General features: G+C 63.8%; 41 protein-coding genes (1 of these 41 running past the window's edge). 19 read left to right on the forward strand and 22 right to left on the reverse strand.

All coding sequences use genetic code 11. The features are described 5' to 3' along the window. Positions 1-394: the final stretch of a fused MFS/spermidine synthase gene (locus VT03_RS19730; protein WP_082846364.1), read on the forward strand. The gene continues 2,066 nt to the left of window position 1, outside the view; 394 of the gene's 2,460 nt are visible here — the last part of the coding sequence; the start codon falls outside the window, past its left edge; its stop codon occupies positions 392-394. Between the two features lie 89 nt (positions 395-483). Here the strand turns inward: VT03_RS19730 and VT03_RS19735 are convergent, their stop codons facing one another. Both VT03_RS19735 and VT03_RS32830 read right to left on the reverse strand, forming a co-directional pair. Beyond that, on the reverse strand, positions 484-1,293 hold the full coding sequence (locus VT03_RS19735) for a hypothetical protein (RefSeq protein WP_156514629.1): 810 nt from the start codon (positions 1,291-1,293) through the stop codon (positions 484-486). Between the two features lie 127 nt (positions 1,294-1,420). Beyond that, positions 1,421-1,744, reverse strand: coding sequence for a spore coat protein (locus tag VT03_RS32830; RefSeq protein WP_156514630.1), 324 nt, complete (start codon positions 1,742-1,744; stop codon positions 1,421-1,423). A gap of 306 nt (positions 1,745-2,050) precedes the next feature. On the opposite strand from VT03_RS32830, the gene VT03_RS19750 reads away from it, so the two are divergent. Next, on the forward strand, positions 2,051-4,525 hold the full coding sequence (locus tag VT03_RS19750; RefSeq protein WP_075094576.1) for a heavy metal translocating P-type ATPase: 2,475 nt from the start codon (positions 2,051-2,053) through the stop codon (positions 4,523-4,525). Positions 4,526-4,557: 32 nt separating this feature from the next. On the opposite strand, the gene VT03_RS19755 is transcribed toward VT03_RS19750, so the two are convergent. Both VT03_RS19755 and VT03_RS19760 read right to left on the reverse strand, forming a co-directional pair. Then, a complete protein-coding gene (locus VT03_RS19755) occupies positions 4,558-5,478 on the reverse strand; it encodes a transporter (protein ID WP_075094577.1) in 921 nt (306 codons plus the stop codon). Positions 5,479-5,599: 121 nt separating this feature from the next. Next, positions 5,600-6,286 carry a metal-dependent transcriptional regulator gene (locus VT03_RS19760; RefSeq protein WP_156514631.1) on the reverse strand — a complete coding sequence of 229 codons (687 nt, stop codon included), beginning with the start codon at positions 6,284-6,286 and terminating at the stop codon, positions 5,600-5,602. Between the two features lie 759 nt (positions 6,287-7,045). Between VT03_RS19760 and VT03_RS19765 the strand changes: the two genes are divergently transcribed. The 6 genes from VT03_RS19765 to VT03_RS19790 all read left to right on the forward strand — a co-directional run bounded on the left by VT03_RS19765 (position 7,046) and on the right by VT03_RS19790 (position 12,788). After that, on the forward strand, positions 7,046-7,378 hold the full coding sequence (locus VT03_RS19765; RefSeq protein WP_075094579.1) for a heavy-metal-associated domain-containing protein: 333 nt from the start codon (positions 7,046-7,048) through the stop codon (positions 7,376-7,378). Positions 7,379-7,466: 88 nt separating this feature from the next. Then, positions 7,467-8,636 (forward strand): ABC transporter permease, encoded by a 1,170-nt coding sequence (locus VT03_RS19770; RefSeq protein WP_075094580.1) that lies wholly within the window; start codon positions 7,467-7,469, stop codon positions 8,634-8,636. Positions 8,637-8,691: 55 nt separating this feature from the next. Then, positions 8,692-9,237 carry a hypothetical protein gene (locus VT03_RS19775; protein ID WP_075094581.1) on the forward strand — a complete coding sequence of 182 codons (546 nt, stop codon included), beginning with the start codon at positions 8,692-8,694 and terminating at the stop codon, positions 9,235-9,237. Between the two features lie 60 nt (positions 9,238-9,297). After that, positions 9,298-10,851 carry an efflux RND transporter periplasmic adaptor subunit gene (locus VT03_RS19780; RefSeq protein WP_075094582.1) on the forward strand — a complete coding sequence of 518 codons (1,554 nt, stop codon included), beginning with the start codon at positions 9,298-9,300 and terminating at the stop codon, positions 10,849-10,851. Positions 10,852-10,912: 61 nt separating this feature from the next. Then, positions 10,913-11,632: an ABC transporter ATP-binding protein gene (locus tag VT03_RS19785; RefSeq protein WP_075094583.1), complete on the forward strand. Its 720-nt coding sequence runs from the start codon at positions 10,913-10,915 to the stop codon at positions 11,630-11,632. 13 nt (positions 11,633-11,645) lie between these two features. Beyond that, the gene (locus tag VT03_RS19790; RefSeq protein WP_075094584.1) at positions 11,646-12,788 is read left to right on the forward strand and encodes an ABC transporter permease; all 1,143 of its coding nucleotides are present in this window, start codon (positions 11,646-11,648) and stop codon (positions 12,786-12,788) included. Between the two features lie 113 nt (positions 12,789-12,901). On the opposite strand, the gene VT03_RS19795 is transcribed toward VT03_RS19790, so the two are convergent. Next, positions 12,902-13,480, reverse strand: coding sequence for an RNA polymerase sigma factor (locus VT03_RS19795; protein WP_075094585.1), 579 nt, complete (start codon positions 13,478-13,480; stop codon positions 12,902-12,904). Positions 13,481-13,731: 251 nt separating this feature from the next. On the opposite strand from VT03_RS19795, the gene VT03_RS19800 reads away from it, so the two are divergent. Continuing rightward, entirely contained in the window at positions 13,732-14,034 is a 303-nt protein-coding gene (locus VT03_RS19800) for a hypothetical protein (protein WP_075094586.1), read from the forward strand. 219 nt (positions 14,035-14,253) lie between these two features. Further along, positions 14,254-14,577 (forward strand): hypothetical protein, encoded by a 324-nt coding sequence (locus tag VT03_RS19805; RefSeq protein ID WP_075094587.1) that lies wholly within the window; start codon positions 14,254-14,256, stop codon positions 14,575-14,577. Positions 14,578-14,965: 388 nt separating this feature from the next. Here the strand turns inward: VT03_RS19805 and VT03_RS19810 are convergent, their stop codons facing one another. The 3 genes from VT03_RS19810 to VT03_RS19820 all read right to left on the reverse strand — a co-directional run bounded on the left by VT03_RS19810 (position 14,966) and on the right by VT03_RS19820 (position 21,881). After that, entirely contained in the window at positions 14,966-15,700 is a 735-nt protein-coding gene (locus VT03_RS19810) for a hypothetical protein (protein ID WP_075094588.1), read from the reverse strand. A 149-nt stretch (positions 15,701-15,849) separates the two neighbouring features. Then, positions 15,850-19,389 (reverse strand): caspase domain-containing protein, encoded by a 3,540-nt coding sequence (locus tag VT03_RS19815; RefSeq protein WP_082846368.1) that lies wholly within the window; start codon positions 19,387-19,389, stop codon positions 15,850-15,852. 344 nt (positions 19,390-19,733) lie between these two features. Next, positions 19,734-21,881, reverse strand: coding sequence for a caspase family protein (locus VT03_RS19820; RefSeq protein WP_075094590.1), 2,148 nt, complete (start codon positions 21,879-21,881; stop codon positions 19,734-19,736). Positions 21,882-22,500: 619 nt separating this feature from the next. Between VT03_RS19820 and VT03_RS19825 the strand changes: the two genes are divergently transcribed. Beyond that, a complete protein-coding gene (locus VT03_RS19825) occupies positions 22,501-24,285 on the forward strand; it encodes a serine/threonine protein kinase (protein ID WP_197489015.1) in 1,785 nt (594 codons plus the stop codon). 165 nt (positions 24,286-24,450) lie between these two features. Here the strand turns inward: VT03_RS19825 and VT03_RS19830 are convergent, their stop codons facing one another. From VT03_RS19830 to VT03_RS19840, 3 genes are all read right to left on the reverse strand, one after another. Continuing rightward, positions 24,451-26,304 carry a serine/threonine protein kinase gene (locus VT03_RS19830; protein WP_082846370.1) on the reverse strand — a complete coding sequence of 618 codons (1,854 nt, stop codon included), beginning with the start codon at positions 26,302-26,304 and terminating at the stop codon, positions 24,451-24,453. 315 nt (positions 26,305-26,619) lie between these two features. Beyond that, positions 26,620-28,083, reverse strand: a complete 1,464-nt coding sequence (locus tag VT03_RS19835; protein WP_075094593.1) for a hypothetical protein — start codon at positions 28,081-28,083, stop codon at positions 26,620-26,622. 206 nt (positions 28,084-28,289) lie between these two features. After that, positions 28,290-29,324 (reverse strand): RluA family pseudouridine synthase, encoded by a 1,035-nt coding sequence (locus VT03_RS19840; RefSeq protein WP_075094594.1) that lies wholly within the window; start codon positions 29,322-29,324, stop codon positions 28,290-28,292. Between the two features lie 430 nt (positions 29,325-29,754). On the opposite strand from VT03_RS19840, the gene VT03_RS19845 reads away from it, so the two are divergent. Beyond that, positions 29,755-31,155 carry a sigma-54-dependent transcriptional regulator gene (locus VT03_RS19845; protein ID WP_082846371.1) on the forward strand — a complete coding sequence of 467 codons (1,401 nt, stop codon included), beginning with the start codon at positions 29,755-29,757 and terminating at the stop codon, positions 31,153-31,155. Positions 31,156-31,341: 186 nt separating this feature from the next. After that, positions 31,342-32,139, forward strand: a complete 798-nt coding sequence (locus VT03_RS19850; RefSeq protein ID WP_231870483.1) for a glycosyltransferase family 2 protein — start codon at positions 31,342-31,344, stop codon at positions 32,137-32,139. A gap of 325 nt (positions 32,140-32,464) precedes the next feature. On the opposite strand, the gene VT03_RS19855 is transcribed toward VT03_RS19850, so the two are convergent. Next, entirely contained in the window at positions 32,465-32,809 is a 345-nt protein-coding gene (locus VT03_RS19855; protein ID WP_075094595.1) for a twin-arginine translocase TatA/TatE family subunit, read from the reverse strand. Positions 32,810-33,162: 353 nt separating this feature from the next. On the opposite strand from VT03_RS19855, the gene VT03_RS19860 reads away from it, so the two are divergent. Then, entirely contained in the window at positions 33,163-33,630 is a 468-nt protein-coding gene (locus VT03_RS19860) for a response regulator (protein WP_075094596.1), read from the forward strand. Positions 33,631-34,070: 440 nt separating this feature from the next. Here VT03_RS19860 and VT03_RS19865 read toward each other — a convergent pair whose 3' ends face one another. Both VT03_RS19865 and VT03_RS19870 read right to left on the reverse strand, forming a co-directional pair. Continuing rightward, positions 34,071-35,327 (reverse strand): protein phosphatase 2C domain-containing protein, encoded by a 1,257-nt coding sequence (locus VT03_RS19865; protein ID WP_197489016.1) that lies wholly within the window; start codon positions 35,325-35,327, stop codon positions 34,071-34,073. A gap of 619 nt (positions 35,328-35,946) precedes the next feature. After that, positions 35,947-36,705: a class I SAM-dependent methyltransferase gene (locus VT03_RS19870; protein ID WP_156514632.1), complete on the reverse strand. Its 759-nt coding sequence runs from the start codon at positions 36,703-36,705 to the stop codon at positions 35,947-35,949. A 380-nt stretch (positions 36,706-37,085) separates the two neighbouring features. On the opposite strand from VT03_RS19870, the gene VT03_RS19875 reads away from it, so the two are divergent. From VT03_RS19875 to VT03_RS19885, 3 genes are all read left to right on the forward strand, one after another. After that, positions 37,086-38,063: a YdjY domain-containing protein gene (locus VT03_RS19875; protein WP_075094598.1), complete on the forward strand. Its 978-nt coding sequence runs from the start codon at positions 37,086-37,088 to the stop codon at positions 38,061-38,063. 104 nt (positions 38,064-38,167) lie between these two features. Beyond that, positions 38,168-39,280: a hypothetical protein gene (locus VT03_RS19880; RefSeq protein WP_231870484.1), complete on the forward strand. Its 1,113-nt coding sequence runs from the start codon at positions 38,168-38,170 to the stop codon at positions 39,278-39,280. Between the two features lie 154 nt (positions 39,281-39,434). Beyond that, on the forward strand, positions 39,435-40,634 hold the full coding sequence (locus VT03_RS19885; protein ID WP_156514633.1) for a DUF6754 domain-containing protein: 1,200 nt from the start codon (positions 39,435-39,437) through the stop codon (positions 40,632-40,634). 33 nt (positions 40,635-40,667) lie between these two features. Here the strand turns inward: VT03_RS19885 and VT03_RS19890 are convergent, their stop codons facing one another. From VT03_RS19890 to VT03_RS19900, 3 genes are all read right to left on the reverse strand, one after another. Beyond that, the gene (locus VT03_RS19890; RefSeq protein WP_075094601.1) at positions 40,668-42,434 is read right to left on the reverse strand and encodes a protein kinase domain-containing protein; all 1,767 of its coding nucleotides are present in this window, start codon (positions 42,432-42,434) and stop codon (positions 40,668-40,670) included. Between the two features lie 412 nt (positions 42,435-42,846). After that, a complete protein-coding gene (locus VT03_RS19895; protein ID WP_082846373.1) occupies positions 42,847-43,983 on the reverse strand; it encodes an alpha/beta hydrolase family protein in 1,137 nt (378 codons plus the stop codon). A gap of 103 nt (positions 43,984-44,086) precedes the next feature. Next, positions 44,087-45,145, reverse strand: coding sequence for an ATP-binding protein (locus tag VT03_RS19900; RefSeq protein ID WP_075094602.1), 1,059 nt, complete (start codon positions 45,143-45,145; stop codon positions 44,087-44,089). A gap of 561 nt (positions 45,146-45,706) precedes the next feature. Between VT03_RS19900 and VT03_RS19905 the strand changes: the two genes are divergently transcribed. Further along, positions 45,707-46,336 (forward strand): class I SAM-dependent methyltransferase, encoded by a 630-nt coding sequence (locus VT03_RS19905; RefSeq protein ID WP_075094603.1) that lies wholly within the window; start codon positions 45,707-45,709, stop codon positions 46,334-46,336. A 631-nt stretch (positions 46,337-46,967) separates the two neighbouring features. Here VT03_RS19905 and VT03_RS19915 read toward each other — a convergent pair. Together VT03_RS19915 and aspS are read right to left on the reverse strand one after the other, a co-directional pair. Further along, positions 46,968-47,429 carry a hypothetical protein gene (locus VT03_RS19915; protein ID WP_075094605.1) on the reverse strand — a complete coding sequence of 154 codons (462 nt, stop codon included), beginning with the start codon at positions 47,427-47,429 and terminating at the stop codon, positions 46,968-46,970. 95 nt (positions 47,430-47,524) lie between these two features. After that, the gene (gene aspS / locus VT03_RS19920; protein ID WP_075094606.1) at positions 47,525-49,297 is read right to left on the reverse strand and encodes an aspartate--tRNA ligase; all 1,773 of its coding nucleotides are present in this window, start codon (positions 49,295-49,297) and stop codon (positions 47,525-47,527) included. 178 nt (positions 49,298-49,475) lie between these two features. Here aspS and VT03_RS19925 point away from each other — a divergent pair, with 178 nt between their 5' ends. Further along, positions 49,476-51,329, forward strand: a complete 1,854-nt coding sequence (locus VT03_RS19925; RefSeq protein ID WP_075094607.1) for a M3 family oligoendopeptidase — start codon at positions 49,476-49,478, stop codon at positions 51,327-51,329. 530 nt (positions 51,330-51,859) lie between these two features. Here the strand turns inward: VT03_RS19925 and VT03_RS19930 are convergent. From VT03_RS19930 to VT03_RS19940, 3 genes are all read right to left on the reverse strand, one after another. Beyond that, positions 51,860-53,488, reverse strand: a complete 1,629-nt coding sequence (locus VT03_RS19930) for a PPC domain-containing protein (protein WP_075094608.1) — start codon at positions 53,486-53,488, stop codon at positions 51,860-51,862. A 124-nt stretch (positions 53,489-53,612) separates the two neighbouring features. Continuing rightward, entirely contained in the window at positions 53,613-54,944 is a 1,332-nt protein-coding gene (locus VT03_RS19935; RefSeq protein WP_075094609.1) for a DUF1501 domain-containing protein, read from the reverse strand. A gap of 223 nt (positions 54,945-55,167) precedes the next feature. After that, positions 55,168-57,636 carry a DUF1549 and DUF1553 domain-containing protein gene (locus tag VT03_RS19940; protein ID WP_075094610.1) on the reverse strand — a complete coding sequence of 823 codons (2,469 nt, stop codon included), beginning with the start codon at positions 57,634-57,636 and terminating at the stop codon, positions 55,168-55,170. Positions 57,637-57,671: the final 35 nt, after the last annotated feature.

The following is a 57,671-nucleotide window of genomic DNA, read 5'->3' on the forward strand; positions in this document are numbered from 1 at the left end:
CAGCGCAGGACGCCCGATTGTGGCCCTCGTCGGCTCCGAGGAGCGACTGGCGATCGACATCGCTCAGGCCGCCCTTCGCTTCGAGAAACTCGCGGCCGATCGGCGCTTCGGGGACGACGAGCTCTCGGCCCCGGCCAAACTGCTCGACCTCTGGATCGGCGACTGGCCGACTCCGTCTCCGACGGCGTTGCTCAACACCGAGGAACATCCGTGGGTTGAGTTCTCGTGCCCCGCGTCACACGGAAGCCGGCTGACCCTCAGCGGCAGCCGGCTCTTACGGTACCTCGATCGCCGCCTTCTCACGTTGCCGCGTACGGCACTGCAGATCGACGGTCCCGTCGATCTGCAGGACGTTCACTGGCAGCGTTTCGTTCTCTTCCCTACGGCACCATGAGAGACCGGAACAGGCCTGACGACAGAACAGACAACGTTCGCCAGACCTCGGAACTGCTCCCGGTCAGCGGGTTGCAGGCTGCGTCGTCTCTACGGGATCGTCTGCGGCGGCGCCACGCTCAGCGGCCGGCCGGGAGCGGGCGGCGGGCCGAGCGGGCGAATTCCTCCAGCAGGCGGGGGCGCTTGCTCCAGTGCGCCGCCCGGGGGAGGAGCGATCTCATCTCCGCGATCATGCGACGGTCGCACACCGATCTCATGCATAAGGTGATGAATGAGGTCTTCCATGTTCGCCATCTTGTCGACGATTCCAAGCTGGCCGATCTGGCGGCGATGAGTTCTCTGCCATCCCTGAACATCCTGCTGGACGTGATGGAAGAGGTCGTCCATCGGACCGAGCGTTCGCGCCAGTCCCTCGCGGTCCTGCTGATGCTCCTTCGCGTGAGCCCATTGAGCGGCCTGGAGAATCTGATACGCCTCGCCGTAGGTTTCAGCAAAGCCCGGGTTGTGCTGGTAGTTGTAGTGCAGATCCAGGCAGAGCTGGTTCGCCATGTCTTCCAGGCGAGCCGCCAGATCATCGACATGGGCAAAGCCGCCGAACTCGACCGCAACCGGTTGCGGTGCAACGGAGTTCTGAGCGGTCACGACTGGGGACGGGTAGTAGTAATGGGCGTTTTGGTACGTGTAGTACGTCCCCTGGAACCGTGGCTGCGCCGGAATCACGTGGCGGTAGCTGTCGTGGTGGGCGACGACCCGATGGCCATGCGGATCGACGAGGACGTGGTGATGATGCCACGGCGTCACGTGACCGTGATTGTGGTGATGATGGAGGTGCTGCGCCAGCGCGGTGGAGCCACCGCCCAGCAGAGAGACCGACAAAAGAACGCGGCAAGCGGAATGCATTGTCACCGACTCCGTACAGTGATGTTCTCCGGCAAGCACGAACACCGTGCCCGCAGGACCATCTTCGATTCACTCGCTTAAGGGCGACATCGTTCCATCCCGCGGGAGCTCCGCGTCACCAGTTCCCTCAGTGGTGATGGTGATGCTGGTGATGGGACGTGGAAAAGCCCCCTCCCCAACCGGACGAGTAGCCGCCGTAACCGTGGCCATAGAACCCGCCCCCATACGAAGGGTAGGTGGAGTACGACGGCGCGACGTAACCCGACGGAGGGTAGTACGAATAGCCGGTCGACGGATAGCCGCTGTATCCGCCCGAGAAACTCCCTCCCGAGTACGCCCCGTAGTGTTGATGGCCGTGATGGTGGTGGCCCCCGCCGTAGAACTGAGCTGAGGCGGTTGAGCCTCCGATAGCGGCACCAGCAATGACCAGCGAAAGAGCTGCGGACTTCATGATGAGGACCTCGTCCTGATGTTTCGATTCCGAATGGTCGACGTGACCTTGATTCGTCTCCGAACGCACCGCGCGTGCCACGTTGCCTCCGAAATTCGCATCCGAGGCAAATTGCTGGTCGTCCGTGCTGCGGTCCGTCGGCAAAGTCTGCCGGCGCCGCCTGATCGATCCGTCCTGACATCAAAACGAACTCACTTTTCGCGTGACGGGGCCGACCGTCGCATCGTCGATCTGACCTTCCCGGTGAGTGCAGGGAGCAGGCGTCGCAATCGACGTCTGCGAATGACCTCTGCCTAGGAATCCTCAATGACTCAAAAGACGAAACTGTCGCTCAAGCTGCTGCTTCCCTCGATCCCGGACGGCGGGGACAGTTGTGTTAAACGCCTCGCCGATCTCCTCCGTGCGAAGGAAGGGATCGACATGGCGCACCTCGTGTCCGGGGGCCGCTCGGATTCAACGGCCCTCTGTATTCACTACGCACCAGAGCGGTTGACACTGGCGGCCGTTCGGGAGCTGGCACAGCGGGCGGGAATGACCCTGGAGGCGCGGTATGGCCATCTGATGACCTGGACCGATGCCATGCCCGCGGCGCGAGCGCGGACACTGGAGGCACGGCTTCTGGAGACGCCGGGGATTCTCGAAGTTGCTGTTTCACCCACCGGGACGATTCGCGCGGAGTACGACCGCGAGCAGACGACCGAAGCCGTGGTTCAGGCGGCTCTGGCCCGGATGGGAGCGGACCACAAAGAGTCTGGCGACAAATCTGAGACCAGGGCCCGTGGAGCCGCCGATGCCGGTGGCATCTCCGAGCATGAACATGAGCACAGCCACGAAGGCCCCTTCGGCGAATGGACAGAACTCCTGTTTGCGGGAGTCGCGGGCGCTCTCCTGCTCATCGGATGGCTGCTCTCGCTAACGGGACTGAACTCCTGGATCTCTTGGGCCTGCTATGTCGCCAGCTACCTCTTCGGCGGCTACTTCACCCTCCAGGAAACGTGGGAGAACCTGCGAGCCCGGCGGTTCGAAATCGATTCCCTGATGCTGCTGGCGGCGGTGGGCGCCGCGACGCTGGGCGAATGGATGGAAGGCGCCCTTCTCCTGTTCCTCTTTAGCCTCGGGCATTCGCTGGAACACTACGCAATGGGGCGGGCCAAACGGGCCATCGAGTCGCTCGCTGACCTGGCTCCACAGACCGCAATCGTGATCCGCGACGGACGTCCGCAGGAAGTTCCGATCGGAGAGCTGCAGCGAGGAGAGGTCGTTCTCATCAAGCCGAATGAGCGGATTCCGGCAGACGGATTCGTCATCAAGGGGGAAAGCAGCGTCGATCAAGCCCCAATCACCGGAGAAAGCATCCCGGTCGACAAGCGTCCCGTCCCGGATGCGAAGCAGGCGGCACAGGATCCGGACCGTCTCGACGCCGTTCATCGCGTCTTTGCGGGAACGATCAACCAGAGCGGCGCGCTCGAAGTCCAGGTGACACGGCTTTCGACTGAGAGCACTCTCTCGCGCGTCGTCAGGATGGTTAACGAGGCCGAAACTCAGAAGTCTCCAACGCAGCTCTTCACGGATCGTTTCGAGCGGATTTTCGTCCCTTCGATCCTGGTCTTCGTGGGGCTCCTGCTGCTGGCTTGGGTCGTCGTCGACGAACCATTCAGCCGATCGTTCTACCGGGCGATGGCAGTCCTCGTTGCGGCGAGTCCTTGTGCGCTGGCCATTTCGACGCCGAGTGCCGTTCTGAGCGGCGTGGCCCGCGCCGCCCGGGGTGGCGTCCTGGTGAAAGGGGGTGGCCCGCTGGAAAGTCTTGGCACGCTCGGCGCGATCGCGTTTGACAAGACCGGGACCCTGACGGAGGGGAAACCCCGCCTGACCGACGTCGTGCCGTTCGAGGCGACAGAGGAAGACCTGTTACGGTGTGCGGTCGCGGTCGAGAGCCTCAGCGATCACCCGCTCGCAGCCGCTGTCGTCCGCGGGGGCCGTGAACGTCTGGGGAATCCCGACGTCGCGGGGGCGGTGGATCTCAAGAGCATCACCGGCCGCGGTGTCCAGGCACGGGTCGGGGGAGAGCTCGTCTACATCGGCAAGGATGACCTGTATCGAGAGATTGAAGGTCCGCCCGTGCCGGACGAACTGCAGCGACAGGTGGAACGGCTCGAAGGAGATGGCCGGACCACCATGATCGTTCGCAAGGCTTCCCGGTACCTCGGTGTCCTGGGGCTGATGGACACCCCCCGAAAGGCGGCCCAAGCCACGATCGCCGCGCTGCGGGAACTCGGCATCGGCCGCATGATCATGCTTTCGGGGGACAATTCTCAGGTCGCCAATGCCGTGGCCCGCGAGGTCGGCCTTGATGAAGCCATCGGCGACCTGATGCCGGACGACAAGGTCGAATCGATTCGGCGCCTTTCACAGGAGCATGGGGTGGCGATGGTCGGAGACGGTGTGAACGACGCACCGGCCCTCGCCAACGCGACCGTCGGGATTGCGATGGGGGCGGCCGGATCCGATGTCGCTCTTGATACGGCTGACGTGGCCCTGATGGCGGACGATCTCAGTCAGCTTCCGTTTGCCGTCGGCCTCAGTCGCAAAACGCGCGGAATCATCCGGCAGAATCTCTGGTTCAGCCTCGGAATGGTCGCGTTCCTGATCCCCGCCACACTGCTGGGGCTCAACATGGGGGCGGCCGTCCTGTTCCACGAGGGCTCGACGATTCTGGTCGTCTTCAATGCCTTGCGACTGCTGGCCTACGGGACACCCGCACCACCCGAGGTGAAGCTCTGACCGTCGCCTTCTTTCGGGGACGTGGACGGCCTTCAATGCCAGCGCACGGAGTATCCGACGCCGCAGAACAGGTCGTCGGCCGCGTCATTGAGGCCCATCCCGATCCGAAGGTCCCACTGAATGTCGTCCGTGGGGCGGAACGTGAATCCCCCGTTGAGATAGTGCTCCGTCTGGATCGCTTCCGCACCGTCTGGAAAGAACGCGAACCACTCCGTGTACGCTCCAACATGCTCCCCGAGGGTGTAGCCGAAGGTCCAGGACTGAGCCCATTCGGTGAACTCGGAGCCGGTCTCGCCGTCAATGGTCTGATTGAATTGCGTGCTTCCGCCGGCGCAGAGGAAGTCATTGATGTCCCAACCGTACAGGAGATTGACTCCCGGAAGGGCTCGATCAGCCGTGCGCGACCGACTTCCGGTCGGGATCGTCAGCTGTGGGACGATCGACATCTCCGGGAACAGACCATCCTGCAACGTCAGGGCGAGCTTGGTCCCCACGTAAAGATCTTCCGCGCCGGACGTGCTGGCGGCGGGGAGGTACTCCGCCGAGAAGTTCCAGGCCATCCGTAACTCCAGCCAATCCCGCAAGACACCGACTCGCAACAGGGCCTCGGGAATGGAGTGCTCCGCGGAGGTCGTTCCTCCGTCACGGTCCATTACGAACGTGTAGCCCGTTTCGAGCTGGCAGACTCCCGCTCCGACTGTCGAACTCGCCTCGGTGAAATCCGGACGGTCGGTCGTAATAGCGGATTCTTCTGCCACAACCGGCGAACTCTCCCGCCACTGGAACAGCGTGCTGGCGCGTTCTTCGGTTGTGGGCCAGTCGAATGCCGGCACGTCGAACGACGGGAGTTCGAATTCGGGCCAGTCAGCACAGGCCGGCGCCGCATGAATGCCGACCAGCCAGAGTACGGCAATCTGTCCGCCAAGGAGAATCCGTTCGAGGCCCCGCCTCATCGCGACACCAGCTTCCTGATCGAAAGTCCGTTCGACACAACCACGTCCGTCGGCGTGTGTCTATCGATTCGACCCGCGCACCTCGCTCGCGCGACGAAGAGCGGCTCTCGCGCCGCAAAGATCAGGTGGTCGCCGAGCCATCCCGAACCGGCTCAGTCGTGAGGATTCGCCGAACGAGGAGCCGCCGAGCGGTCGAATGCCCCAGCGTGAGGGGCTTTCCGCCCACCCGCACAGAAACGGTTCCGGTCTCGCGATCGTTGATGAGGACTGCGATCTCAACTCCAGCTTGGAACAAGATGCCTCCGAGAGACACTGCGTGCGGCTCTCCCTCGATCCATTGCAGGCTAACGATCTCGCTGGTGACACACTCGGAGAGACGTAGGAAGGCCGGCAGTTCACCCGATTCGCTCGGAATCGGTTCGCCCATGATGGTCCATTCCGGCTGACTCAGCATCGTGGCGATCGCTGCCACCAGTCGATCGGACGCCACCGACTCCAGTTCGACCGATTCGTCGATCGCAACCTGATGAGGCAGCCGGAGCATCTCCTGCAGAAACTGCTGTAGCAGCCGACGACGGCGGACTAACCGCCTGGAACTGCGAAGTCCGGACGACGTGAGCCGCACTCCCTGGTAAGGGATGTGAATCACCAGCCCGTCTGCCGCCAGCCGCTTGAGCAGCGAGCTGACGGTCCCGGTCGAGACACCGAGCCGCTTCGCCAACGCTCCATTGGTGGCGATTCCCGCGGACATTTCGTCACAGAGGATCCCGATGGTCTGGAGGCACACGTCACGTCGGAGTCGCTTCACGTCGATGGAATCGATCGGGCTGGCTGCACGCTGTAATGTAGCCCCAGCTACATTACAGCAGAAATGTATCGTACGCTACATTTCAGGCAAACCCCGGTTTGCGCCTGGGACAACTCTATCCGTATTGCCCGCTATCGGGGGGCAGAGTAAAATCCGGCCATGTTCCGCTGGGCACACATTCTCGTGACCATCGCTTTCCTCCTGATCTGTCCGATCCGGTGTGTTAGCGCGGCTACGTCGACACCGTCCGGGGTGTCTGTCCGGCAGAAGTGCGCCTGCTGTCGCCACAAAGTCGCTCCGAAGCCGGCTTCCGAACAGAAGAGTCCTCCGGTTGATGATTGCGGGTGCGGTAGTTGTCTTTGTCACGGTGCCCTGCGAGTGACGGGAGTCGATGCGATCGATTTGGGGGCGGTGGCTCCGGCTTTCAGTTTTCTCATGATCGTGCCGGAGTGCACGACGGAGCGGTCGCAGCCCGCTAGTGCCTCTGAGCGGACGTTTGATTTCAAACGCTTGGATGGGCAAAGTACTCGCATTGCGTTCAATTCTTGGCTCTGCTGAGAGCCGGCGCGCCTCCCGCTCGGATTGGCGCTACTTATCCCTTCGCATTCGCAGAGTGATTGGAGCACTGCGCTCCGACATGGCTCTCTGCGTGCACCGCTGAAATCTCCTTGTCTGGGGCGATCGTCTCCCCACGCGGCATCCCGCTCGGCAGCAACGGCTGTCGTTGCGCACCCCCGTTTTCTCGAAAGGAATCGATTCATGGCCCAAGCAATTACGCGAAAAGTCTTCTGCGCTATCGTCCTCACCTGCCTCGTATCGTCCTCTGTTCCCACCTGGGCGGGAGCTTCGAAAACGACCGTGGTCACCGTCGCCGAAATGTGCGGCGGTTGTGTCAAAAAGATCAATCAGCGCCTCGACGGATTCCCGGGGATCGCCACGGTCTCCTGCGATATCAAGACGAAGACGGTCACGATCACTCCGCAGGCGAATGCCACAGTCTCCTCCCGTGCTCTTTGGGAGGCGATGGATGAGATCGGCAAGACGCCCACCAAAATGGTCAGCCCGCAAGGCGTTTTCACCGCCAAACCATAGGCTTCTTGTCCCCGTGAACGTCGCGTCCTGAAGGTCCGTCCTTTGGGACGCGACATCCTCCTCTTTCCTCCTTGCGTCTCGCACCTCCATGATTCGGCGACGATTTCTTCCGTGGGAGTACGGTGTCCGCAATCTGCTGCGGCGACCTAGCCGGAGCCTGCTGACCCTTGGCGCCATTGCCACCGTCGTGTTCCTCGTTCTTGTCGTAGTCGGCTTTATCCGCGGGTTGGAGAAGTCCCTTGCAGGGAGCGGCGATCCCTCGGTCGTGCTCGCCTATTCCGTAACGGCTGAGGCGAACATCGAGAACTCATCGATCGTCGGCCGCAGCCCGGACCTGCTCGCGGCCAGCGTCGACGATGTCGAGGAACGGCACGGCGTGCGATGCGTCTCCCCCGAGCTCTATTTTGGAACGCGGGTCCAGGCGGGCCAGACCGGTCATGTCGGTCTGGGCCTGATCCGCGGCGTCTCGCAAGCGGCACCGCTGGTGCGGCGGCGAGTCCAGATCGTTGACGGCCGGTGGCCGGGCGCAGGGGAAGTGATGGTTGGCAAGCTCGTCGCTACCAAGCTGGGATGTCGCCCCGAGGATCTGGCGATCGGAAGTGAGGTCCAGATGGAACGGCGAAAGTGGAAGATCAGCGGTCATTTCGTCGCCGGCGGGTCGGCATTCGAGTCGGAGATGTGGTGCCGGCTTCCGGATCTCCAGCAGGCCCTTAACCGTCAAGATCTGAGCCTGGTGGCGCTGTTGATGAAGCCTCGTGTGGGCTCGGCGGGGGTCGAGCTCTTCTGCAAGGAACGAACGGACCTTGAACTCCAGGCCATCGGAGAGACCGCCTACTACGAGTCGCTGCAGAAGCACTACCGGCCAATGCGGCTCGTCGGATGGATGGTCGTATTCCTCGTTGCCGGCGCCGGAATCTTCGCCGGACTCAACATGATGTATGGGGCCGTCGCCGGACGGATCCGGGAGATCGCGACCTTGCAGGCGATCGGCTACCGCCGCCGTGCCATTCTGCTGAGTCTCATCCAGGAGGGAGCCCTTATGGCGGCAGCCGCTTCGCTCCTGGCCGGACTGGTCGCCATGCCGCTACTCAACGGCGCATCGGTTCGGTTCACGATGGGAGCCTTCGAGCTCCGCGTGGACGGTCCCGCGCTGCTGATCGGCTGCGGCATCGGCCTCGCACTCGGGATCCTGGGAGCGATCCCCCCGGCGCTTCGCGCCTTGCAGCTCCCGGTCGCCCAAAGCCTCAAAGCCATTTGAACTGTTTGTATTCATAGCACGCAGCCCATGCGGCTGCCCAATTCGGAGAAGCGTGATGGTTCTGTCTCACCTCAAGTCTCGTTTGTTCGTCGCCAGCCTGGTCCTGATGGCCGTCGGCTGCAGCGGATCGTCCCCCTCCGCCCCCTCTGCCTCTCCCAGTTCTCCAGCAGCCGCGTCCAGACCGACTGCGGCCGGCGAGAAGTACGTCGCGGCCAGCGAGCCGGCGGGGGCCGTCGCGGTCGGAACGGCTCGCGAGTCGGTCAAGGATGACGAAGACGTCGTCCTCGTCGGACGTGTCGGTGGATCGGAGAAGCCGTTCGTCGACGGCGTGGCCGCCTTTACGATCGTCGACCCCAAAGTCCCTCACTGCGCACCGGATGAGGGATGTGAAACGCCGTGGGACTACTGCTGCGAGCAGAACGCCGTCAAGAACAACATCGCGATGGTCAAGGTGGTCGACGGTCTCAAGCCGGTCATGACGGACGCCAAGACTCTGCTGGGGGTCAAGGAGCTGAACATCGTCGTTGTGAAAGGGAAGGCCAAGCGGGACGACGCCGGCAACCTGACCGTGCTGGCCGAACAGGTCTTCGTAAAGCAGTGAGCCGACCAGGGGAGCGGTGATCCTCCGCCGCTCCCAGGACAATCGTTGAAGGCACCCCTCATGGGAACCGAGGTCAATCTCCGAGAACTGGCCCTCGAACGGACCGAACGCCGACCTGTGGCCGGCCAGCGCGGGAAGAGCGCCTGGGTGTCGCGGTATGCGATACCCGGAACGATCCTGGCGGCATTCGCGCTCCTGATTGGCTGGGCGACGCGCGACTCATTCACGACGCGTCGGCCGGTCACGGTGACGCCGGTCATCGTGAGCCGGGCCGAAATCCAGCAGTCTGGAACGCCGCTGTTCCAGGCGGCGGGATGGATCGAGCCTCGGCCGACGCCGATCAACGTCGCGGCCATGACCGAAGGGGTCGTCCAGGAGCTGCGGGTCGTCGGCGGACAGGCAGTCAATGCCGGAGAAGCGATCGCACAGCTCATCGACACGGATGCCCAGTACTCCGTTAAGGAGGCGCAGACGGCCCTGCTCCTTCGTGAGGCGGAGCTGAAGGGAGTTCAGGCGGAACTCCGGGCGGCCCAATCGCGGCGGGAGAAGCCGGTTCACCTCCACGCACAGCTTGCCGAGGCAGAGTCGCTTCAAGCGAAGGCCCAGACGGAGCTCGCGAAGCTTCCGTTTCAGATCCGGGCAACTGCCGCCCGGCTGGAGTTTGCCAAGAACAACTTTGAGGGGAAGCAGTCGGCCGGAACTGCCGTCACCGGCCGCATCGTGCAGCAGGCGGAAAGTGAGTATCTCGCTCTCGAAGCGGAAGCGGCGGAACTCGAACGCCGGAAGCCGAGCTTGGAGCTGGAAGTCGAGACGCTCAAGAAGAAGACCGCAGCCCTCGGCGAACAACTCCGGCTGCTGGTGGAGGAGACGCGCCAGGTGGAGGAGGCGGAGGCCAAGGAGGCGGGGGGCAAGGCCGCCGTGGAACAGGCCCGGCTGAAGGTTGAGCGTGCCCGGCTGGCGCTCGACCGGACGACGATCCGCAGCCCGATCTCGGGGGTGATCCTCCAAGTAGTCGCCCACCCCGGGTCGCGGGTCATGGGGCTCGACAGCAACGCGACGATCAGTTCCAGCACTGTCGTAACGATGTACGACCCAACCCAGCTCCAGATCCGGGCGGATGTCCGGCTGGAGGATGTTCCACTCGTCGAGACTGGACAGCCCGTCGAGATCACGACTGCTTCGTCGAAAGAGACGATTCGAGGGACCGTTCTCCGGCCAACCTCGACGGCGAACGTGCAGAAGAACACCCTCGAAGTGAAGGTCGCCATCGACAATCCGCCGGCCGCTCTCCGTCCGGAGATGCTCGTGTCGACGACGTTCCTGGCGCCGGAACGGGCAGCGGAGGTAAACGAATCGCCTGGCGAGACCGAACGGCTTCTTGTTCCGAAGGACCTCGTCGATCGTAGCGGGAGCCGGCCCGCCGTCTGGGTCGTCGATCCGAGTGGCCTGGCTCGTCAGAAAGGAGTGACGCTCGGAAAGGCGAGTACGCCGACCCTTGTCGAGATCGCCGAGGGGCTGAATGTCACAGACAAGCTGATCGTGGACGGCCGCGAAGGGTTACGAGAGCGAGATCCGGTCACGATCAGCGGTGAAACATCCGGCCCGGGGCTATGAGCCGCGACAGCGAATCGCGACGTCGTTCACAAGATCGCGCCCAAGCGCAGAGGAGATCAGCATGCCACTCGTCGAGATCCGCAATCTCACTAAACAGTTCCGCAAAGGGGATGAAGTTCTCACCCCCTTGAATGATGTCAGTCTGGACGTCGAGGCGGGAGACTTCGTTTCGATGATGGGACCAAGCGGAACCGGAAAGAGTACCTTGCTCAACATGGTGAGCGGGATCGACCGCCCCAACTCCGGGTCGATCACGGTCGACGGCGTGGAGATCACACGGCTCTCCCGGGGAGCCCTCGCTGACTGGCGGGCGGCGAACCTCGGATACATTTTCCAGACGCACAATCTTGTTCCTGTTCTCACGGCCTTTGAGAACATCGAGCTGCCGATCCTCCTGCTTCCGCTGACGGCTGGCGAACGCCGCCGGCGTGTTGAAATTGCACTCGAAGCGGTTGGTCTGTCTGACAGGGCGGACCACTACCCCAGGCAGCTCTCCGGAGGACAGGAGCAACGCGTCGGGATCGCACGGGCCATCGTGGCTCATCCGAAAGTCGTCGTCGCTGACGAACCGACGGGAAGTCTCGACGCCGAGACAAGCAAACAAATCCAGGTCCTCCTGCGACGTCTGAACGTCGAGCTGGGAATGACGCTGCTGATGGTGACGCACGACGACGAAGTGGCGGCGATCGGAACGAGGCAACTGCGGCTGGACCGCGGTCAGATCCAGGAAGCCGGGCGAACAACCGGACGTCCCGCTTCGCTCGCCGCCAGCCGAAATTGAACAGGAGATCGACGTGTTTCGGTTTGCTCCCTATGTCATCAAGAGTCTTGTGGGACACGCCTCCCGCACGCTGCTGACCATCAGCGGGGCTGCGGTCGCCATTTTTGTATTCTGCTTCGTGGGAGCGGTGCAGGAAGGTTTGCAGCGGCTGACGTCCGACAAGGACGCGCAGCGTACGCTGATTGTGTTCCAAGAGAACCGCTTCTGCCCCACCAGCAGTCGCCTTCCGGAAGACTACGCCAAGACGATTCTTCAGGTCGACGGCGTGAAAGAGGTCATGCCGGTGCAGGTCTGGACGAACAATTGCCGGGCCAGTCTCGACATTATCGTCTTCAACGGCGTTCCGGCGACGCAGCTCCGCCAAGCGAGAGACATCGAGTTGATCGAAGGGGACTGGGGAACATTTGAATCACAGCGGGACGCAGCGGTCGTCGGCCGCAATGTCGCCCAACGCCGCCGTCTCCGGGTGGGGGATCAATTCTCGATCGGCGAGATGAACGTGAAAGTGGCCGGGCTGTTCCGCTCCCACGTTCCCGCGGAAGAAAACCTGATTTACACGAGCCTCCCGTTCCTGCAGTACACAAAGGGGATGGACTCCGCCGGCCTTGTGACGATGCACGAGGTCCAGCTGACGGAGGAGGCCGATCCGGACGCGGTGGCGGCCGCGATCGATGCCGCGCTCCGCTCCGGCCCGGTCGCCACCGCGACTCGCCGCAAAGGAGCGTTTCAAACGAGCACCCTATCGGACCTCGTCGACCTCATCGGCTTTGCCCATTGGCTAGGTTACGCTAGCGTCGGCCTCGTTCTGGCACTCGTCGCAACGACGACGATCATGTCCGTCCAGGACCGCGTGAAAGAACATGCCGTTCTCCAGACTCTCGGCGTTCGGCCCGGCCGCATCTTTCGGCTGATCCTGGTGGAGAGCCTGCTCCTTTGTGTCTTGGGAGGGACAATCGGAACCGGAGCGGCAATGGGCGTTCTGGGATGGAGCGGCTTGGCGATTGGGGCGGAGGGGGTCACGATCGCCTTTCGGCCATCTCTTTTGCTCGCCTGCTCGTCCTTGATTGTGGCCACAGCTGTAGGTCTTGCCGCAGGCGTTCTCCCGGCGATCCAGGCAAGCAGAACGAGTATCGTCGAGGCGCTTCGTGAGGCGTAGTTCGTCGCGGCGAAGCTCGAAGAACTGCGACGTCTCTGCGAGACGATCTGCGGATATCGCTGGACTGTGGAACTGTCAGTTGTCGAAGGACCGAAGAGTCTGGTTCGCAGCGACTAGGTCTTCTTCAGAACTCCCGCCGCCACAGCGGCCTTCTCGATCGCCCTCTCGACTCGCTTTCGGACGGCCTCCTCTGTCGCCCCAGCCGATGCCGCCAGTTCATTCCAATCAGCACCGTTCATTCGTCTCTCGATGAGGGAGCGGTCGGCGTCGGAACAGTGCGTGTAGACTCGCTCAACGAGCTCCTGCATCTCAAGGATCCGCTCGACGTGATCAGTCGACTCCTGCAGTGAGGCCAGCAACTCGTCACCGCCCAGTTCCGTACGCCGGGCGTCCCGCTTTTTGGCGTGTTGAAGAGCCACTGCGTCATAGATTCGATTCTGTGCAATCTGCAGGAGCAGTGCTCTGAGCTTGGCGGGATCTGAGATATCGAGCTCATCCGAATCGAGAGAGCGGAAGAATCGGGCGAGAACGGACTGACAGATATCCAATGAGTCGACGAACCGCCGGACCGAGCTCGACGTCATCCGAAAGCGAATGAATCGACGGAGCTCAGGCTCGTAGTCTCGAACAAGCGACGTACACGCGTCTTCATCGCCCGTGCGGATTCGCTCGATCAAGTTGGCCAGATCCATCGCTCTTCCTGGAGGCTGTCCGACTGGCCGACGTTGGAAGGCCACGGATTGGGTGATAATGCCGTCACTCGACGATTGCAAATGCGCTGACGACCGCAGGCGAACGGGCGAGGTTCCAGGGGAAAAAACTCCAGAAAGTGTGTCCGGGCCGAGAAGGACCGCCGTTTGGATTGGCAGAACAGACATCCATGCGGGCTGCCACAGATCGATGTCCGATCCCCTCCGTCCGCAATCCAATCTGGAGAAGAGTGATGAAAGGTCTGCTGAAACTGATGGTCCTGTCCGTCGTCACCGTTGTGCCCGCGGTGTGGCCGAGCAACGCTCAGGCCGGGCTCTGTGGTCCGCTGACGGTTGAGAACCGGTCGAATGAATGCGTGAAAATCTTCTTCAACAACGGCTACGTCGGCACCGTTCACGAAGGCGGGACGATGACATTCCAGATGGAAGACCATCAGGATGCGACGACGATCAAGGCCATCTGCGAGGACGGTGATCAGGTAGCCCGCGTGCACTTTCACGGCTTGCGAAACCAGTACCGGATGGTGATCCCGTAACGGACGACGAAACTCTCAAGTCTTTGAAGGGGCGAGTTGGAGATCCAGCTCGCCCCTTTCTTCGCGCGCCGAGCGAACCTTCAGACGTTTCGAAAATCCGCAGATTTCTTGTCCGGCCCCAGCGTCATCCCCGTTTTCATTGGCAGAACGCAACTCATACGGTAGTCCAGTCAGCCTGATGTTCAGGTCGCACAAGACTGCCTGTCCTGGAGAAGACTCGTGAAGACTCGCATTCTTGCCACTCTGTTTTCCATCGCCTTTGTGCTCCCCGCTGGCCTCGCCAACTCCGCGGAAGCGGGGCACGGTCATTTCCACGGCAGTATTCCCCAGAGCGGGTATTACGGGGGAGGCTACACCGCACCGATCTACCACGGCCCTTCGGTTCACTACGATCGCGTCTTTCACCCGACCTACACCCATTGGACTCCGAGTGGCGGAGTGCACTCCCACGGCCACTACGACGCAGTTCCGCACTACACTCCGGGACACGTTGACACGGTCCACAACGGCCACATCCACGGCAACCCCTGGTATCACCACTAGGAACTTGTCGAGTCTGTGATCATTCAAGAAGGAGGCCTCCCCAGAGCTTGTTGGGGAGGCTTTTCTTTTTTCTGGGGCATTCGAACGGAATCGCCCTGTTAACAGCGGCGGCTCGGCCCCGGTCGTTCAGCTTACACCGACACCAAGCCAACGGCCGGCGTGAACGGAACACCGTAAAGACAGACTGAAGTCGCTTGAGATGAGCTGACGAAGACGGGGTCCTCGCGCTCCACCGAATGATCTCGGCTCACACACTCAATGATCGTGGGTAGGTCATCTCGGACAGATCAGCAAAGACAAAGAGCCTTGGCAACCGGGGTCACCAAGGCTCTTTTGAACGCGGAAGCAGATGCACATTGCCACTCCGCCGGCTGAACTCCGAGATTGATCAGTCGGAAATGTGCCAAGTCAGGAAGTGGCTGTGCCCATGAAATTCGCTGCACGTCACCAGTTCGCCACCTTCTTCGCAGAAGGCTTCGAGGTGATTGTGGTGTCCATGCGCATGGGCGTGGAGATGCCCTGTCTGTCCTGCATGGACCTCGCCAACAAATTGACCATCGATGAAGATGCGCAGGCAGTGGCTTGAGTGATTGATCACTCGAAGTGTTCCAAAAATCTCTCGGGTCGACTCACCCGAGTCAGAAGCCGCCTTGCTCTCCTCTTCGTCTTTCGCGGCGGTGGCAGCCAACTTGGACAAATCGGACTTCAGGGCACTGTCGGATACGATCGCTGCGACGGCCTGAAGCTCCGCTGACAGGTTTCGGCGCTTCGTGAGCTCGATGGCTTCCTTCCGAATTTCGTCAGCGGTCACTTCCGCCTTCTTTCCCGAGACCTTCTCTGCAACGGCCAGGCTTTCCGCCGCGAGCGCGAGGTCGACCGGATCCGGTGACGTCCGTGCGTCATGGATTCGCACGCCGAGGCCGCTCAGATAGTCAAACGGAACTCCGAGGGCCTGCCGAAAATTCACGGTGCACGCCCTGGCGCAACACTTCTTGCCCTCCTTGGACAACTTGCATTGCACTTCCTTCGCCGCCTCTTCGGGCTTCTTCGCGTCGTCGGCGAACGCCCGAACAGACAGGAGTGCCACCAGCGACAACAGCGCAGACCACTTCCTTCCAGACATGACACGTCTCCTCAAATTGGCCTCGAAGCATCAAAAACAAACGATTCCCCGCGACTGCAGCACGACTGCCTTCGCCAGGAGATGGCCACAATACGGCCCCAGCCGGCGCATCACTCCGGCAAACGAGAGCGCGCGCCCTCAAACTCCAGCTAACGGTTGCCCGTCAAAACAGTCTCGCGGACCGGAGTTGATGGTTGAGCATCTGTCGAGCGGAAAACGACAACACCCTCGGGAAGCCGGAATGGGAATTGATCCACAATCCGGGCACCGGCCTCGCCTTCGGACGAACGCGCGTCCAACGCGTCTTCCGTCTCCGACCGATCGAGTCCGACACGCATTGCGGTAACGGCTTGCTGGCCGTCTGATCCAATACGGCGAACTTCATCTCGCCACAGCCCAACGACAGGAGTCCCGTCAATGGCTGCGACCGAGAGTTCCTTGAACACTTCGCGAGGAAGGCTCAGACGGTCCTTGCTCCGCGCGGCGGCCTGAATCGCTTCGACGTTGATGCTCGGGTCGAGCGGATACACGGAACTGGTCGACCCTGGGATGTCCAGGAAGACGTAGCTGGCTGGAGAGGCGCTGTAGACGACCAGAGAGATCACTTTCTCGGATGGTTTGCGATGAGTCTCACCCGTCATCGACTCACAGGCAATCTCGAGAAGCTGTTTGCTGTTGGTCGGTTTGAGAGCGACGAGCGAATGAACGGCGCAGTCGAAGTACGGCCTGGCAAACTGCAGAGACTCCTGGCGGCCGCGCCGCGCCGATCGGCAGTAGCCAAGAAGACGCTCGATATCGTTTCGCCGCGTGAGCTGGAATTCTCGCAGACGCTGTTCCTGCAACTCTGCCAACGGCTGGTCAAGCTCCTCGATCATCGTTCGGAGGCAGAACAGAGCTGCCTCGATTTCATCGCGGGTCAGCGACCGATCCAGCCGTTCTTCGTCCAGGTAACGATCGAGAATCGCTCGCAGCTCGGCAGCCTGATCAGCGATCTGCTTCTCGCAGTCCGAGGGGGCGGTACCGACCGGATGGTTCGCCACGGCCATCAGCAGTTCCGCCAGCCGCGCGCAGATTGCGACGTCCTTCTCTCCGATCCGATTCAAATGTTCGCGGTTGGCGGCAACCGCCTGTGTGTTCGTCTGCTTAGCCAAAGCCTCAGCCGACTTCGGCTGTTCCACGACGTTGCCCTCTTCCTTCGTCGATAGGAAGTCCTTTGATGGGGCCGTTGGGTTTCCAGCGGCCGACGTCTGGGCGGCGGTGGCCAGAGCGAGCTCTTGCTTCGCAAGCCGCAACTGCTCCTCTGCAATCGGTGGATCGAAGGCGGCGGATCCCGGAATCAGCAGGCTGAGCGCGTACTTGTACCTCAGCCGCGTCTGGAACCGCGGACGGAGCTCCGCAGGCAGGTAACTGCACGTCCGCAGGGCACGCCGGTAGTCGTCGGCCGCCTCGGACGGGTCGATCGGGTAACTGAAGAGGTTGCAGTCGCCAATCCGCTCCTGCGTATTCACCAGTCGTTCCACCAGCCGATTCTTCGTCTGACGGTAGTTCGACTCTCGGCTCTCGCTGGTGCGGATGTTCTGAAAGAGGTCCACGATCTTGCCGTAAAGCGATCGATACTGACTCAGCGCAACGTCCCGTTCTCCGAGGAACCGCGTCGCCATCGCTTTGCCATGAAGGTTGTGAAAGTAGAGGATTTCCTTCTCACGGTTGACGATGCCTCCGAGTCCGGCTCGATCGTTCAAAGCCTGAAGAATCTCGGACGAGCTATCAAAGTCCTTGACAGCCTTGGTGAACTTGCATGAGCTCATCCTGAGCCAGGCTCGGCGGTGATAGAAGGCGGCGCTGATTGGCATCTCGCCCCGGGGATCGACGCTCTGAATGCTCGCCTTCGCCAGTTCCAGTTGCTCCTCGGCCGCTCCTTCTCGCCCCTGCCGCTGAAGGGCTTCGGCATGGCGGCAGAACACAAAGGTCTTAAACGAAGCCGGCGTCTTGTCTGCGCCGAACACGGAGTTGGCTTGAGCGAAGTGGCGACAGGCCGCGTCGTAGTCTCGCGAGACGTCCAGGGCGAACCAGCCGTGGTCGGCGTGGCACATCGCCTGCATGGCCTGCATGTGGATCGTTGTCTTGGCCTCCTCGCGATATTTCTCGATGGCTCGTGCGTAGGCCTTGTCCGCGGCCACAGGATCCTTCCGCAAGGCATGCTGCAGTACCGCGAGAAAGTGGAAATCGACGGCTTCGAGGGCTGAGGATGGCTGTTGGGCTACGGAATCCGCCGCCTCTGCGAGTGCATTGAGGGATGCCACGATCTCGCCGGCCTTAGACTTCCATTGTTCATCGCTCGTTGCCCGCAGTTTCTCCATGTGTTCGAGGCGCCGCCGAACCTTGTCGTTCGACGGCGAGTGCTCACGCGCCTCGCGCATCCGGTTCAATGCTTTGCTTGCGGCCTGTTCGATCTCATCAACGGAGATCATCTCCTGGCCGGCGCTGCGCGTCGTCTCGGTCTCCTTCAGGATCTCGAAACGCAGGCCGGGATGAAACCAGGGGGACTCGTCGAACCACCAGTTTCCGAAGGTGCCGGGCACCATCGCGATCATGCACTTTCGAATCTCTTCCGAGGGGACCCCCGGCTCCGGAAGCTTGCCCCGCACTGTGAAATGAAACTCCCCCAGCGAGTCATTGATCCAACCGCATGAGGGGGCCTGATTGGAGGACAGGCTGGCATCCAGGTAAATCTTCATACCCTGGAACAGGTACGTCGCCTTGAAGGACTTCTGGTCACCGACCAGATTGGCGCGGTCGCGGAGCGCCTTGAGCAGTGCCGATGTGAAAGGAGAGTGCCCCTCGCCACCTTCCGCACGGGCGGAATCGGCCGCGTTTTGGAGGGCGTGGCTGGCCACAATTGCCTGGAAACCCGACGCCTTGAAAGCCGACGGATCATGGGCGCCTTGATCAGAGCCGTCGTTGCGCCAATCACGTCCAAACAACGCACCGGAGGCACAGGAGTCCAAAACAAGGAGCTTGTGCCGCGCCTTGGACTTCGACAGCTGTTTGACCAGCTGCTCCATGCCGATCGTCGTATGTTCTTCAGGCTGTCGGTTGACGCACGTAACGTCATAAGGCAGCAACGCGCCCTGGGTATTCTGCCGGCCCGACTTCAACAGGACTCCGTGTCCACTGAAGTAGAAAAGGACGCAATCGTCTTCCGCCGCTTCCTCGGCCTTGGCGATCTCGTGCCAGATCGCCCGTTCGGTCGCAGCTTCGCCGACAAGCAAGGTCAAATCATCGGGCTGAAATCCGAAGTGGGCTTTCAAAACCTCGGCGACTTCTTTTGCGTCATTCTCGGCATTCCGCAACGGCACCACTCCATCACCCTGGTCGGGGCGGCCCGCATAGTTGATGCCGATGATGACTGCTCGCCGAGTGCGATACTCCACCGGAGAGGTCTGGCCGTGGAACGTCATTCCCCGGACGCCCTGCTCGGCTGACTCAATCGGCTTGGTCTCAGCGCTTTGCGCACTGGACGAAGGCTCCGAAAATGTCTCCTCTGGAAGCGAGGCCCCAGGGCTTGGGTTGACGGCGGCTTCGTCGCGCACCTGCGGAGTCGCCCCTGCATCACTGGCGTCCTGACCGAAGACGACGGTACGTCCCATCAGAATCAGGCCGATCGTCAACAACACGCGAAGTACCATGTTCGCCCTCTCGACTCCGGCCGTCCGCCTGGCCCGCCCCGAATCAAACCCCGAACGCTCACGCCCCGTGACGCTCTTTTGCCCCAGCGAGCTCTCGATTCCCCCGGAGGACGCTGCGGAATGATCCTAAAACTCCACAATGGCCGAGTCAAACTTCTGCACGGCTGCCCCCTTTAGAAACCCAAACATTCTTCTTCGTCCTCTCGGCAAATCCTTTGACGGGACCCGCGTGCGAGGGCGTTCCGTTCCGGTTGTGACAAAGATGTGCGCGGGCTGCGAAATTGCTACGTCGATCTCACACCCCGTCTGCCGACGCAGTCGGTGATCCGGCGAGGTCTCGCTCCTTACCGCAGTGGCGCACGAGTGACCCAGGACCGGAGCATCACGGAAGGCTGTTCAGCAGACGTTCGGGACAGCCCTCTCGTTTCCTTTCCGGACGATGCAGTCTCCATCAGTTGCCCAAAAGGAGATGTTGACTCTCCTTTCAAGGCACGGGTTCGTTCCAGGTCAGCCATCCCTCCCTGCTCGAGGAACTCATACTTCGGCTCCTCCCGCTCGGTCGTAACAGGACTCGCGAATACGACGAATCCTTCAACCCCCTCACTGTCGCTGTTCACGGTGGCGATTTGAGGTCGGAACTGGCCTCCTCGTGGGAGGGAGCCCGAAGCCCACTGCGTAATGCTCAAATCACTTCCCAGGAACAGACAGCTCACCCACCAGTGGCGGACGCCCTCGTTGCGGAGCTGGACTTCCACACTCTCTCCCGCGTAAAGCTGCGGTGGATTGAGAATCTCCTCACCCTCTCGCTCGACTTTGACGGTCAACGTCAAGTCGCCCGCCGGGGCCTCGCCGTTCACTCCTTCCGCGACCCGCCAGACGTTCTGCCAGATAAAAATCTTGCGGACGTCGTCCGTCAGCTGATCCGTGAGACGTTCCAACTCTCGGGCATCGGATGATGACGGTATCGGCCGAATGGCTCGTGCAGGTTGCAGTGTGGCCAAGGGCAGCGAGGGACGCTTCGCGGTCGCCTCGCCCTTGAGCCTCGCTTCCGGGATGCGATTCGACAGGGGGGATAGGATTCCCGTCGGCTCCTGAACTTCCAATCGGTAGTCCTCTTTCGCCGTCGTTGGGGAGACCAGATGGAGGATCCAGTCCGCCGAGGACGCCTCGGGGTGCAGGACAAAGAGGTCTCGGCTTGCCGGGGGGATTCGATTGACCGCTCCTCGCAGGGATTCTGCGGTCGAGGACGCGACCGTGTCGTCGATTCGAAGATGAAGCTTGATCCGGGTGTCGCCAAGGTTTCGGGTCGACATCAGGCATCGCGACGTCTCAAGGAGCTGCAGAGCCGTCACGACGGACTGGCCGTCGGCGGCACACGGAACCCCCACGGAATTAGACGCAGTCGCGGAGACGACTTTCAGGTATCCCTGAGCCGACTCGGGTTCCACATCGCCCGAGTCGTGAACACGGAGAACGGAGCCGGGAGTGAATCCGTGAAGTTCACCTGCGTTGATCTGATACTGACCATTTCGAAGTCGAACTCCGTATCCGATCTCGTGGTCCCATTTCCGGGTCCCGACGACCTGTTGTCCCAGGTCCCCTTCGAAAACGGGAGTCGGGCCCCGGGCTCCTCGTTCGGAACAGTACAGGTTCAGGATCGACTGACTGAGATCCCGGTAGCTGTTCGGCTTATTGGGCCGCTGCATGGCCTTCACGAGCGAGTAGGTAAAGAGGCCAAAGTAGTTGCCAGGAACGCGCGCCGCGTCGGCAGGGCGCGGCAATTCGGGGGCTTCCTCAAAGGATTGGGCCGCGAAAAAGGCGGTCAGTGTGCCCCCAGACTCCCGCCGCTTCGCGGGGACGCGGGCTGACACTTTGTCATCCTGCCCGGACGGTCCAGTTCCGCGCCGGTCGGCGGGGGCCGGAATCTTCAATTCGTCGGGAAGAACCATGCGTGAGACTTCCGCCGGAGCCTCGCCTTCGATCGCGCGGGTCATCGTCCCGGAGTGGCACGTATCGAACGTCACCCAGACATGCGCCCCCTTGTCGGCCAGCGCATTGAGCCAGGTTTCAAACTCGTCGTCGACAATGGCGTTGGGAAGCTTCTGCCCATCCCAGGCTTCGACATCCGCCGGGAGATAGACTTCGTTGAGGTCATCGTCCTCGGACGGGTCCGTAGTCCGCCCACCGGTTTGGGGGACGGGAACCTGCGTCCCGTGTCCCGAGATCAAGATCACGATCTGATCCCCCGCCTTGGCGTCGGCAATCAGTCTTTCGAATCCCCGGACGATATTGGCTCGCGTCGGACGGGTAGACGTGTCGCTTTCCCAACCGAGTAAGGTCGTGATGTCGTCCTCTTGAAATCCGAACTGTTCCTTCAGCATCGCCTTGAACAGCGGCAAATCGTTCGCGGGGCCCTTCAGCGATCGAATGGACTGACACGCCGGATAGCTGGTGCAACCGACGAGCAACGCGCGGCGGGAACCGACGGTCATCGGCGGCGTTTCCGCCCCGTGCAAGTGAACGTTCGAGGCGCCCAATGACACGCAACCGAACAGGGACAGCAACACAACGACGCGATGCATATCGCGACTCTCTCGTGAGAGCGACCGGAGGTAGGTTCCCCGATCACGGGACCAGGATGAACTTGAAAACGGCAGAACGGCCCGTCGCGGACACAAATATTCTCGAAAAGGCGCAGACTTTCCCAGACGGATGGGAGCGGCCAGGAGACCGAAGCGGAGCCCTGGCGTCACGGCAGCCCGAAACTTGTTGCACGCAACCATGACGATTGTGCCCCGCCCGGATTAGGATCGCAACCATCTTCCCATGTTCGTCGGAAGCGTTGTCCAGGGCGGTCGGAAACGCCGTTCATTCCAGGGAAGGCCTGAACGGGCCCTCTTCGATCGTGTTGGCTCGCTCGCCGAAGACCGCGGACGGGGCCTGACCTGCACGTTTGCGAACGTCCCTGCCGGTTGAAGGAAGCAGAGCATGGCCGAGCACAGCGCCTTTGATCGTTCCGACAACCACAGTCGGTCCGTGCGAGACGATGAAACGTCGCGAACACATTCGGAGACTCAGGTCATCGAGCTTGCGACGGGAGAGCGGGTGCGAATGCTCATTGAAGATATGCGGGCGCGATGGGCCCGAGGCGAGCGGCCCCTATGCGACGAGTATCTCAGTCGGCTGCCCGACCCGACCTTCAACGTCGACGCCACCCTCGACCTGATCTACTGCGAGTATTTGCTCCGACGAGAGTACGGCCTCGACGCGAACGCGGACTCCTTCGTTGTGAGGTTTCCAAAGTTTGAAAGCGCGATTCGACGGCAACTCGACCTGGAAAGCGCCTTCCAGGAGACGAGCACGAGCCCGGCGCCTGATCCCGCGTCCGCTCATCCGTTGCTGCGGGATCGGGTGCTGCCGGCACCACTCGGCCGTTATCTCGTCGTCGCACCGCTGGACGCTGGCGGTCAGGCGACGGTTTACCTCGGCCTCCATCCGACTCTCCGCAAGAACGTTCTCCTCAAGCTGTCGCGGCATGCCATCCGGTCAGGAATTGACAGTACCGATGGACTCCTGCAAGAGGGGCGGCTGCTGGCGACCCTGGAGCATGAAAACCTCGTCCGTGTGTACGATGTCGACGTGGTGGACGGCTACCCACTGGTCGTCATGGACTACGTGCCCGGGCAATCGTTGGACCAGTACTTCCGATCTCATCGCATCGCTCCCGATGCCGCCGCGAAGATCGTCCTGTCGGTTGCGCGGGCGGTCGACTACGTGCATCAGAAGAACCTGCTGCACCTCGACATCAAGCCGAAGAACATTATTGTCGACGAGTCCGGCGTGCCGCGTCTGATCGACTTTGGGCTGGCCCGACTTGTCGACGCCTGGAACCCATCGTCGGCGGACGATCGAGTCTCGGGAACGCTTCAATACATGCCTCCGGAGCAGATTCGGGGCGACTCCCAGAACGTCGGCCCGGCAACGGACGTTTTTGCGCTCGGCGGTGTGCTGTACTTCCTGCTGACCGGCAAGGCTCCTTATCCGGCTGGGTCGGTGAAGGAGTTGGTGTCGCTGGTGCAGGCTGGGAAGTGGGATGCGATCGCTCTGGCCGCCTCCCCCTCGCCGCGATTGCAGCGGGTCTGTCGCCGGGCCCTGGCGCCAGCGGTTGCGGACCGCTATGGATCAGTCGCAGAACTGGTGCGGGACCTTGAGCGGGCCGTCTCGACGCGGCGAATGGCTATCGTGGCCACGCTGTTGTCGCTTGGTGTTCTGCTCCTGCTCGGGATTGGGACGTGGGTCAATCTATCTGCACGCCCCCCGCGCGGAACCGGATCCGCGAACCGCGCGGTAGTGCCTGGGACTTCGGTTCCCAAGTTGGTCGTCACATCCTGGAACATGGGCCGATTTGAATCCCTCGAAGATCGCCTGCCTCTCTCAAACGGGGACGAGTTGCACTTGGAAGCCGTCATTCCCCCGGGAGTCCAGGCCGCCCTCATGCATCATGACATTGAAAACGGCTGGACGGAGCTTCGTCGATGGGAGGAGGCGAAGGACGAGCGAGTCGTTCATTACCCCGATGTGGAATCAACGACTCCTTTGGAAGGGGAGCCGGGCCCCCAGGTCATCCTGTTGGTCGCGGGTGAGGACGTGGCGAGCCTAGTGAATGTTCTGAACGAGCGGCAGGCGGACCTTCGGCAAGTATCCAATCTGTCGAGCTACTCGCTCGTTCACGTGGACAATGTTGAAGTGAAGGAGGAAGCCACCGGCAAGGGGTTGGGAGGACCGATTTCAAGGCGGGAGGTCGAGCGATCGATGCCGAGGGAGCTTGAGGCCGTTCAACGACAGATCCGCGGCAAGCAGGGAGCGGTCTCTGGCGTTGCCTTCTTCAAAGAGTGATGGGATGCCCGCGCGGAGAAAGCGAATCAGTCCGGTTAGGCGTCGTCACCAAGACTCCCCGGAGTTCTTTACTTCGAAGGAACGCGCTGCCAGCCACAACGGAGCCCTGACCGGGTATTGACCGATTGGCTCTGACCACCCCGCCACTGGCCGACCGACCGGCGGCTATTCTTTCTGGAACGCAACGCCAACAACGTGTCCTCGCGCCTTCTCCGCTTCCAGCGCCATCGCCCGCATGGCGTCCTCCAGGCGAGTTTCCGGAATGGGGCGATCGACGGGAACTCCGAATCCGCGGCCCCCGTGCTCCGTCCGGACCCCGGAGGAATCCACCTGGATGACCGCATAGGGCGAGATCGCATTGACCGTCATCACGGTCGAGCCGTGCTTCTTCAACGCTGCCACGAGAGACGAGGTCGTCGGCGCACAGCACAGAAGCAACAACTGCGGGCCCGGCCTTCCGGTCAAGGGGAGGTTCTGATCGCGGGCCGGGTAGTGAATCTCCCGACGCTCATCTGAATTCGGCCACTCCTCCAAGACTGTCCATCCATTGTCCAGATCGTGGTGCAACAGCACCGCCTCCTGGCCGCGGGGAACAGTCGCCTGCAGATGAAGTTCATCCCCATTCACCAGCGGAAGTCGTTCGTGAAGCGGCTCCAGATGGTCGTTGCTCCAGGCCGAGGCGAGCAGCCGTGGATGGGACAATCCTGCAGTCGGACCGTCCAATGCGGCTGGAACTGTCGGCCGACGAGGTCGTAGGAATACTGCCAGAATCAGACACGTCAGAACCATTACAGCGGTCACAACGATGGCGGTCCGCCGTCGCGAAACTGGAAGGAGACAGGCTTCTGCTCGCCTGGCGAACTCGCCCGCGGATGGGCAACGCCACCTGGGGTCAAACTGCAGCGCGCTGCGACACAACTGCTTCAAACGGCCGTCGTGGGGCGCATCTTTTAGCGCCTTACCGTTCCACCGAGCAAAGCGAACGAGCGGCATGATCTGCTCAACGGTCTCCGCGACATAAGGAGGCCGTAGCGTCATCATGAAGTAGAGAATTCCTCCAAGCGCGAAGATGTCGGACGGACGTCCAACGGCATCGCGATCTCCAATGACCTGCTCGGGCGACATGAACTGCAACGTGCCGGAAACCTCGTTGCTGTTGCTTTGCTGTGTCCAGGCGTCGATAAGGCGGGCGAGACCAAAATCGATGAGACGCGGCCGCCCATCCTCGTCGACGAGGACGTTCTTGGGCTTGATATCGAGATGCAGAAGATTCTTCTGGTGGATGTAGTCCACCGCATGCGCGAGTTCGCTGACGAGCTGAGCAATATCTTTGTCGGCCAGCGTGCGCCCGCGCACGTATTGGTCAAGCGACGGGGCGGAAACGTGCTGCATGACGACGATCGGGTATCCCTCGATGACGTCCACATCAAAGACCCGAACGAGATTCTCATGATTCAGGTTCGCAAGAAGTCTTCCCTCTCTGAGGAGCGCCTCGGCTTCCGCTTGCCGGTGCGCCATTCCATGTCGTCCCACTTTGATGACAACGTTCTGGTGTAACGTCGGATGCACTCCCAGGAAGACGTCGGCCTGTCCCCCGGAGTCCAAGCGGGAGATGACGGTGTAACGGCCGATCTGGGCCGGGAGCACTTTGTCTCTGAGGAGTGGATGGGACGACACTTCTCCCATCGGAGGCTTTGATGTCGTGGCGGAGGCCCGGTTCGAGGGGACTTCTGGTCCGAGCTTCTCTGCGAACACTGCCGCAAACTGCGGAAAGCGGTTGCAGAACGCCTCGCGACTTGCCGGAAGCCCGTAGCGTTGGCGCAGCAAGAACTCGCAGTGCATCAATTCAACCGCGTCACTGCCCTGCAGTGCCTGATCCCCAATCAGGCGAAAATAGGCTTCACACGTAGGGCGTTCACCTTGTGCCCAACGCCTCTGCATGTCATCGATTAGATGAGGCACCATTTTCGGGGCTTTCGCAGTCCTCGTTTCAATTTCAAGGCGACGTCCAACCGACATTCGAGGGGGACACTCATACGGCGTCGTACGTCAAACCTGCAGCAAGATTCCCAGGAATCCTGGTGAACTGCCCGCATCTCCCCCGAAGCCCATTTTAGCCGTACCGACGCTCTGCCACCGAGAATGACGGTCTCGATGATAGATGTCCATACTTTGGTCACTGGTTCCTGGGAAACGTTTGGACACGCAATTGCAGCAGGGGAACTGAGCTGGGAGAGGTCTTTCGATGCTTCGAGAAGGACTCCTGGCAACATGAAGAAGGAATGGCTCGGCGCTAACCCGCCTCCATCGAGACGCGGGGATCACGAAACTGAGTCAGTTGAATCCAACTGTCGGGAACGAGAAGGTGGCTTCCAACCAGCCTATGGCTCGCGCAAGCAAGTTTGTTGGGACACCCGCGTAATGTCGATCTGACATCGTCTTTGGCGCATGGTCGAGGAAGACTGCCTCGATGCCATTGAACTCAGCGTTGTCTCGCAGAAATGAGGCGCTCGTCTTCTTCAGGCTCTTGAAGTCCCCGGTTTGCCCGAGGGACTTCCGAAGGCGTTCGAAGGCGACGCGGATCGGATCCCGTCGAACGAGCTTGCCATTCCTGAGTTCCTCGCCTCGAAGAGTCTTCCCATTCGAGGAAAGCAGCAAATGGTTCGGATCGTCAGACCGTAGCTTCTTCAAGAGCATGAGCGTGATGCCCCACAGTTTGTACGTGACCGTGGGAACCCGCTCGAAGTGGATGGTCTTTCCTCGCTTGCGAGTCAGTGTTCCGGCGTCCCAATCGATGCTCTCAGGCTTGAGCGTGCTGATGTCGACCTGCGTCATTCCGCAATTCAGGGCCAGGAGGATGTAGAGCTTGAGGTCCTCGGGAGCCGCTGCGAACAGTTCTCGGATCTGTTCCACAAGGTAGGTCTTGATGACGGGCGGTTCCCGAGTGATCCGCAGAGCCCGGGACGTCAAGTTCTTCGGGAGCTGGGTAAGAACGTCTGTTTCGTGGAGCCAGCGGATGAACATCTTCGCCGTCTTGAAGATGTCCGCGGCATATGTCTTCGTGAAGCGTTTTCCTTCGCAGTCCTGCAGTAACGCCTGATGGAGATCATCGACATGCTTGCCCCCGACTGCCGAAGCATCAAGGCCTGGGCCGAGCTTTCTCTGCATGTACTGCAAGTGCCGGCGGATGTTGTCTGCAGCCGTGGGAGTGATCCCGGACTCACGCCGCTTGACGACGTATCGGTCGACGAATGCCTTCAAGGTGGACTCGCGAGGCGTCTCTTGCGAGGGTTGGACGCTGGCGGCGGAGAGGCGATCTTTCCAGATCACATTGCTGATGTACCTCTCGACAATTTGTTCCAGTTCCTCTTCCCGATCCTCGGCAACACCCAGTTCGTCAACGAGATCGACGGCGGCAGAGCGCGCAACCTTGGCCACATCGGACTGGGCGAGCGGTGCCTGGATTTGACCGATCCGCAATCCAAATCGACGAACTGGGTAGTCTGTCCGCCTGCTGACTCCCGGTGGCTTCCGGCTGTTCATTCGCCGATGGAGGTCATCGATCTTCGCCGCAGCGACGATCGCTGCCGATTGGTCTTCCACCGTCCGTGCGGCCAGAAGAACTCGCTCCCACTCCACGATGGCCCGTTCGTACTCCGCTCGGTGTGGTTTTTCAAATGCCACCTCAGCGTCAATCAGTAGCTTCTGACGCTCAAAGTCCGCCAGGGCCCTGGAATAGGCCTCCGCGTCAGACTTTCCATTCCCTCCATCGAAGTACAGGATCCGCCCCTTGTACATCTTCTTCCATCGCCCACGTCGCCCCGCTCCAGTCTGCCAAGTCAGCTTGAATCTCTTACGTGCCATCTCCCCGTGTTCTCCAGCGAGAACTGATACAAAACTCGGATACAATTCTTCGCGGGAAGTGCCAGATTCTGTATCAATGATCTCGCAATATGCGGGAGATTTGTGGATTTCGCACGCCGTTGGCGTGGCAGACCGTCCGATCAAGGAACCGGTTGCGCCGACTCCGCTCGAAGCTCCGTGATCGTCTCCCGCATGTCTTCCGGCAGCCGCGCCGTGAACTCCAGCCACAGGTTCGTGACCGGGTGGGCGAACGCGAGACGCCCGGCGTGCAGCGCGTGGCGGCGGATCGCGTAGCCGGTCTCGATCCCTTCATCCTCGGCCGCGTCTTCCTCTTCCTCGCTCATCGGCGGTTCCTTGAGCGGGCGGATGTGACCGTGCGGCAGGTAGAACTCGTCGCCGATCAGCGGGTGGCCGATGTGGGCGAAGTGCACCCGGATCTGGTGGTTCCGCCCCGTCAGCGGCGTCGCGGCCACCAGGGTGTGGCGGGCGTACTGTTCCAGGACCTCGTAATTCGTCTGGGACGGCCGGGCATCGAGGGCGTCGGCACGGCAGGACATGAGGACGCAGCGGCCGGTCGGGACCCGGCCGATCGGGAACTTGATCGAGCCCTTCCGCTCCTTGGGGCGGCCTTCGACGAGGGCGAGGTAGGTCTTGGAGACGCGGCCCGCTTCGAAGGCGGCGGCGAGCATGCGGTGGGAGTGGTGCTGGAGGGCGATGACCATGACGCCGCTGGTCTGGCGGTCGAGGCGATGCATGAGGCCGGGGCGGATGAGGCCGCGGGGTTGGAACCGCTGGTCGGCCCAGTGCTGGAGGATGTTGACGAGGGAGCCGTACTGGAACTCGCCGGTGGGATGGGCGATGACGCCGGCGGGTTTGTCGATGACGAGGATCCAGGGGTCTTCGTAGAGGATCCGGAGAGGCCCCGGGTGTCCTTCCATGACGCGGTCGGGGGGCTCGGCGAGGCGGATGGTGACGCGTTCGCCGGTGAAGACGCGGCGGGTCTGCTGGATGGGGGCGTGGTCGATCCAGGCGTTTCCTTCGCGAACCATGCGCTGGAGGCGCCACATGGTGTAGTTGCGAAGGTGGCGGGAGAGGAACGAGTCGATGCGGTCGCCGTCGGAGAATTCCTCGACGGTGAGTTCGATGCGGTCGGTATCGGAGGAGCCGGAGAGCATAGGGAGAAGATTCTATCGGTGAGTCTCTGCTCGAACACCGTCCCTGCCGGCACAGCGTGGCAGCTCAAACCCAACGTGCGACGGCACCTGGGGTCAAGGGGTTTCGACCCCTTGCCGCCGGAGGCACTTCCATGAGGAACCGTGGTACACAACGGATGTCCCCCTTGTGGGACCGGCGTTGAGGACTCCACGCTCGCTCTGGAATCCCGGCGGGTTGGTAAGGGGGCATATGGCACGGTTTCCGCGTTTGGACACTCTCTCCTTCAGACACCTCGCGACGGCTCAAGCCTCCGGCGGGCAAGGGGCATTCTGCCCCCTGCACCCCCTGACCAGGGTGCCCCTGGACCCCGGTCAACAATGCTGCCGATTTCGCTCACCTGCCAAACCGTTTACACTCACTCGACTCGACTCACTGCCGGTCCCGTGATTCATGCCCACCCCCAACGAATCCGCACCTGCCCCTGCACCCTCCGCCGCCGCATCCGCTGCGACGCCCTCCGTCCGCCGATCCGTCCTGATCGTCGAAGACGAGGCGATCATCCGGAAGACGCTGGCCGAATTCCTCACCGGCGAAGGATTTGACGTCGCCCAGGCCGGCTCCATGGCCGACGCCCTCCAGGTCGCCCGCACCCGCGACTTCAATGTCGCGATCTGCGACGTGCAGTTGCCCGACGGCGACGGCATCGTCCTCCAGCGGCGACTCCAGCAGATCAACCCCTCCGTCTTCGTCCTCATCATCACCGCCTACGCGACGGTCGAAAACGCCGTCGAGGCCTTCAAGGCCGGAGCCTTCGACTTCCTCGTCAAACCGGTCATCTACGAGGACCTCAACAACAAGCTCCGCCGCGTCTTCCAGTACCGCGACCTCTACCTCGAAAACCAGGCCCTCCGCCGCGAACTCGCCCAGCCACAGAAGTTCGACCAGATCGTCGGCTCCAGCAAACCGCTCCAGGAACTCCTGGCCACGATCAGCAAGATCGCTCCCACCCACTCCAACGTCCTCCTCGTCGGCGAAACCGGTACCGGCAAGGAACTCTTCGCCCGCGCCATCCACGCCGCCGGCCCCCGTAAGGACGAGAAGTTCCTGGCGGTGAACTGCGCCACGCGGCCGGTCGAGCAACTCGAAGCGGAACTGTTCGGCAGCGAGTCCACCGGACAGGCCCAGCTTGGCATCCTCCGGACCGCCGGGACCGGGACCGTCTTCCTCGACGAGATTTCCGAACTCCCGATGGGGACCCAGACGAAGCTGCTCCGGGCGATGGAGTACCAGGAGAGCATGCCGGTCGGCGGGACCGACACCTACGCCGTCACCTCCCGGATCATCGCCTCCTCCAGCCAGGACCTCCTCAAGCTCGTCGGCGAACAGAGTTTCCAGGAGGACCTCTTCTACCGCCTCGACGGAATGAAGCTCCGCATTCCCCCCCTGCGGGAACGGCTCGACGACATTCCGGAGCTCGTCGACCACTTCGTCGGCCGACACTCGCGGGCGATGCGGAAGCGGGTCACGAGCGCCAACAGCGAGACGATCCGCCTCCTGATGGCGGCCCAGTGGAAGGGGAACGTCCGCCAGCTCGACAACGCGATCGAGCGGGCGGTCATCATGTGCGACAAGACGTCGATCGAGCCCGACGACCTGCCGCCCGACCTCCTCGGCGTCGGCCAGCCCCTCCCCGACACCGACGACCTCCGCTCCGCTCTGCGGCACTACGAGCGGCTGCACATCATGCGGGTCCTCCGGCAGTGCCCGGACAAGCGGGAGGCCGCCAAACGCCTTCGCCTGGGGCTTTCGAGCCTGTACCGCAAGATCGAAGAGCTCGACATTGAAACGTGAACAGAGGGGGACAGGCTTAAGGCGGAAGGCTGAAGGTAGAGAGCAGCCATGACGTCTCCGGCCGCTCTCCTTGCCCCGAACTTGTCCAACTTCCCACTCAAAGCGGAAACCGAAGCAGACGCCCCTCTCTTTCCCCTCTACCTTCGGCCTTAAGTCTTCCGCCTTCAGCCTTCAGCCTCCTCCTCCATGTCCACGACCACTGAGAACTTCTCCCGCGCCACGCCGCTTTCCGCCATTCCGCGCGGGAAGGTGATCGTCGTCATGCCCGCCTACAACGCGGCGACGACCGTGAAGGCGACCGTCGAGGACCTGCCGCCGGACGCCGTCGACGAGATCATCCTGGTCGACGACTGCAGCAAGGACAACACGGTCGAAGTCGCCCAGGGGCTGGGCCTGACGGTGATCCGCCACGAGTCCAACCAGGGCTACGGCGGGAACCAGAAGACCTGCTACACGCGGGCCCTGGAGTCCGGCGCGGACTACGTCGTGATGATCCACCCGGACTACCAGTACGACGCGCGGGCGGTCGGCGTGGCGGTCGACATCATGCGGCTGGGGACGTGCGACGTGGTCCTCGGCTCGCGGATCCGCACCCGTCGCGAGGCCCTGGCCGGGGGGATGCCGATGTGGAAGTACATCGCCAACCGCCTCCTGACGCTGACCGAGAACCTCGCCCTGGGGCAGAACCTGGGGGACTTTCACAGCGGGTTCCGGGCCTATCGCCGGGAAGTGCTGGAGCGGATTCCCTGGCAGAACAACACGAACGACTTTGCCTTCGACAGCCAGTTCCTGGCGCAGTCGGTCTACTTCGGCTTCAAGCTGGGCGACATCCCGGTCCCGGTCCGGTACTTCGATCAGGCGTCGAGTATCAACTTCCGGCGGTGCATCACCTACGGGAACACGACGCTTCTGATTTTGGTGCAGTTCTGGCTCCAGAAGCTGGGCCTGGCCCGGTTCAAGATCTTCCAGAAGCGCGAGGGCTGAGCGGTTGTGGACGGACCGCCCCGGCGAAGGGGGTCAGCGAGCATTCCGAACGCTGAAGGCGTTGAACACCTTAGCCTGGGGCAACGCCCCAGGTATGGTAAAGGCGAGCGAGCCCAAGCCCTGAAGGGGCGCAACAACGACCGGGATTGTTGCGCCCCTTCAGGGCTTGTCGACTGATGTGCGCCACGAACCTGGGGCGTTGCCCCAGGCTGAGGTTGTTTCACGCCGTTGGCGTGGTGCGATTCGAACCTGAAAACGAACAAGGCGGCCGGTTATTCCAACCGGCCGCCTTGTTAATGCAATCCCACCAATCACTTAGAGTGAATCAGGCCTGTTCGCTGCTCGAACCGGAGACGACCGGTTCCGACTTCGGGGGTTCGAACTTGGGGGCGGAGACGATCGGCTCTTCGTCGATCGCTTCCGGGCGGCGGACGTTGGTGGAGCGGTTGCTGGAGGAGCTGGAGCTTCCGCTGCCGCGGATCTCGTCTTCCACGCCGGCCAGTCCCTTCTTGAATTCAACGATTCCCTTGCCGAGGCTCTTGGCCACTTCCGGCAGCCGCTTGCCGAACAGCAGGAGGGCGATCATCCCCAGGATCATGAGTTCCCAGGGGTTGGCGTTGCCGAAGATGAAGCCGAGGGTCGTGAGGCCGGAAGTGAATTCCGTGAACATGGGACGTTCCTTTGCGGGAGATGGCCGGTCGGCAGAGTGGGCGACGGACCAAGGTGGGAGTGGCGCGGCGATGCGATGAGGGCATCAACCCGACGAGGGACCGCGGAGCACCGGATGGAGGGTCCCCACTTCACGACCCGCAGGCGGCAGGTTCTTCAAGCGGAGTTCATCCCGAATTCTACCCCCGCGGCGGTGTGTGTCAACGCGATCTCGGGCGGCGGCGTCCGTTCGCCGCAACCGCCGCTTACACTGATCCGCGCCACCCCCTACACTTCCCTTGGAATCGCCCGCTTCGATCCCCCTCCGCCTTTTCCGGTCCCGTCCGCACGGGCGTGTCCGTCAAAATCACTGCAATGAGCGAACCCCGCAAACCTGGCCGCATCCTGATCGCTGACGACAACCAGCAGAATCGGGATTTGCTTGAAGCCTACCTGGCGCCGGAGGGGCATCACATCCTGATGGCGGTGGACGGGAAGCAGACGCTGGAAGTGGCCCAGGCGGACGAGCCGGACCTGATTCTGCTCGACATCATGATGCCGAAGCTGAGCGGTTACGAAGTCTGTGAGCAGTTGAAGCGGGAAGAGGGGACGCGGGACATCCCGGTGCTGATGGTGACGGCCCTGCGGGAGATGGGTGATATTGAGAAGGCGGTCGCGGCGGGCGCGGACGACTTTCTCACGAAGCCGGTGCATCGGTTGGAGTTGCTGACGCGAGTCCGGTCGTTGATCCGGGTTCGGCATTTGAAGAATGAGCGGGACCGGCTGTTGGCGTATCTGAATGAAGTGGATGCGTCTTTCGCTCGGGACCGGGCGGTGAAGTAGTGGAGAGAGGCCGAAGACTTAAGGCGGAAGGCTGAAGGTAGAGAGGCCAGAGCCGACTTCGGTCTTTCGGACACTTTTCCCGGCGGGCGGGTTTTCTTTGCGTGCGCCGACATCATTCGCCCACCGGGTCCAGGGGCACCCTGGTGGGGAGTGCAGAGGGGCAACGCCCCGGAGGCTTGGCCGTCGAAAACTATCTGAAGGAGCCCGTGTCCAAACGCGGACAGCGTGCCGGACGTCCCCTCGCCAACCCGCGGGGAGTTCAGAGCGAACGGCGAGTCCTCGATGCCGGTTCCACAAAGGGGACATCCGTTGTTTACGACGGTTCCTCATGGAAGCGCCTCCGGCGGCAAGGGGGTGAGACCCCCTTGACCCCAGGCTGCCGTCGCACAATGGGTTTGCGCTAGCGACGCTGTGCCGGCAAGAACGATGTTCGAGCCACTCTACACAATCTCGACCACGATCGCCGTCGCGTTGTCCCGCCCCGACTCCGCGACCGCTTCCCGAACAATCTTGTTCGCCGACGGCACCCCGCCTTCGTCCCGAACCGGGAGACGCAACAGATCTTCGAGAGCGTGGTCCCACAGGCCGTCGGTCACACCATCGGTGCACAGCAGCAATCGGTCCCCCCGGTCACAGCGGATCTCTCCAATGTGCGGCTTCACGAACTGATTCCCCGACCCCAGCGACTGCGACAGGACGTTCTTCCGCGGATGGTTCCGCGCTTCCCGCTCATTGATCTGCCCGGATCGCCGCAGCCAGCCGACGTGCGTGTGGTCCTCGGAGAGCTGCTGCATCTTCCCCCCCTTGGGCAGAAAGTAGATGCGGCTGTCGCCAATGTGGCCGTAGTAGCACACCCCCTGGATGTACCAGACCATGCTCAGCGTCGCCCCCATGTTCCGGCCTTCGTCGTACGACTCGCCGAGGGTCGTGAGCTGGAAGTGGATGCCGAGGAACAGGTCTTCGAGAAGCGTCCGGATCTCACCGGGGTTGTGGGCATCGGACATCCGGAACCGCCGTGGCATGAGGCGGGTGATGTTGTCGACGGCGAACTTGCTGGCGAACTCACCGGAGAGCTCCCCCCCCATCCCGTCGCTGACGGCGAAGACGTAGTCGAAGTCCTCGACGTGGACGTCCCCCTCGCGTGGGAGGTAGGTGAATTCCTCGGTGTTGAAGGCGACGAGGAGGAGCTGGTCCTCGTTGTTGGGGCGGAAGCGGCCGCGGTCGGTGGTGCCGGACCAGCGGAGCTTGAGGGAGTCCGATTCGGCCCCGGAGGCGCTGGGGACGCCGCGGAGGTCGAAGGGGTGTTCGCCCGCTTCGGCATCGGGTTCGAGGATGGTAGCGAACTCGAAGTCGATGATGCAGAACTGGCCGTCTTGGGCGCGGTAGGTGATGTTGCGGAGGAACGCGTCTTCGTGGCGGACGCCGTATTTCTCCAGTTCGGCGTAGAGCGACTTCATCTTTTCGTCGCTCATCTGTTCGACGCGGGCGCCGGCGTTGGTGGTGATGAGCTCGAGGGTTTCGGTGTCGTAGCCGAGGACGCGGGGGACGAAGTCACAGCCGCGTCGTTCGAGGTATTTGAGGACGCGGAGTTCGTTGTCGAACCGTTCGCGGCCGTTGGAGGCGCGGAAGAACTTGTGGACGCGTCCGTCGTAGCCGATGCGGACGAGGGCGCGGGCGGTGTTTTTGGCTTCGTGCACGTGGGGAATCCGTCGTGTCGCGGAGTGAGCGGCGGGGGTGGGAATTCTAGTGATTCAGCGACAGGGAAATGAGCGATCCACGGAAAACCGAACCAGACTCACCGGGTCCAGGGGCACCCTGGTGGGGGATGCAAGGGGGCGAAGCCCTCTTGCCCGCCGGAGGCCTGGCCGTCGGAAGATATCTGAAGGAGCGCGTGTCCAAACGCGGACAGCGTGTCGTATGCCCCCCCCCACTAACCCGCGGGGATTCCAGAGCGAGCGGTGAGTCCTCAACGCCGGTCCCACAAAGCGGACACCCGTTGCGGTAGTGCCCGATTGCTTGGAATTGCGGCCCGAAGGGTCATCCGTTCTTCCAGCCAGGGCCATCGGCCCTGGCGGTGCCGACAAGAGAAGTTGACGGCCCAACGGGCCAACCGTTCGGTTCGGAGTGGTGAAGGCAAACCGTCAGTTTGCCCGAACGGAATGGCCGGCCTTTCAGGCCTGTCGTTCTTTTGTTTCGGGTTGAGTCCAGGGCCGGTGGCCCTAGCTGGGCGAATGCCTGGCCCTTTGGGCCGAAGAGTCTCGCGTCTTCAGAAGTCGATCGTTCGGAGACAACGATGCGCGACACCTCGCGCTGCCCTTATCTCGAAGACCGACTTTCCCACGCCGCCGGTTTCGCCGCCGCGAAAATGATCCCACCCGCCTTCAAACTCCTGTGCAGCGGCGTCAGCCACAGCCGCTGCCGCCACGCCAGCCCCGCCTCCAGACAGGCGTCGTGCAACTCCCCCTCCGTGTACGTCCGGCACTTCCACGCCCGGCTCACGATCGCCCCGCTCAGGCAGTCCTCCGTCGCCAACACCAGCAAGGTTCCCCCCGGCTGAAGCACCCGGCGAAGTTCCTGGAAGGCGGGGACCGGATCCTTCTGGTACTCCAGCACCCAGCCGCATGTAATGGCGTCAAAGCTGTTGTCGGGGAACGGAAGCCGGACGAGATCGGCTGTGACATAGTGCGGCCGGGAACTCCGGACATTCGTCCGCGCCCGGGCCAGCATCGGCGCAGACAGGTCGGTGGCGACGATCGAAGCCTCTGGATCCGCGCGCTCCACAAGATGCCGCAGGATCTGCCCCGCGCCGGAACCGATGTCGAGAAGGGACCGCCGCCCCCGCAGGTCGAACTGCCGCGTCTCGAACAGCCGGCCGACGAGCGGCTCGTGGAGCGAGAGCAGGCTCCCCAGCCGGAGAATCGCCCCCGCGGGACCGTCGTAGCAGTGCCGGACCGCGTCCCGGTACGCCTCGCAGCTCCACTCCCGCATCCCCTGGAACTCAATCAGGCGGTTCAACACCCCGCGGCGCGGAGCGGTCCCGCGGGAAAGAGGGAGATCGAGACGCGAGGAAACCATTGCGAGCGGCTCCAACAGGTGACGGTCGGCTTCGGCACCGACCTCAACGCCGTTTGGCAAACACAGTGCCGCTGTCGGGCGATCGCTGCGGTTTCGTCGAAACGATTTCGCGGAAACATTACAGTTTTGCAATCTCCGGCAGGCGTGGCCGGCGGTCAAAACGCGATGGTCGCCGTCGCGGGGAACCGGGGGCGGGAACTGGTTGTTCCGGCGTCAGCCTGCTTCGACGACCGCCACTTTTTGTGCCAGTGACACGGTTTCCAACGCGGCAGCCCGGTTCGTCACCGTGTGTGAGTTCCGTCCGGTTGATAGGATGACGATGGAGCCGGAGCGGCGGCCTTCGCCCCCCTCTCCATCCTCCGAACTCTGAGGATCGACGAATGCCCTCCAAAGTCACCCGTCTCGCCGCCGCACTCCTCCTGGCCCTGGGGGGGACTGTCGTCGCCTCCGCCCAGGAGACGACCCCGCCGAAGACCGAGGCCGCCCCGCCGGCCGGGACCGCCCCGAAGACCGAGGCTCCCGCGTCCGATAGCCAGCCGGTCCCGCTGAACAAGCAGGGGACGGTCCTCCTCGACAAGGCGGCCGGGAAGCTGATCCTCAAGGGGCGGGTCTGCCTCAAGGAGGGGCTCCTCGAGATGCTGGTCTGCAAGGCGAACACGAAGGAGCACGAGTCGATCTTCGCCGTCGATTCCGAGGCGTTCGTGATCCACGGCGGACTCCTGGCCCTGGGAGCCAAGACCGGAAAGCCGGTCCAGTTCCAGCCCGAGTACCGCGCCCCGGAAGGACAGGCGATCGAGATCACGGCGTCGTGGACGAACGCCGAAGGGAAGCGGGAAAGCTGGAAGGGACAGCAGCTCGTCCGGCACGCGCTGAACCGCTACTTCATCAGCAAGATCGACAAGGTCCCGGACGGACTCACGCTCGACCGGTTCGATGAGCTGCGTTACGACGACATGACGAAAGAGCTGATCTGGTACGGCCAGATGAGTGACAAGCAGCGAGACACCTGGCTGGCGAAGTCGGCCGACCCCAAGTGGAAGGCAGCGATCCAGGGCTTCTACGACCGGACCCGCACCAAGGAGCTGGAGGCGAACTTCGTCTTCACCGGCAGCGTCTTCGACCGTCTGCCGGACGGCACGCAGTACTACCTCGCCGAGGCGGGGAACGTGATCTGCGTGGCGAATTTCGGCGACGCGATGATCGACATCGCGATGAAGAGCAGCGCCTCGAACGACGCCGGCCTCGAGTTCGAGCCCTACACCGAGCGTCTTCCCAAGACCGGCACGGAAGTCACGCTTGAACTCAAGCCGATCCTCAAGCCGGAGGCCAAGGGGACGGACAAGCCCGCCGACAAGTAGCCGCGTCGCCGGCTCGTCTTCCCGTCTCGAGTCCCTCGTCCCCAGACCCCAGCCCCTCCCCCATGGCCCACGCCTACACCCCGGGATTGCAGGTGGCCGAACGGATGCGGTTTCGTACCCGCCGCTCGCTCCCCATCGCGGGGGAGGTCCTGGTCCGGGAGGGGGCTCGCGTCCAGGCGCGGGACGTCGTGGCCGCGACGACCCTCCCCGGCGAGATCCAGGTCGTCAACGTCGCCCATCAGCTCGGGGTCTCGGCGGGGGATGTGCCGAAGTGCATGGTCCGCCGCGTCGGCGAGGCCGTGACGGAGTCGGCTGGCGAGAACGGGGAGACCACGGGCCTCGTGCTGGCGCGGTCCGCCGGGATGTTCGGCTGGTTCCCAAGAGAGGCGTCGGCCAAGGAGCCGGGGACCATCGAGTCGATCTCGAACGTCACAGGACAGGTCCTCCTCCGCGGAGCCCCGATCCCCGTCCAGGTCCGGGCCTATGCCACGGGAGAGGTCGTCGAGGTCCTTCCCGGCGAAGGTGTCGTAGTCGAAGCCCCGGTGACCTTCGTGCAGGGGATCTTCGGCGTCGGCGGCGAGGCCTACGGGACGATCCGCACCGTGACCGCCACGCCCGCCGAGCCGCTCGTCCCTGGCCTGCTGCGGCCCGAGCATAAGGGGGCGATCCTCGTCGCCGGCGGACGGATTCACGGCGATGCGGTCCGGCGGGCGATCGAGCTTGGTGTCTCGGCCCTCATTGGAGGAGGGATCGACGATCAGGATCTGCGGACGATCCTGGGTTGCGACCTGGGGGTGGCGATCACCGGGACCGAACGGATCGGGATCACGCTGATCGTGACCGAAGGGTTCGGCGACATCGCAATGGCGGACCGGACCTTCGCGCTGCTCAAGGCCCGCGACGGAGCGGAAGCGGCGGTCAACGGGGCGACGCAGATCCGGGCGGGCGTCCTGCGGCCGGAGATCGTGATCCCGTGGCCGGAGGAGTCGATCGCGGCTCCCGAGGGCTCGCAGTACGGCGGCGGGGTGCTGGCGGTCGGTTCGGCCGTGCGGATCATCCGCGACCCGCACTTCGGCGTCCTGGGAGAAGTGACTCGCCTTCCGCATGAGCCGCATGTGCTTCAGACCGGCTCCAAGGCCCGCGTCCTGCATGTCCGGAGCCGCGACGGCCGGGAGCTGGTGATTCCGCGGGCCAATGTGGAGATCGTCGGTGTCTAGCACCCGCCTCATCAAAGCGAGCAGCGCCGTGCTCCCGTGGGCATCCTCTCTGTGTTCCTCTGTACCCTCTGTGTTTTCCTCTTCCTTCCACCGGAAGAGTTTGGAAACACAGAGGACACGGAGAGGCACGGAGGAAAGAGGAGGGCGTGCTTTTGTGACGGCGTTGCTGGTGCTGGTCGCCACTCTGTTCGGGGTATCCGCATCGTCCGCCGCCCCGGTTCCCCCTCCGGAGTGGCTGGTCGTCGAGGACCGTCCCTGGGATGACGGGACCAGCCTCGACATCCGGTTTCCCCTCGCGAAGGAGGACACCGATCCGGCGAATCCCGTCCGCTACCAGGTCCAGATGTCGGGGGAATACCTCGGCCTCTACGCGGACCTGATCCAGGTCACGGCCACGCCCGAGCAGCGGCGCCGCAACGAGATCACGGCTCGCGCCTCCGAGCTCAACATCGGCGAGCCGTACTGGTTCCGGATCCGGACGGTCGATGCCGCCGGAGCCCGCTCGGCGTTCGTCGAGACCGGCCTCGACGGGGTCCGCCCCCGGCGGCAGTGGTTCGACGGCCGGCGGTTCTGGCTGCTCACGATCTCGCTCCTGATCTGCGGCGCGGTCATCTGGTACATCATCCGCTCGCGCCTCGGCGCGCGGTACACGATCCGGCGGATCGCCGGCCTCGACGCCATGGAGGATGCCGTCGGCCGCGCGACCGAAATGGGGCGGGCCTGCCTCTTCGTCCCCGGCGTCAATGACATCAACGAGATCCAGACGATCGCCGGGCTGACGATCCTGGGCCGCATCGGCGAGCGGGCGGCGGACTATGACTGTCCGATCGACGTGCCGACCAGCCGCTCGCTCGTGATGACCGCGGCCCGCGAGACGCTGGCGGCCGCCTACTCGAAGGCGGGCCACCCGGAAGCGTACCGCGAGGACGCCGCCTACTACGTCACCGACGAACAGTTCGGCTACGTGGCGCACCTCACGGGGAAGATGGTCCGGGAGAAACCGGCCGCCTGCTTTTACATGGGCTCGTTCTTCGCGGAGTCGCTGATCCTGGCCGAGACCGGCAACGCCATCGGTGCCATCCAGATCGCCGGCACGGCCCAGCCGGCGCAGCTCCCGTTCTTCGTCGCGGCGTGCGACTACACGCTGATCGGCGAAGAGTTTTTCGCGGCCAGCGCCTACCTCTCGGGCGACCCCGACCAGCTCGGGACGCTCAAGGGGCAGGACTTCGGCAAGTTCTTCGTGGCGGTCGTCGTCGCCGTCGGCGTGCTTCTCAGCCTCGTCGCGGCAGCCACCGGCAGCCAGTCGCTGAAGGCGGCGACCGCGTACCTGCGGAACTCGGTGCTCGGCGAGTAGGTCTTCGCCTGTGTGCCGGCGACGACCGGCGGCCTACTTCTTCGCGACGTCGGGAAAGCCGCTCCACAGGACGGTCCCGTCCGGCGCGGTCACGCGGAGTTTTCGCCAGCGGACGGCGGAGTTCCAGGTGACGAGCGCGATTCGCCCCTTGAGCCGCGTCGTCTCGGTGAAGCGGATCGGCGGGAGGTCGTCGAGGCGGCACTCGATCTCCATGCCCCGCACGCGGACATGGACCCGCTGCCACTGATTGTGCTGGTGCCGCCGGCCCTGCAGAGGGGCGTCGCGGCTCCAGTGTCCGCCGACCACCCGGACCGCTTCATCGAAGCTCCCTCCGTACGACCCGATGTTGAACGAGAGATAGTTGAGAGGTGAACTCGCCCGGAAGTGCAGGATTCCCCCCTGGGCATCCGGCAGGCCCGGATGCGACAGACATTCGACCGTGACGTCGTAATCGGTCCATTCCGGGTCGCCGAAGTACAGCTCGAAGTTCCCCGGTTCCGCCTGGACGAACTCGTCTCCCTCCCGGAGCCACCGGCCCCCTTTGACGATCTCATAGACCGGAGGCTTGGCCGCCGGCGCGGGAGGGTGTGGCGTTTCGGGACTGGAACTCACCTCTCGGGGGTGGGGCCCTCGCGCCCACTGTGTCACTCCGAATGCGAGAGTGGCGAGGCCAAGGAACGCAGCGACGGTGATCGGCCACTCTCGGCGTCGTATGGGCGTTCGCTCCGGTGCGGGAGACGCGGCAGCTTGATCGACGACGGTCGGAGTGAGGCTCTCGTCAACGGGCTTCCCGCCGACGTCGCAAGGGCGTCCCTGCTGCCAGTCGACGAGGCACCGCTCCAGGATCTGTGCCACCTCGCGGGCCGAGGCGTAACGGTCCTCCGGGGACTTGGCGTGCAGCCGGGTGATGATCGCCTGGAACCAGGCGGGCGTCTCCGGAATGAGGTCGCTGATCGGACGCGGCTCGTCGTGAACCACCTTGAACAGGATTCGGACCGCATTCGTGTCTCGAAACGGAGCGCGGCCGGTGTAGAGGCAGTAGAGCACGCTCCCCAGGCTGAAGAGGTCGGACCGCGCGTCGAGCCCGAGCCCCTGCGCCTGTTCCGGCGACATGAAGTTCGGCGTCCCGGAGATGAGGGCGGTGCGGGTGACGCTCGTGTCGTTGAGCGAGCGGGCGAGGCCGAAGTCGGTGATCCGGACCCGGTCGAGTCCTTCCTCCAGGAGGATGTTGCCCGGTTTGATGTCGCGGTGGATGAGCCCCCGCTCGTGCGCCGCCGCCAGCCCGCGGGCGATCTGGGCTCCGACGACGAGGAGTTCGCGAAGGGGCAGGGGGCCGGTGGCGTCGAGCCGCTGCTGGAGCGTCGGTCCGGCGACGTACTCCATGACGAGGAACGGCAGCGGCGTCTCCTCGACGGCGTAGAGCGTGACGATGTTGTCGTGGCGGACCGCGGCGGCCGCGCGGGCTTCCCGGAGGAATCGTTTGCGGGCGGGGGAGGTCGTGGTCAGTTCCGGCCGCATGACCTTGATGGCGACCAGCCGGTGGAGCTTCTCGTCCTGAGCGAGGAGGACGATGCCGCAGCCGCCTCGTCCGAGGATCTGCCGGATGTCGTAGGAGCCGAGTCGGCCGAGGGAGCCGGGCTCGATCGGCGGCGCGAGGAACGAGAGGTCGATCGGTTCGTCGGCCTCGTCGACTTCGGTGTCGGGAAGCAGGTCGGGCTCGACGGCGTCGGTGCGGTGGGGATCGTCGCCGGGCGGCCGGTGGCGCTCGGTCGTGTCAGAGGAATCCGCGTTGTCCGACATGGGGCCCTTTTCTGGCCGCACGAGGTGTGGGTGCGGCTCCGCCATCCTATGTCAGGACGCCGTGCCGGCAACAGCGCGGCGCCTTGCCGGCACGACGTCCATAGCTCAAACCCAACGTGCCACGGCAGACTGGGGTCAAGGGGGTCTCACCCCCTTGCCGCCGGAGGCGCTTCCATGAGGAACCGTGGCAAGCAACGGACGTCCGCTTTGTGGAGCCGGCGTCGAGGACTCACCACTCGCTCCGGAATCCCCGCGAGTTGGTTTGGGGGGCATACGGCACGTTGTCCGCGCCTGGACACGCACTCCTTCCGACAGTGTCCGGCGAGCCAAGCCTCCGGCGGGCATGAGGGCTTCGCCCCCCTGCACCCCCCACCAGGGGTGGCCCCCTGGACCCCGGTTGTGGATGGGATGGCTACTGCGCGGGCTTCGGCGCGAGATGCTCTTCAAAGAACTTGTACGCCACCTCACGCACTGCCGGCGGAAAATCGTGCGCACAGTCCGGATACTCCGCCCGCAGATTCCCTTCCGCACCCAGCAGCTTGTAGATCGGCGCCGCGGCCGCCACGCAGTCCCGGACTCCACTGACTTCAAAATTACTGTCATGCAGCGGCGAACACGCCAGGAACGGCCGCGGAGCAAAACTGGCCACAATCTCCGGGAAGTCGAACGGGACCTCATCCGCGTTGTTGTGGTACTCCTTCGCGATCAGCGGCATGTACCGGGCACTCGTCCAGCCAGCCAGCTTCCCCTCGTAATACTTGTGAAACCGCGTGAACCCGCAGCTCGAGACCATCACCTTGATCCGCGGATCAAACGCGGCGGTGAACATCGTGTTGTGCCCGCCCAGCGAATGCCCGATGCAGCCGATCCGCTCGCCATCGACGCGCGGGAGGGACTGCGTCAGCAGGTCGACGGCGCGGAGGTTGTCCACAATCGCCTTCATCGTGCCGCTGACGTAGCCGTCTTCCGGCGGGAACTCGTACTTGTACTCCCCAAAGCTCGGATAATCGGGCGCGAGGGTCACGAAGCCCCGCTGAGCCAGTTCGAGCGCGTAGTGCAGGTTCGGATTGCCGGCGAGCAGCGACGGCTCGTCCTTCCCGATCCCGGTCGTCTGGTGCAGGCAGAGGATTCCGGCCCGCTTGTCCTCCGCCGGCTTCTCCGGGTCCTTGCCCGGCGTGTAGGGAGGGAAAAAGAGCCACGCCCGCACCTTGCGCTGGAAGGTGTCGGTGTGGTACTGGATCTTGTTCCGCTTCACGCCCCCTTCCAGCTCAGCCCGCTCCAGGACCTCCAGGAGCGGCGGCGAGAACTTCGACCGGTCCGGTAGCGGCCCCATCGCACGCTCCATCCCCTTCAGAATCTCCTGCCGGCGAGCCTCCCACTGCTCGCGGGTCGTGATCGGCTGCCGCCGTCCTGAGTCGTCGACGAAGTCGGACGGAGTCTGGTGAAGACCGAGCGGGATATCGCTGGTCTGGGCGGCCGCCTTCGAGGCCGGAAGAGCCAGGAGCGCGGCGCCGAACGCCACGGAGAACACGACTCGCAGAAGAGGCATGGTGACCCTTTGGCCCGGCCTTCCGGAGCGGGGGGAAGGGGGTGAGAGCGAGGGAGGGGAAGGGGATCGAAAACGGTGTGCGGTGAGGTGGCCGGGGAGCGAATCAGTTGAGCGCGTCGAGTCCGTCCATCAGGGAGTCGAGTTCGTCCTTCTCGCGGGCCGGTTTCTGTTCCTGCCGCTTCTTGAGCCCGACCGCCGCCCCGACGGCGTCCCGGCCGTCCTTGAGGAGCTCGGCGTCGCGCTCGGCGACCGCCATGTCGAGCGCGTTGCCGTCGCCGCCGCCGAACAGTTTCGAGAGGTCGATCTTGAGTCCCGCGACTTCACCGTCGGCTCCGGCGATTCCGGGGGACTTGTGCTGCGGAAAGATGATGGCGTTCGCCGGACAGACACGGCTGCAGGCGGGGCAGCCCTTTTTGCAGTTGTCCTGCGCCTCGACGAGGATCCGGTCGAGGGTGTCGACGCCGTAGACGCCGAACAGGCAGAAATCGATGCACTCCATGCAGTTCGTGCAGCGGGAGTAGTCGATGACCGGGTACCACCGCCGCTTCACGGGATCGACGAGGAGCGCCGCTTGGCCGTTCGCGTCTGTGCCGCTTGAGACCTGAGCGGCCGCGGGTTCCGGCGTGCCCGGGAGAGTGACGATCGGCAGCGGGTTGAGGAACCGCTCGGTCTGGGCCGGCGTGGGGGAGCCGCCGATCCAGCTCATCAGGTCGACCGTCTCGGTCGTCTGCTCGCGGGCGATGCGGCGGACTTCTTCGAGGAACGGTTCGGCGCGGTTCCGGATCCGGAGGTCGAGGCAGTAGATGAAGCGTTTGGGGACGTCGGTCGAGCCGATCCCTTGAGCAGCGGCGTTCTGTTCTTCCTCTTCGTCGGTCTCTTTGAGGAGGACGGTCCCTTCGCGGCCGCGGACTCCCTGGCGGTCGAGGGTCCAGTGGGCGGCCCGGGGGTAGAGCCACGAGAGGACGATGATGGGACCGGAGAGTTTGCGGAGGTGGAGCAGGCCGGTGTGGTCGGCCGCCATGTCGTAGAGGTGGGGGACGATGGAGACGTCGAGTCCCGGCTCCATGATGAGCCGGGCGGCGAGGTCTTCCTCGAGCCCTTTTTTGGCGGGGTTGAGGCTTTGCCCCTGGGCGATGACGACGTGGATTTTCCGGGGGGCCATGAACTCACGACTTGGTGTGGCGGCGAATTCCTTCGCGTAAAAAGCATTACGGGCGATTGGTAGGAGAAATGCAAGTGGTCGACCCGCGTCCTGGCCGGCCCGGCTCCCATTGCTCAAACCCAACGTGCGACGGCGAGCCGGGGTCAAGGGGGCCACGCCCCCTTGCCGCCGGAGGCACTTCCATGAGGAACCGTGGTAAGTAACGGGCGACCGCTTTGTGGAACCGGCGTTGAGGACTCACCGCTGGCCCTGGATTCCCCGCGGGTTGGTTTGGGGGGCATACGGCACGGTGTCCGCGTTTGGACACGATCTCCTTCAGACATCTCTCGACGGCCGGGCCTCCGGCGGGCAAAGGGGCGTTGCCCCTCTGCACTCCCCACCAGGGGTGGCCCCCTGGACCCCGGTTCTTTAATGACCTGTCAAACTGGGAGGATGCGCGAAGCTCTGACGGTTCCGCAAAGTTCCCTTGAGACCCAACCGCCCACCCGCCGAATCCACCGGTACGCTTTGCGCGGCGCTGACCAGGACGGTCCGCCGCAGTCTCAGGGAGGAGTGCGGCGCATGTCGGCCACGGTTTCCGGTCAGATCCCGTCTCGACTTCTGCAGTCCCTCGTCGGACCTGCCGCCAACTCCAAAGGGGCCATCCTCGATGTCGGCTGCGGCGACGGAAACGTCGTCCGCGGACTCCGCGACATCGGCTGCACCGCCCAGGGGATCGATGACACCCTCCCCCGCGCCGGCGATGGCCTCGTCCAGGGCTCCCTCTCCGGCAACGTCCCGTTCGTCGTCCACGCCTTCGACGCCATCCTCGTCCGCGGCATGAAGGTCTATTCCGGCCCGCTCACCGGTCCGGAAGTCTTCACCGCCACCGCCAACCTGCTGTCGTGTCTCAAGCCGAGCGGCCGTCTCGTCCTGTTTGAGCCCCAGGGCTTCACGACGCCGGGCTCGATCGACGCTGGCCGTCTGAACGCGTGGCGCGAGCACCTCTCGCAGTTCCCCGGCCGCTGCGATATCTCGCAGTTTGCCGATGGTCTCGGCTTCCTTCTCAGTCTTAAGTGGCTGATGGGCGAGAAGAAGATTGCGGCCACGATTGTCTCGATGACGGTTCCCTCCCCCGCTCTCAGCCGGCTGGAGTGGCATCGTGTTGTGCGGGACATTCTGCTGGGCAAGAAGAAGCGCGGCGCCGCCTGATTGGGGAGAGGCCGGAGGCTTAAGGCGGAAGGTAGAGGGGACGGTCCTCGAAGGTGACCGCCCCAGGAGCCAGGTCCAGGGGGACCCTGGTCAGGGGGGTGCAGGGGGGCAGAATGCCCCTTTGCCCGCCGGAGGCCTGGCCGTCGAGAGATGTCTGCAGGAGGGCGTGTCCAAGCGCGGACACCGTGTCGTATGCCCCCACATCAACTCGCGGCGATTCCAGGGCGAGCGATGAGGTGTAAGGGAGCTCCCATCCCAGGAAGTCCCTCAGGGACGGCCGAAAATAGCCCACCCTTTCAAGGGTGGGGCCCGGCTCCGCAGCCCGACAGCGCAGTCCCGACAGGGACGAAAGAGACAATCGAGGTGCCGCGGACCGTTGTGTTCTTCCGTCCCTACCGGGACTCGATTGAAATGCCGTCGCGTCCCCCCCCCCGTTGAAACGGGGGCTACTTTCTGTCGTCCCTGCCGGGACTATTCTGCAGCGCTGCTCTGATCTGTGTGCATCTGTGTTTATCTGTGGCTCAATTCCTTCGGAGAGCCAGGTTGAGCGCGGGATCAGGGCGCTGACGCCCCCCGCTCGACTCTCTTGTTCGAGCTGCGCCGGCAAGCCTTCTCCCGGCCATCGGTGAACTCACCCCAGGTTAGCCAGATCCTTCAGCAGCGCCTCGCGATCCCCCTCCGCAGGCACCGCCGTGGCCAGCTCTTTCGCCCGCTCCAGATGCCGCCGCCCTGCCTCGACATTCCCGAGCGCAAACTCCGCCCTCGCCAGCGCCTCATGGGCATAGCCCGCATAAAACGGCTCGTCCGCCGGCGTGATGTCGAGACAAAGCTGCCCGTACCGCCGGGCATTCTCCGCCTGCCCGACAACGACATACGCCCGCGATGCCTGCCAGTAGCCGATCGACCGACTGAGATCCGTCACATCCGGCCGCTGCGACCAGTGCCACATCGAGGCATGCACCAGATCGATCAGCGCCAGATCGTAGGCCGCCGTCCGATCGGCCAGGTCCATCAGATCCCAGGCCCGGTTGAAACAGTCCGCCGCGAAAAACCGATGCGCGGGGGCGGGGTCGAACGCGGACTTGTCGGACATGACTCCTCCACTTCGCTGGCAAACGAATCCCGAAGGCACGCCTCTCAACCGACCTCTGACTGATCACGGAAAACTGACGACTGAAAACTCCACCCTCACTTGGCCGGAATATCGATCTTGATCCGCAGGTCGCGGAGCTGCTTGAAATCGACAACGCTCGGGGCGCCGCTCATCGCGTCCGCCGCCTTCTGCGTCTTCGGGAACGCGATCACGTCCCGGATGTTCTCACCACCCGTGAACAGCATCACCCACCGGTCGAGACCAAGGGCCACGCCGGCGTGCGGCGGGGCCCCGTACCGGAGCGCGTCGAGGAAGAACCCGAAGCGGGCCTCGGCTTCTTCGGCCTTGATGTTCAGCAGTTCGAAGATCCGGGCCTGGGTCTTGGAGTCGTGCACGCGGACGCTGCCGCTCGCCGCCTCGTAACCGTTGCAGACGAGGTCGTACGAGTTCGCCCGCACGCGGCCCGGGTCGGTCTGCAGGTACTCAGCGTCCTCCGGATGGATCGCGCAGAACGGATGGTGCTCCGCGTCCCATTTGTTCTCTTCGGCGTTCCAGGTGAACATCGGGAAGTCGATGACCCAGAAGGTCTGCATCGACCGCGGATCGTACAGCTCCAGCTCCCGGCCGAGCTTGTTGCGGATCGCCGAGAGAGCGGCGCTCGTCACCTTGAAGGTGTCCGCCACGAACAGCAGCAGGTCGCCGTCCTGGCCTTCGAACTTCTGAACGATCGCCCGCTGCTGGTCCTCGGTGAAGAACTTGGCGATGGACGATTCCAGCTTCCCGCCGGCGACCTTGAAGTAGGCGACACCCTTCGCGCCGTACTCGGCGACGAGGCCCTTCATGTCGACGTCGAGCATCTTGCGGCTGTACTTCTCCGCTGCCCCCTTGGCGTTGATCCCGCGGACGCGGTTGCCAGCGGCGACCGTCTGCTTGAAGACGCCGAAGTCGCACTCCGCCGCGATCTCGCCGATGTCGACGATCGGCAGGCCGAACCGCAGGTCCGGCTTGTCGCTGCCGTACTTCTCCATGCATTCCTGGTAGGTGTATCGCTTCAGCGGCAGCTCGATCTTCTCGTTGCGGAGCTGGTTCGTCATCTCGGCCACGAGACCGTCGATCGCGTTGAGGATGTCGTCCCGCTCGACGAACGCCATCTCGACGTCGATCTGCGTGAACTCCGGCTGCCGGTCGGCCCGGAGGTCTTCGTCGCGGAAGCAGCGGGCAATCTGAAAGTAGCGGTCGAGACCGCCGACCATCAGGAGCTGCTTGTAGAGCTGCGGCGACTGCGGCAGGGCGTAGAAGTGCCCTTCATGGACGCGGCTCGGGACGAGGTAATCGCGGGCTCCTTCCGGCGTACTCTTGCCGAGCATCGGGGTCTCGATCTCGAGGAACCCGAGCCGGTCGAAGTATTGCCGGACCGCCATCGTGAGCTTGTGGCGGAGGATGAGGTTCTGCTGGAGGGCGGGCCGCCGCAGGTCGATGTAGCGATGCTCCAGCCGGATCTCCTCGTTCGGGATCGACTGCCCTTCGGGCTCAAACGGCGGCGTCTTGCTCTTGTTGAGGAGCGAAAACTCGTTGACGAGAAGCTCGACTTCGCCCGTCGAGAGCTTGGGGTTCGCAAGCCCCTCGGGCCGCTGGACCACCTTGCCGCTCACCTGCACGACGTCCTCGTGCCGCAGGTGACGGGCCTGCTGCTGGATCTCCGACGAGTCCGCGAGGTCGAACTTGATCTGGGTCTTGCCGTAACGATCCCGGAGGTCGATGAAGACGATGCCGGCGTGGTCGCGGTATTTGTCCACCCAGCCGCAGAGCGTCACCGTCTGGCCGGCGTGAAAGGGTCGCAGTTCACCGCAGGTATGTGTCCGAAGCACGGCTATCGATTCGTAAACGTAAGGGCGGAGCTCGGTTCGGCCGGAACCGGACGGACCGGGGCGCAGACCAAGACGGAATTTCGTGGGGAGGCATGATAGGGAGCGGCCGGGAGGGGTCGCAATGCCCCATAATTCGACCCAGCCACTATACTTGCGGTTCGCCTCCCTGGAGAACCGCATGACCGCTGCCGTCGCCCCATCTACCCCGGCCCGCCCCGCCGCAGGCCGCTACCCTCTCAACTGGAATCTGGACGCCCTGTTCCCGAATCCCCAGACGGCGGAATTCAAGACCCTGCTGTCAGGCTTCTCGACCGAACTCCAGACCCTGGCCGCGGATGCCGACACGCTGCCGGCGATCACCGCCGCCGGGGCCAGCGGGACCTGGGGGGCCTACCTGGAGCGTCTGGCCGCGGTCCTGGGACGGTTCGAGGACCTGTCGGCGTTCGTCGGCTGCCACTCGGCCGACCAGGCGGAAAACAAGGAGTTCCAGCGGGTCGAGGGGCTCCTGTCGGCTCTCTGGCCGCTCCGGTCCAAGGTCCTGACGACGGTGGAGCTGGCCTTCGTCGGCGTCCCGGCCGACAAAGTGAAAATCTTCATCGATGGCGATCCGCGGCTGAAGGCGGTCGCGTTCTTCCTCGAAGAGGCGGGTCGGAACGCCACCTTCCGGCTGCCGCGGGAGCAGGAGCAGCTCCTGTCCGAGCTGAGCGTCGACGGGCTCTCGGCGTGGTCGCGGCTCTATGACCGGATCTCCGGGGAGCTGCGGATCGAGGTCATGGAGAAGGGGAACGTCGTCCGGAAGTCGGTCGGCCAGATCCAGTACGACATGCCCGAGCGGAGCGTCCGGCAGAACAATTTTTATGCGGCCGACAAAGCCTGGGGGACGCTGGGTGACACCTGTGCCGACGCTCTGAACCACATCTCCGGTGCCCGGCTGACGAAGTACAAGCGGCTCAAGGTGCAGGACCACCTCGACGCGCCGCTGCGGCTGAACCGGATGACCCGCGGCACGCTCGACACGATGTGGGGGACGATTACCGACCGCAAGAAAATGCTCCTGCCCTACCTCGAGCGGAAGGCCAAGCTCCTGGGCCTCGAAAAGCTCTCGTGGTACGACCAGATCGCGCCGCTGCCGCCGGGGATCGCCGGGAACGAGAGCGAGCTGACCTATGACCAGGCGTGCGACCTCGTGATCCGGACCTTCACGGAGTTCAGCCCGGACTTCGGCGAGTTCGCCCGGATGGCGATCGAGACCGGCTGGACCGAGGCCGAGAACCGACCCGGCAAGAAGCAGGGGGCGTTCTGTACCGGGATCCCGACGAAGAAGGAGACGCGCGTCTTCATGACCTACACCGGGACCGCGGACAGCATGTCGACGCTGGCCCACGAGCTCGGCCACGCGTACCACTCGTACGTCCTGCGGAACGAGCCGCTCCTGCTCCAGGACTACCCGATGAACCTCGCCGAGACCGCCTCGACGTTCGCCGAAGCGGTCCTCAACGAACAGCGGCTCGTCGAAGCGAAGTCGACGGGGGCCCGGCTGGCGCTCCTCGACAACCTGCTGGCGGACTCGGTCGCCTTCCTGATGAACATCCACGCCCGGTTCCTGTTCGAGGACCGGTTCCACAAGGAGCGTCCGCAGGGGGAGCTGACAACGGCGCGGCTGAGCGAGCTGATGCAGGAGGCCCAGAAGGAGGCCTACCTGGGAGCCTTCGCCGATGACGGCTGGTATCCGGGCTTCTGGATCTCGAAGCTCCATTTCTACATCGGCGGCTGGCCGTTCTATAACTTCCCGTACACGTTCGGCTACCTGCTGTCGCAGGGCCTGTACGCGGTGGCGGCGACGGACAAGACGAATTTCCCCGCGCGTTACCGCGAGTTCCTGATCGCGACCGGGAACCGGCAGACGGAAGACGCGCTCCAGCAGACGCTGGGCTACGACCTGACGAAGCCGGAGTTCTGGAACCGCAGTCTCGACGTCATCGAGACACGGGTGAAAGCGTTCTGCGACTTGGCCGACAGCCTGGGAATGTAGCCGTCTCGCTCCGCGAGACGAGCGCGCGAGCGGCGTGTTCAAACGACTCCCGCGCCTCCGTTTCGTTTTGGATCGAGACGCCGCTCACGGTTCGAAAGCGCGGGTCGGGAGCTCATCTCGCGGAGCGAGATGGCTACTGACGATCACGACCGTCAGCCACAGCGACACGGTTCGCCCGGAATGCCAGCCGACGGCGGACTGTTCGGGAAGCCTTCGGATTTGGGAAACACAGAGGCACAGAGAGCACGGAGAAGAGGACCTCTCCGGATTAGCGGTCATTAGTGACGATGAGTGTTCCGTAACTCTCCGAGAAGAGACAGAGGAACACTGATTTTCGCTAATGCTCACTAGTCCGGAGAGAAGAGCATGGAGCTGGGAGTTCCGTGTTCCCCGCCTTATCTGTGTTGATCTGTGTCCATCTGTGGCTCACTCCTTCTTCCACAGACGTCTCACGGCTCCCTGCAAATTCCTCTGCGCTCTCCGTGCCTCTGTGTTTCAAATCCTCCACGCATCCGAGCGCGGATTGCCGATCACGAGCCTTTGACAATCGTCAGCCAGAGCGCCGTGATCCGGTCCGACACCCCGGAGATCGGGCCATCGGCGACGCGGCGGCGGTCGCCCGCCTTGCCGATGATCTTGAGCGGGACGTTCAGCGGCGTTGTTCGCTTCGTCTCGATCTTGAGCTTCACGCTCTTGGCGGAATCCCCCATCGCCTGGGACTTCGTCTCCGCGAGCGTCACTTCGGCGTCGGCCGGGAGTCCTTCGACTTCGAACACGATCTCGTCCTTGAACCCGGCCCGCCGGGCGATCGTCACCGGGATCTCCAGCGGCGTTCCGGCCTTCAGCGTCCAGCGGTTCGTGTCGACGTTCAGATCGAAATCGGGAACGGTCGGTTCGGCGGTCAGGAGGTAGGCGTACCGCGGTCCGCCGTGGCGGAAACGGTCGGTCACTTCGAGGCGGTATTCGCCGTCGGCCGGAAGCGACTGGTTGAAGTCGATGTCGTAGGACCGGCGGCCATCGTCGTCCTGCTCCTTGATGAGCTTCCCGTCGGGACCGAAGAGCCGCAGGACGGCGTCGAGCGGCGAGTCGAATCGCCGGGCATCGACCGCCAGTCGCAGCGATTCCCCCTTCTTACCCGCAAACCGGTACCGGTCGACTTCGCCCGGAGCGCTCACGTGGCCGGTGAGCGACATCGGCACCGTGAGGAGCTGGGGCGTGTTCGGCTCCGCCGGAGCCGCTTCGATAGGCGTGGCATGCGAGACCAGCGGGAGCCGGTGAGCGAGCAGCGTCGACGGCTCAGCCGCCGGGAGGATCGCGGTCTCGTCGATAAGCACAGGAGTGAGCGGCGCAGCGTCCGGGGCGATGCCGGTTCGGACGGGAGCGAGCGGTGCGGGGGTCGGACTCGCGACCGCCAGCGGGACGGTGTGGTCGATCACCGGACCCGTCGTGAGGAGCAGGCGGTAGATGTAGCCCTCGCCCCCGGCGTAGTTGATCGTGCTGTTGGGATCGGCGGGAAAGGCGAAGGCCCGGACGAGGTACGGACCGGGGCGCGTGGCGGTGAAGGTAAGCTGGGGGTCGTTGCCCCGGTCGTCGTCGTTCTGGACGAGGACGAACCCGTCCGGGGTGGCGATCTGGAGGACGCCGTCCATCGGTGTGCCGAGGCTGCGATGAGACTCGACGGAGGCTGTGAGGGTCTGTCCCGCTTCGAGCGTGACGGAGAAGGCATCGACTTCGCCCCCCTTGTGGAGGACACCGTTCACGACGACCGGCAGAGCTTCGACCTTCTGGGCCTGGGCGTTTGTGTTGTTCGGCTCGACCTCGGCGATCTCGGGGAGCGTGCCGACGAAGACCGGCCGCAGGTCGCTCGCCCCCTCATCGTTGAAGAAGCGAATCCAGACGATCCCCGGCGGGCAGTCCGGAGCGGCGGTCAGTGTCCACTCCTTCGGCTTGTCGGTCGGGGCCAGCGTGATCCCGGGGCGGCTGAACCAGACCTGCGGAACAGGTTCCCCCGCGGCCCCCACGAACGAGACGGTCACGGACTTCCCGGCCTGGACCCCGGCGGGAGAGATCCCGGTCACCGCCGGCGGAGCGGCCAGGACCCAGGCGGGAACGAGAGCGGCAATGGCGAGGACGGAAGACCGGAGGAACGAGAACGGCACTGCAGGACAGCCTTTCAAGAACTCAACACGGCACGAAGGCAACGGGGCGTCCTGGGCGAGTGGCGAGGAGAACTCCCCTTCCTCTCCCTAGACTCTAGACCCTCGTCCCTAGTCCCCAGACCACCTACGCAAACAGCTCGCTAATCGGCGTCGCGTCGCTCACGAGGTGCGTCGGGCGGCCGAGCGGGGTGTAGTAGATCTTGTCCGGATCGATCCCCAGCTTGCGGTAGATCGAAGAGGCGAAGTTCTCCGGCGAGAGGACCCGGTCGACCGCCGAGTAGCCGGCCCGGTCGGTCGCGCCGATCACCTGGCCGCCGGGGATCTTCGCCCCCGCCATCAGGACCGACATCGCGTTCGACCAGTGGTCGCGGCCGGCGTCCTTGTTGATCTTCGGGGTTCGGCCGAACTCGCCCAGGACGCAGACCATCGTCGAGTCCAGCATCCCCCGGTCGTCGAGGTCTTCGATCAGGGCCGACACCGCCGTGTCGAGTTCGGGCAGCCGCTTGCGGCAGGCGTTGAACAGGTCGGCGTGGTGGTCCCATCCCCCTTCGTAGAGAGTGATGAACGGCACGCCCGCCTCGACCAGCCGCCGGGCCAACAGCGCCCGCTGGCCGAAGCTCGAACGGCCGTAACGGTCGCGCAGTTCCTTCGGCTCGCTGGCGACATCGAAGGCCTTCTGGGCTTCGGGCGACGAGACGAGGCTGTAGCCCTGCTGGTAGTACTCATCGAGAGCGTTCACCGGGTCTCCGGCCGCCTTCTCGGCGATCCGCGGGAGCTTGTCGACGAGCGAGCGGAGGTCCTTCCGCTTGCCGAACCGGTCGTCCGTCAGTCCGCCCGGAAGAGCGACGTCGCGAACGCGGAATTTTTCGCGGTTGGGATCGTCGGCGACGACGAAGGGGGCGTACTGGGCGCCGAGGAAGTTCGGGCCCCCCGAGCGGGACATGCTCGGCATCGAGAAGTAGGCCGGGAGTCCGTTGTGGTTCCCCCGCTCGTAGGCCGTGACCGAGCCGAAGCTGGGGTGAAAGCTGACGAACGCGCCGCAGCCGACCGGAATCCGCGGCGGGGCGCCGGTCATCATGTAGTGGTTGCCGGCGCCGTGGTTCCCCTGGTCGTGCCGGATCGAGCGGATGACCGCCAGCTTGTCGGAGATCGAGGCGAGCTTCGGGAGGTGTTCGGAGAACTGCATCCCCGTCACCTTGGTGTCGATCGCCTGGTACTCGCCGCGGACTTCGCTGGGGGCCTCGGGCTTGGGGTCGAAGGTCTCGTAGTGCGTCGGGCCGCCGTCGAGCCAGACGAGGATGCAGCTCTTCGCCTCCGTCCGCAGCGCGGTCTCGGTGGCGTAGGCGGTGCCGCGGAGACGCAGCAGGTCGACGAGTCCCGTGCCGAGAGCGGCTCCGAGACCGAGCTTGAGGCAGTCGCGACGACGGATGCCGAGGCAGTTCGAATGGGCCGACATCAGGTGGGCTCCCGTGGCGATTCCCCGGAGCGCTCGCGCTGGGAGAGATCGGCCGTGCAGGCAATCAGATCAGGTGGGCAATCAGGCAGGTCGAACGAACGCTCCGGGGAGGAGGTTCGCCACGGCGGCCGGGTCGCGCGTCCGGCGGCCGAATTTCCTCATCTCATCTCGCCGGGCGAGATGGCCATCCTCGCTCTCCCGCGGGGCGGAAGAACGGCGGAAACTAATCCTTGAACACAAACTCCGGGGTGTTGAGGAGCGCCCACAACAGATCTTCGGTCGCTCCCCGGCGGTTCGTCTCCGGATTCTCATATAAAGCGGTGCCGATCCGCAACTCTTCCTCGCTCGGCCGGCGTGAGTAGACGGCCAGATACAGCTCCTCGACGATCGCGGCGGGGGGCTTTTCCGTTTTTGCCAGTCGTGCCGGCAGGCTCTCGTCCCCCATGACTTTGCCGTACAGGTTCCGCGCGTTCATGAGGTGCAGGGCCTGGACGATCGTGGTGTTGCTCGTCCGTTCGCAGGGGGGATCCTGGTTCGGGTCGGGACGGCCGAAGGCGTCGAGGAACAGCGAGTCGATGCGGTGGGTCCAGATCGACTTCGAGTGCGCCGCGGGGGGCATCGCCTCGAAGTTCTCGGGGACGCCGGTCACCTGGCAGACGGAATCGAACAGGACTTCCGCCCGCAGCCGCCGCCGGTAGTAGCGGGAGTAGTTCCGGGTGTCGACGACGTTCCGCTCGTTGGGCAGGGAGCCGAGCCCGTAGACGTACGAGTTCGTGATCCGGCGGATGAGCGTCTTCTGGTCGAAGCCGCCGTCGCGGAAGTCGTTGCCCAGCGCTTCGAGCAGCGGCGGGTTCGAGGCGGGGTTCGTGGCCCGCAGGTCGTCGACCGGATCGACGAGTCCGATCCCCATCAGGTCGGCCCAGATCCGGTTCGCCTGCGTCTGGGCGAAGAAGGGATTTTCCCTGGACGTCATCCACGTCGCCAGCGAGGCCCGGGGATCGTCCCCCTCGCCGATCGGCGGGGTCTCGCCAAAGAGGACCTTCGGAGCCATCGTCGCCCCGGTCCGCGGGTGCGTGACGCTCCCCGCCTTGGCGGTGAAGACGAACTCCTCCGAGCCGGAGATCGGCGGCGAGAGCCCGGTCCCCTTGCGGCCGAGTTTCGCGAAGAAGGCGGCGAACGAGTAGAAGTCGTCCTGGCTCCAGACCTCGAACGGATGGTGGTGGCACTTGGCGCACTCCAGCCGGATCCCGAGGAACAGCTGGCTCACGATCGTCGTCAGCTCGTCCGGCTCGCGGCGGTCGCGGAACAGCGTGACATGGCCGTCGCGGAACGTGCTCCCCTCGGAGGTCACGAGCTCGCGGACGAACTGGTCGTACGGGCGGTTCTCGCGGAACGCGCCGCGGATCCAGTTGTCGTAGTTCAGCGTCGCCTTGATGCCGACGCGGTACGGGTTCGGCCGCAGGAGGTCGGCCCACTTGTTGGCCCAGTGCTCGGCGTACTCCGGATCGTCGAGCAGGCGGTTGATGAGGCGGGCCCGCTTGTCCGGCGCGGCATCGGCGAGGAACGCCTGCGACTCTTCGGCGGTCGGGATCCGGCCGATGATGTCGATCGTCGCCCGCCGCAGGAACGTCTGGTCGGAGGCGGGAGCGGAGGGCTGGAGCTTGAGCCGCTTGAGCGTCGTCCAGACGTGTTCGTCGATGTAGTTGTGCCGCGGCAGGGCGGCGTAGAAGTCATCCGGCACATCGCCGTCGAGCGGCCGCGAGGTGCGGCAGACGACGAAGTTGTCCATGTACCGCGCCATCACCGCCACTTCCCCGGTGACGCTCCCGCCGGTGATCAGCCCCGCGTCATCGACGGCGGCGACCGCCCCTTCGTTCGACTGGAACTGGGCCAGCGGCGTGACATCCCGCGTCGTGCCGTCGCTGTAGTGGGCGGTGACGACGAGCTGCTGCTGTTCCTCTTTCTTGAGGACGCGAGCAGTCGGAAAGACCTCGATCCCCTTCAGGGTCGGAACGTTCGGCACGCTCCGCGGAGCGCCCGACGTAATCCACCGCAGGAGCATCCGGTAGTCGTCGCTGTCCCGCCGCAGCCGGACGCCGCCGCCGTGGGGAACCGCCCCGACCGGCTTCTGGATCAGGAGACTGTCGGCCGGCGCGGCGGGCTGGATCCGCCGTCCGCGGGCCTCTTTCGTCAGGGCGTCGAAGTCGAAGTCCGAATCGAACCCGAGGAGCGAGAGCTGAAATCCGTTCTGTCCCCGCTGCTTGCCGTGACACGGGCCGGAGTTGCACCCGAGCTTCGTGAACACCGGCTGGATATCGCGCTGGAAGTCGACGGGAGGCTCGGCCGGCATCTCGCCGACGGTCACGACCGCTTCGAGCGCCTGCCCGGCACACTCGATCCGGACCCGCCCCTCACCTTGCGCGACCGCCCGCACGACGCCCCGTTCGTCGACGGAGACGATCGCGGGGGTCGTGGTCGTGAACCTGGCCGAGCGGGTCAGGTCCACCGCATCGCCGCTGCCGGCCTGCAGCACGAGAAGCTGCTGCCGCGGCGAATTGCCGTCGAGCCGGACCTGCGACGGGTGAAGCTGCAGGTCGGCCGCCGACAGCGGGCCCGCAACCACGAGCGCGGCGAGAAGGACCAGCAGAGCCGGGCCAAGCGACGCTGGGAAAAAACGGGGGGACTGACGCATAAACATCAACTTACATTTCCCCTCGGCCGGGCAAC

The organism is Planctomyces sp. SH-PL14, from assembly GCF_001610835.1.
Classification (GTDB): Bacteria; Planctomycetota; Planctomycetia; order Planctomycetales; family Planctomycetaceae; genus Planctomyces_A.

Coding starts and splice junctions, on each gene's coding strand:
- VT03_RS19850 (WP_231870483.1), top strand. CDS start 31,342: ATGTCCACGACCACTGAGAACTTCTCCCGCGCCACGCCGCTTTCCGCC.
- VT03_RS19915 (WP_075094605.1), bottom strand. CDS start 47,429: ATGTCCGACAAGTCCGCGTTCGACCCCGCCCCCGCGCATCGGTTTTTC.
- VT03_RS19775 (WP_075094581.1), top strand. CDS start 8,692: ATGGTTCTGTCTCACCTCAAGTCTCGTTTGTTCGTCGCCAGCCTGGTC.
- VT03_RS19880 (WP_231870484.1), top strand. CDS start 38,168: ATGCGGTTTCGTACCCGCCGCTCGCTCCCCATCGCGGGGGAGGTCCTG.
- VT03_RS19765 (WP_075094579.1), top strand. CDS start 7,046: ATGGCCCAAGCAATTACGCGAAAAGTCTTCTGCGCTATCGTCCTCACC.
- VT03_RS19795 (WP_075094585.1), bottom strand. CDS start 13,480: ATGGATCTGGCCAACTTGATCGAGCGAATCCGCACGGGCGATGAAGAC.
- VT03_RS19785 (WP_075094583.1), top strand. CDS start 10,913: ATGCCACTCGTCGAGATCCGCAATCTCACTAAACAGTTCCGCAAAGGG.
- VT03_RS19845 (WP_082846371.1), top strand. CDS start 29,755: ATGCCCACCCCCAACGAATCCGCACCTGCCCCTGCACCCTCCGCCGCC.
- VT03_RS19870 (WP_156514632.1), bottom strand. CDS start 36,705: ATGGTTTCCTCGCGTCTCGATCTCCCTCTTTCCCGCGGGACCGCTCCG.
- VT03_RS19780 (WP_075094582.1), top strand. CDS start 9,298: ATGGGAACCGAGGTCAATCTCCGAGAACTGGCCCTCGAACGGACCGAA.
- VT03_RS19925 (WP_075094607.1), top strand. CDS start 49,476: ATGACCGCTGCCGTCGCCCCATCTACCCCGGCCCGCCCCGCCGCAGGC.
- VT03_RS19835 (WP_075094593.1), bottom strand. CDS start 28,083: ATGTACAAGGGGCGGATCCTGTACTTCGATGGAGGGAATGGAAAGTCT.
- VT03_RS19860 (WP_075094596.1), top strand. CDS start 33,163: ATGAGCGAACCCCGCAAACCTGGCCGCATCCTGATCGCTGACGACAAC.
- VT03_RS19770 (WP_075094580.1), top strand. CDS start 7,467: ATGATTCGGCGACGATTTCTTCCGTGGGAGTACGGTGTCCGCAATCTG.
- VT03_RS32830 (WP_156514630.1), bottom strand. CDS start 1,744: ATGAAGTCCGCAGCTCTTTCGCTGGTCATTGCTGGTGCCGCTATCGGA.
- VT03_RS19815 (WP_082846368.1), bottom strand. CDS start 19,389: ATGGTACTTCGCGTGTTGTTGACGATCGGCCTGATTCTGATGGGACGT.
- VT03_RS19820 (WP_075094590.1), bottom strand. CDS start 21,881: ATGACCGTCGGTTCCCGCCGCGCGTTGCTCGTCGGTTGCACCAGCTAT.
- VT03_RS19750 (WP_075094576.1), top strand. CDS start 2,051: ATGACTCAAAAGACGAAACTGTCGCTCAAGCTGCTGCTTCCCTCGATC.
- VT03_RS19875 (WP_075094598.1), top strand. CDS start 37,086: ATGCCCTCCAAAGTCACCCGTCTCGCCGCCGCACTCCTCCTGGCCCTG.
- VT03_RS19800 (WP_075094586.1), top strand. CDS start 13,732: ATGAAAGGTCTGCTGAAACTGATGGTCCTGTCCGTCGTCACCGTTGTG.
- VT03_RS19810 (WP_075094588.1), bottom strand. CDS start 15,700: ATGTCTGGAAGGAAGTGGTCTGCGCTGTTGTCGCTGGTGGCACTCCTG.
- VT03_RS19755 (WP_075094577.1), bottom strand. CDS start 5,478: ATGAGGCGGGGCCTCGAACGGATTCTCCTTGGCGGACAGATTGCCGTA.
- VT03_RS19895 (WP_082846373.1), bottom strand. CDS start 43,983: ATGCCTCTTCTGCGAGTCGTGTTCTCCGTGGCGTTCGGCGCCGCGCTC.
- VT03_RS19840 (WP_075094594.1), bottom strand. CDS start 29,324: ATGCTCTCCGGCTCCTCCGATACCGACCGCATCGAACTCACCGTCGAG.
- VT03_RS19890 (WP_075094601.1), bottom strand. CDS start 42,434: ATGTCGGACAACGCGGATTCCTCTGACACGACCGAGCGCCACCGGCCG.
- VT03_RS19830 (WP_082846370.1), bottom strand. CDS start 26,304: ATGTCGGTTGGACGTCGCCTTGAAATTGAAACGAGGACTGCGAAAGCC.
- VT03_RS19825 (WP_197489015.1), top strand. CDS start 22,501: ATGCTCATTGAAGATATGCGGGCGCGATGGGCCCGAGGCGAGCGGCCC.
- VT03_RS19905 (WP_075094603.1), top strand. CDS start 45,707: ATGTCGGCCACGGTTTCCGGTCAGATCCCGTCTCGACTTCTGCAGTCC.
- VT03_RS19735 (WP_156514629.1), bottom strand. CDS start 1,293: ATGCATTCCGCTTGCCGCGTTCTTTTGTCGGTCTCTCTGCTGGGCGGT.
- VT03_RS19855 (WP_075094595.1), bottom strand. CDS start 32,809: ATGTTCACGGAATTCACTTCCGGCCTCACGACCCTCGGCTTCATCTTC.
- VT03_RS19900 (WP_075094602.1), bottom strand. CDS start 45,145: ATGGCCCCCCGGAAAATCCACGTCGTCATCGCCCAGGGGCAAAGCCTC.
- VT03_RS19940 (WP_075094610.1), bottom strand. CDS start 57,636: ATGCGTCAGTCCCCCCGTTTTTTCCCAGCGTCGCTTGGCCCGGCTCTG.
- VT03_RS19935 (WP_075094609.1), bottom strand. CDS start 54,944: ATGTCGGCCCATTCGAACTGCCTCGGCATCCGTCGTCGCGACTGCCTC.